Raw genomic sequence first — 43,311 nt, 5'->3', positions numbered from 1 at the left:
TTATAGCAGTCGCCAAAGACGTTAGGACAAGTTGGCGGTAGATGCCTTCAACAGGATAGATTGTGAATTGATCTCTGTCCTAAGCTTCCTGTCCGTTGCTATACCTGAAAATAGCTGTAAGTTGACAACAATGACAGCTTAAGCTGCTACGGTAATTAGATAATTGTGATTTTATTAGCTGCTTTCGTAGCTTTTTCCCTAGCCTCTTGGACATTAACACCCTTCGCCAAAGCTACGCCCATTCGCCGATATGGATGAGCATTAGGTTTACCAAATAATCTAATATCTACATCTTTTTCTGACAAAGCATTGGCTACACCAGTAAAAGCAATAGAATCAGATTTTTCTGAGGCTAAAATTACCGCACTCGCTGATGCTCCTAGCTGTTCTATATGAGGAATTGGCAAATCTAAAATAGCTCGCAGATGTAGTTCAAATTCATTGAGATTTTGTGAGATTAATGTCACCATTCCCGTATCGTGGGGTCTGGGAGAAAGTTCGGAGAAAATTACTTCATCTTTGGTAATGAAAAACTCAACGCCAAAAATTCCGGCTCCTCCTAAAGCATCAGTGACTTTTATGGCTATTTCTTGGGTTTTTAATATCTTATCTTCAGAAATTTCTGCGGGTTGCCACGATTCTTGATAATCGCCTCGTTCTTGACGATGACCAATAGGAGAACAGAAGATTGTCGGTGCATTCCACTGTTTAATAGTCAGTAAAGTTATCTCAATTTCAAAGTTAATAAATTCTTCTACAATGACCTTTTGACTGTCTCCTCTAGAATTAGCGATCGCATAATTCCAAGCCTTCTCAACTTCACTCTTATCCAGCACTACAGATTGACCTTTACCAGAGGATGACATCACAGGTTTAACAACATTACCAAACCCAATTTCATCAGAAATGGCAATCAATTCTTCTAGAGTTGTTGCATAACCATATTTAGCCGTTCTGATGCCCAATTCTTGATGTGCCAGTTCCCGAATTTTATCACGATTCATTGTATAGTTAGTGGCAGCCGCAGTTGGTATAACTGTAATCCCTCGCTGTTCAAATTCGATCAGTTTTTCTGTTCTGATTGCTTCAATTTCTGGTATAATAATATTTGGCTGATGTTTTGTCACTACAGCTTCTAAATCATCAGCACTGAGCATAGAAATCACTTCATAAGCATCAGCAACTTGCATCGCCGGAGCATTGGCGTAGCGGTCAACGGCAATCACATAATTACCAAGACGTTGAGCAGCGATCGCAAATTCTTTACCGAGTTCTCCTGAACCCAGCAACATCAATTTTTGGGGCAACTTAATACTCATTAACTTATCCAGAACAATCTCAATTTAATAATCTTATAATTTTTTGTGTTTTAATTACCATCTTCTCAAGAATTCAATCTAGCTCCGCGTTGTTGTAAATCTTCACGTTGCAGATGATTTAAACCAGTACCTATGCCAAGCTGACAGTTATCTACTAGAGTCTCTAACCAAATAGTCTCGTTAAGAGTTGCGCCTCGTAAATCTGCATTTCTCAAGTCAGCTTTCGTAAAATTTACAAATAATAGGTCTGCATTAACTAAACTACTACCTTGTAGATTTGCTTCTGATAAGTTTCCTCGAATGAAGTTTACACCATCTAAAGTTAAACCAGATAAATCTGCTCCGATAAGATTAGCAAACTTTAACTGACTTGGATACTTAAAAAACCGCATCATACAGATTATATTTGCTTCATTTAGTTGTATTTTGGTTAAAAAATCATAACGAGCTATGCCCAATTGCTTGAGAATTTGTAGACGCTGTGGGGGACTTTGTTCTAAAAACTCGATGGCTGTGTGGCGTAAGTCTTGAGTAGGGATATTTAACATTATTCTTAAATTTTAACGATGTTAGAACCCCGACTTCTTAAAGAAGTCGGGGTTCTAATTTAACGTCCTGCTAATAATGCTTTCGTAGCAGATTCGCCGGCTAATCTCACGCGCCTTGTCAACTGGAAGTTTAACAACGCTAGAACACTCAACTCAGCTAGGAGTGCCATAAAAATTGTTGTCACCCCAGAGTATTCTATAGCTGTCCAAGGAAAAGTTGAAAATAACCAGACAGTAGGATATTTCGATGGGGGGATGTCGAGAAATTGTAGAATCATCGGTGGTAGAAACATTGCTGTACCTAAAGTCCCAATTGCCCAGAAAGAACGCTTGGGAGTTTTTAGCAAAAGTATCAATTGGGCGATGGTAGCGTAAATCATCATTAAGCTGATAGACAAAGCTATAGCTAAAAGTACTTTAAACCTGTCAATATCGTTACTCAGCCAAGTTTGACCATCGTTTGCATCAAAAACAGATGTAAGTGAAACCCAAACTAGCCAGGGGATAGTAACAATTATCAGATTAATTGCGATCGCTACGAGTGCAGGGCTTTTTTCAGCCGAAATTAGATCCCGCCATAAGTTTTTGCGGCTAGAAACTCCCTGATGCCGATATCTTGCCCAATCCTGTACATCTTGACGGTGAGGGGAAAGAACCACAATTAAACTTAAAATCAACACCAAGTTGTACACTGCCACCAAAACGAGATTTTCTCCAACCCCTTCATCCCATCTTTCATTATTTAGACCAGTTTGTACAGTAAATCCCCACATCACCAACTGGCAAAATGCTACTAGTAAATAACTTTGTTCCTTGCTGATTATTGAGGCTTGAGGATTACGGAAGTAACGTTTAACAACTTGTAAAATACCGTAACTGCACAATCCTAAGTTTAATAAATGGAAGCCAACAACACTAACAACACTTGTCCCTAATGGTAAATAGAAAAACTGCCAGTTTTTCAGGGGAGAACCATTGGATAGATGAAATAAGTTAGGAAATAGATAATTTGTTACATCCCAAGGATTAAACAGTCTGAAGCAAGCATTTGAATTATTTAAACTGTTGCTATCATACGATGCCAGCACCATTGTTATGAACAAAAAAAGCAAAACTACACTACTACCTAAAAAACCTAACAAAGGCTGAAAACTGCTACTTGAACGACTAAATAAGCCCAATAGGAGTGCAGCACTGTAGAAGAAAATACAGCTACCAGCAAGAATTGCGTAGTAACTTAAAATGTAACTAAAGGCAATATCGGCAGAAAGTCCAGCCCACAAATGTAAAGGAACTGCTAGTAAGATGAACAGATAAATTAAACTCGGAACTCCTAGCAACTTGCCAGTCAATATACTTGTTTCTGATTGAGGACTTAGACGGATGAAATTCAGCGTACCACGAGTTTCTTCTTTGGCTAAATCGTTGATTAGCAAATAACTTCCTACAACTAATAGTGTAAATATAAAAATTACACTCAGCGTCAGAAATATATGTTCCCAATGTTCTTGCCACAATGTATAATCGGGAAAATCACGTAACTGATATGAAAAAACTACCAGTTGCAGTAGTAAGGATGTTGCAACTGCGATCGCAACATTAAAAAAATTCAAGCGTCCTTTGAGTTCCCGGAATAGTTGCGGATTCCAATCGCCGATTTTGTCTATTAAATTGAGCATCATAAGAAAAAATTCTCCAAAAATGGGGAGTGATATTTATTGACGTATCAAGATGCTTGTTTGTGACCTAATTTTAGGAAAATACTTTCTAAGTCTTCTTGTGTGCAGTGAAAATCAGTCAGAGGAATGCCTGCTTTGATGAGCGATCGCAATAACTCAGCACTATCTTCATCTTTGCCCGAAAAATTTACCCGCACACTGTTTTTTGCTGGTATTACCTCCCACTCTTCTACTAAAGGATGATGTTTTAGTTCAATCAAAAGTGTCTCTAGGTTGCCCAAAGTTGATAACACAATTTGTTGGTGTGAAAGACTTTGGTAAAGTTGCTGTAGGGAAGTATTTTCTACCAAGAAGCCAAGTTCCATAATTCCCACAGAAGTACAGAGTTCCGCTAAATCACTGAGAACGTGAGAAGAAATGATTACAGTCATCCCAGCTTCTCGTAAAGCCTTGATGATTTCACGAAATTGCATCCTAGCAATGGGGTCAAGCCCAGAAACAGGCTCATCTAGTAGTAGTAAAATCGGTTCGTGGATAATGGTTCGCGCTAAACTTAAGCGCTGTTTCATCCCCCGCGACAGAGTAGAAATCTGACTATGACGTTTATTACCAAGTTGGATTAGTTCTAAAACTTCATGTAGGCGTTGAGTGCGGCGTGGTTCTCGCAAACGATACAGACGCGCAAAATAATCAAGGTAGTCCCATACTGTCAGATCCTCGTATAGCGGGTAGTCATCGGGTAAGTAGCCTAGACGACGCTTGAGTTTGGGGTTACTCTTGTCACGTAGGAGGCGATCGCCATTAATATAAATCTCACCTGTAGTTGGTTCCTCAGCAGTCGCCAACATTCGGATAAGAGTTGTTTTACCCGCGCCATTCGGCCCAATCAATCCATATACTTCCCCCGCCTGAATTTCTAAATCAACATCATTAACAGCAACGTGCCGGTCAAATTGCTTAGTTAATCCACGAGTGCAAATTGCTAATTCTTTTACCATTGCTGCTGGGGTGCGGCTTGTGATTAACACTTAACCTAACCTTTTCTAAAGCTTTTGTCAGGCTGGTTTCAGAAATTGAAACTGAGTTTATCTAAAGTCGCTTTGCGTAATGGGCATTATTTACACCACATTTACACCATTTCATCAAAGCTTTAAATGATACCCAATTATTAAGTTTTGCTACGGGGGATACTAAAGCTAGAAATCTCTAGGTCTTCTCAGTTAATCAGGTAAAAATTGTATGGATTTTGAATCGATTATGAATATGCCTTTTATCTGGCAAAATATTGTTAGTGCGATCGAAGAAGGTAGAGAGTGGGGTCAAACGTTTCTAAACGATTCAAGCTGGGGCGGCGATAAAGAGCAAATGCTAAATCATGCTATATATGAATTAACACTTTGGTCTATGGGCAACGGAATTGCTAGTGGGGTTGTTGGGGTAGCCGGGATACCGTTTGAAATTGTTAGTACACTCTATGCCCAAGTAAAGCTGGCATCTACTCTTTTCACCATACATGAAATTGACACTTACAGCGAATCTGCACGACTACTAATTTTAGCTGCTGCGGCTGGAGTTGGTGTATCTGAACTGGCTAATCAATTAGGAACTCAGGTAGGAACTCAAGTAGGATCACAAGCTATTCAAAAAGCTTTGATGTCCATTCCTGGTAAAACTTTTGCTGAGATAAATAAAGCTTTAGGAATTAAGTTAATTTCCAAAGCAGGCGAGAAAACTTTAGTCAACGTAGCAAAAATAGTGCCTTTCATAGGGCCTCCGATAAATGGTACGATAAATGCTGTAATCATGAATGCTTGTGGACATTCGGTGATTGCCTTCATCAAGGTTTGGAAAAGGTTATAAATTCAGGTGGCATTTGTAGCGATTATAGGGGTTTGCAGTTGAGTCCAATACAGACCTAACCCCCAACCCCTTCTCTACAAAGGAAGGGGAGTAAGATTCAAAGCCTCTCTACTCGTAGGAGAGAAGTTTGGAGAGAGGTCAAAACTGTACTCCACACAAGCGAGAACCGCTATATCTGGATTTTCTAGTCTAGATAATCGTTACTATTTTGCTCATCTTGAAAGTGATAGCGGTAATCGATATATTTAATCTGATTATCTACAATAACAAAGGCTTCACTGACTTCCAGTAAATATCTAAGAGCGAAACGTATCCTAATGCGGAGATTATCTCTCTCTGTCGTTAAAATGACTATATTATATTGCTCAATATACGTGTTAGAGCAGTTGAGTAAAAGTTGCTCAATTTCATCTAAATAGGCTTGGATAACTTTACGCGACATCTCTGAGTTTGCTCTTTATATCTTGGTGTAGAGCTAGATAATGTTGGTAGTTTCCTGCCCATTCAACAAACACTTCATCGTCAGAAGTTTCGCCTTGACTATATTTGGCAAAAAAATCTTCTGAATTCATTTGGTACTTTATTTCATAGGTATTTAACTGTTTGGTAAGGGCAATCAACGCATCTAGTGGAGATGTATATTCGATAATTTGTTTACGCATTAATTTCTCCATTAAATTTCATTATGGCATTTGTAGCGATTATAGGGGTTTGCAGTTGAGTCCAATACAGACCTAACTTGCAACCTTTTCCCGATCTCACGTATAATCTCCACTACCCATCTCAAATTGCTGCATAAATCGCGCCATTCCAGCATGACCAAGGGTTTTAGTTAGCGCTTCTATTCCCAGTCGCCTCATCTCAGCTTGAGTAAGTTTAGTTACATCTAGCATTTTCATATTTGTAACTTTGGGCAGAACATCTGAACTTTCAACCTGCGAGATCCGCCTTTCTTGGATTCGGGCAAATATTTCCTCAATAGTAGGATTTCCCAATATTTCATCCCTATCTCGCGTGTAATCACCGCTTCCTAAATCGAATTGATGCATAAATAGCCCCATTCCTGCTGGGCCAAGAGCTAAACTCAGCGTATCTATTCCTAATTTCTGAATTTCAGTTTGAGTCAACTTACTAACATCGATCATTTGCAACCTCTCTGAGCCACTGAAGCGGGTTCTCTACTCTCACAGGACTTACGCAAACAATAGCCGAAAAGAATGATTTTCAGGTAGAGGCAATTCATGAATTGCCCCTACCGTGTATAGTTTTGCGTAAGTCCTATAAAAAAATCTGTTCTTGTGTCTGGTCATCAAAAGGGCGATTCAGACAACACACATCTAAATAAATTAAAAACTCCATCGGTACATTTTGCTGGGTATGATATTTGATCTGCAAGCATTTACCTAGTAATAACCAGCTATGACACAGAACTACCGCATTACTCTACTCCCCGGCGATGGCATTGGCCCTGAAATTATGGCAGTGGCGGTAGATGTGCTGAAAGTCGTAGGGAAGCAATTTGATATTAAGTTTGAATTCCAGGAAGCCCTCATCGGTGGTGCAGCAATTGACGCTACAGGCGAACCTCTACCATCTGCGACTCTAGATACTTGCCGTAACAGTGATGCTGTGTTACTCGCTGCGATTGGTGGCTATAAGTGGGATTCTCTGCCATCCAATTTACGCCCAGAAGCAGGTTTGTTAGGGCTACGTGCAGGTTTGGGATTATTTGCCAATTTGCGCCCAGCGAAAATTTTGCCCCAGCTAATCGATGCCTCGACTTTGAAACGCGAAATTGTGGAAGGCGTGGATATTATGGTGGTGCGTGAACTCACTGGCGGGATTTACTTCGGTAAACCCAAGGGGATTTTTGCTACAGAAACTGGTGAGAAACGCGGTGTAAATACAATGGTTTACACAGAGTCAGAAATTGAACGTATTGGGCGGGTGGCATTTGAGGCGGCTAGAAAACGGGGCGGAAAACTTTGTTCGGTGGATAAGGCGAACGTATTAGAAGTATCTCAGTTGTGGCGCGATCGCATCACTCAACTTTCACAAGAATATCCAGATATCGAACTCTCTCATTTATATGTAGATAATGCTGCTATGCAACTAGTACGCGCTCCCAAGCAGTTCGATACCATAGTTACAGGCAATTTGTTTGGTGATATTCTCTCTGATGCTGCTGCCATGCTCACGGGTAGTATTGGGATGTTACCCTCAGCTAGTTTGGGTGCTTCTGGCCCTGGTGTGTTTGAACCAGTTCATGGTTCCGCCCCAGATATTGCCGGACTTGATAAAGCAAATCCTCTAGCACAGGTTTTGAGTGCGGCGATGATGCTACGCTACGGTTTAGACCAGCCAAAAGCGGCAGACCATATTGAACAAGCCGTATTGCAAGTTTTAGAACAAGGCGATCGCACAGGGGATATAATTTCTCCAGGTAAAAATCTTTTAGGTTGTCGCGCTATGGGTGATGCACTGATTAGAGCGATTGAAGGAAAATAATTTAATAATTAATGCAACTTGGGCAATTTGGCAACCTTTGCTAGAAGTTTCGGGTAGACTAGAGGGAAATCTAGCAATCAAATAACAGTCGATAGTGTACGCATTACGACAAGGACAAGCAAATTTTACCGCCCCAAAGAACCAGCCGCCTTTGATTGATCCCGCCGTAATCAGAGCTGCTGGCCAGATATACTACACTCACTGTGAAGTACATCCCGAAATAGCTGGGCAACCTTCCGGTGTAGCAATTAATCGCATGAATCATCGAGGTAAGGTTATTTTTACTAACCAACCAGTTCTCTTACCTCAAGAATGTTTTGTGCCCTTGAGTCAAATTGAATCGCACATGTATTAGTCATTGGTCATTGGTCATTGGTCATTGGTCATTAGTCATTAGTCATTAGTTCTCGACAAAGGACAAAAGATAAACGACAAATGACTGTAGGGACAAATGACAAAGGACAAATGAGTGTATGGACATTTTGTTCGCCGTTCCGGCGAGTGTAATGGTCTTTGCTTTGGGTGCATCTATTGGTAGTTTTCTCAATGTTATTGTTTATCGGCTACCTGCTGGGTTGTCAATTCTTTGGCCGCCTTCTCGTTGTCCTAAATGCTTAAACCAGCTAAAAGCTTACGACAATGTACCAGTGTTCGGCTGGATTTCCTTAAGAGGGCGGTGTCGATATTGCAAAAGCAAAATTTCTGTCCGTTATCCTGTGGTAGAAGGGGTAACGGGCATAATTTTTTTACTGATTTTTTTGGTATTTCAAGTTTCGACTTTAACAATAGGCTATTGGGCTTTTTGCAGTTGGTTATTGGCGCTATCGCTTATCGACCTAGATACAATGACCCTACCCAATCGACTTACTCAGTCGGGTTTAGTGGTGGGGATTTTGTTTCAAATGGTGGTTGGTTTTTTACCAGAAGCTAGCTTTGTAGCATTGGTAAATCACCTGATGATGGCAATAGTGGGTGCAGTATTGGGTTTATGGCTGTTTGATGCGATCGCCCTATTGGGTTCAATTGCCTTTGGTAAAGCTGCAATGGGTGCCGGTGATGCCAAGTTAGCAGCCATGATGGGAGCCTGGTTAGGCTGGAAATATTTGTTCTTGGCTAGTTTTATTGCCTGTGCGCTGGGAGCATTAATTGGTAGCACTGTTATTATACGGCGATCGCGACAAAGGTTAGGACAAAAGATGCCTTTTGGCCCTTTTCTAGCTTTAGGATCTGTGATTACCCTGTTTAGCGGCGAAGCGATTTTGTCTAACTACCTGCGGTTATTTTTTCCAGCGTCTTAAACTTGAGTGGGGAGAAATCAATTCAAAATTCAAAATGACGCTCGCAGACTCGCTAACGCTGCGCTAACAAAATTCAAAATTCAAAATTGTTCGCGCAGCGTCTCGTAAAGAAGAAAAAGATTGAGCAGATGTAGCTTTAGCTTCCCATTGGGTGGGAGAAGGGGAAGAACTATTGATTATTGTCCCATGCCCCATGCCCAATGCCCCATGCCCAATGCCCAATGCCCAATGCCCAATGCCCAATGCCCTTTCATAAGAAATATTTATAATTCGTGACTGTAACCAGCATTACCCCATCTGCCCTTCATATTTTGATAATATTCAGCTTGTGACTTGTATTACCCTCTTAACGACGATTAACCGTTGGCAAGCATAACTAGTGCAACAGATGCTGATTGCTCATAACCTAGCAATACGAATAATTGATTTGGGTGGGAGGGAGAAAGCATCTTATTTGGAGGTTGGTATTCTCATGGCTTTAGTCAGTACGTCCGTATAATTAAGTCTGCCGAAAAAAAGAGCAAGAGACTTGTATTGGCATAAGTATTTTCGTTAAGCTGGCAACCAAAGATGAAAATTAAGGTCTGAATTGCTTAAAAGCGTAGTTTAACGTGTTTTCGACCTCATACCCACTTAAAATAAAATAAAAAATGGCTAACAACGAAGAATCACGCGGTTTAAAGTCTCTATTTGATTGGTTTGCAAATCGACGGAAATCAGGATCTACCAGCCTCGAACGCCAAGAACGTGAAATTGCTGATGGTCTGTGGCATAAATGTTCTAAGTGTAGTGTGTTGGCATATACAAAAGACCTGAAAGCCAATCAGATGGTTTGTGTCGAATGTGGTCATCACAATCGGGTAGACAGCGATGAGCGCATCCGTCAATTGATAGATCACAATACCTGGAAACCTCTGGACGAGCATTTGCGTCCAACCGATCCCCTAGAATTTCGCGATCGCAAACTCTACAGCGATCGCCTACGAGAAACACAAGATAAAATTGGCTTAATAGACGCAGTTAAAACTGGTTTAGGTCAAGTCAATGGCTTGCCTATTGCCCTTGGGGTTATGGATTTCCGTTTCATGGGTGGTAGCATGGGTTCGGTCGTGGGAGAAAAACTCACCCGCATGATTGAGCAAGCCACTCAACGGCGGTATCCTGTAGTTATCGTCTGCGCCTCCGGTGGTGCGAGGATGCAAGAAGGAATGCTCTCCCTGATGCAGATGGCGAAAATTTCCGCAGCTCTACAGCGCCATAAAGACGCTCGACTATTGTATATTCCCGTTTTGACCAATCCGACAACGGGCGGCGTTACCGCAAGTTTTGCGATGTTGGGCGATATCATTTTGGCAGAACCCAAGGCAACTATTGGTTTTGCCGGTCGGCGAGTGATTGAGCAAACCCTACGGGAAAAACTACCCGATAATTTTCAGACTGCTGAAGATTTGCTCCAGCACGGTTTTGTTGATGATATCGTACCCCGTACCCAATTAAAGAACACCCTAGCCCAGCTGATTGCCCTACACCAGCCTGTATTAACAACACCTCATATGGTGCTGTGGGAAACAATGTCTTTGACTTCTACCGCCGCAGAATAAACAAAAGTTATGAGTGAGGAGTGAGGAGTTATGAGTGAAAAATTCATAACTCCTCACTCCTAACTTCTAACTCCTCACTTTTCAATCCCTCATCTTCTCCCTGGCTCTTGAAGAAACATGAGTGGAACAAGCGCTGCTAATCTGAAGAGACTAGATAAGGCAAATAACCCTAGTAAGCCTCCAGACTGAGAAAATTGCACGATGAAGCTGCCTATAGTTGCGCCTAAAGCACCACTCGCTCCAGCAACGGCAGCTGCGATCGCAAAATAGATAGACTGATTTTTAATTGGTGCAATGCCCAATTGTATATTGTTGCTGCACAAGTCAATCGCCGCCCAAGTACCTCCAAGAAAGATGTGTAACAGTGGGAACCACAACCAGATGTCAAGGCGATTAACACTAATCCCCAACCACAGTAATGGTGTGAGTGCAACCAAAATCCCAATACAGATGAGGATGGGACGATTGCCTATCTTGTCTGCTAATTTTCCCCACAGGATAAGCATCAGCAAATTTGCCCCCGCCTGAAGGCTGTTGTAGATAGTCACGTAGCTGACATCCAAATCCAGCGTGTCCAGCATATAAAGGTTAAAAAAAGGAGCGCTGAGGTTAACAGCAAGCGTCCAGAAGCTGAAATACAGCAGAAATATCAAAAAGTTACTATTTTTCCAAATACTGTTAGTTAACTGGTCTTGTGGCGGATGAATTGATTGAAGTACTTCAGAAGATTCGTCTTTTACAACCTCTGGCTGAATCTCACTTGTTAGAGGTAACTTGCCATAATAAGTGTTTTGCGATCGCGGATTCATATCCACTTGGAAATATTGACACCCCAATCCGATAATCCCAAACACTATGCCTACCAGCAGAACCACCCCATAACCTTGTAGAGATCCCCCATACCAATGTGATACAATTAGACCCGCCATTGGCACGCAAACCAAATTAGTTAGACTAGCGGCACTATTGCGTGTGCCAAAATACCTGCCTCGCAATCGCCGGGGAACTATCATTGCCACCCAACTTAGCCACGATGCAGTTCCTAGTCCTCCCAAAAGATTGCTGAATAGAACAATCAAGAGTGTCAATATCACTAACTGGTGAGTATTAAACAATCCCCAGCTGACGCTGGCAATACCAATTACTAAAACCAGCCATAGCAGCCGACCAATTCCGTGTGTCCGAAGAGAATATTGAAATCGGCTGGTGCTGCGTTCAGACAAGTAAGCACCCAACGGCTGAATAAGATTGACCAACATAGGGATAGAGGACAGCATCCCAAATACCACTGGACTAGCACCCAATTCCACCAAGAAATTGCTGAGTAAAATCCCGCTAGTTCCAAGGGAGTAAACCGTTGCTAAGACAGAATCCGCAGTGGAGGCTTTTAAACTAGTGCGAATACTATCCTTGGGAATTCTAGAGGTTGGAGAAAGTGTTGTGGGTAGTGAGGCAATCTGGGCAATTTCCAGAGTCAGTGGCGCAGTTGTTTCAACCTGAACAGAATCCATAATCTATGTTTATGGGTGAAATACCCTAGAATAAATCCGGTTGCAGAGGAACTCAGTATGCTTTAATTAGCATTGCTGATAATTTTTCGTTATTTTAGCTTGCAAATCTCAACAGAAATTTCAGAGAAGTAAAATATCACTCCTTAGCAACAGAAGGTATAAGTAAGAAGAAAGAGACTCTTATCTATCTGTGAGCAAGAAAAGATTATTTAATTTTTTGGGATTGGTGATGGCGATCGCGATCGCGATTATTGCTTGTCAAAGTCTACAATTACCAAGTAAACCCTCAGCATCTACCGCAGTCACCATTAAACTCAGTGGTTGGGGAGGCTCTCCTGTTGAGCAAAAACTCTTGAGACAAGTACTGCAAGACTTTGAGGCACAACATCCAACTATTAAGGTCAAATATGAAGTAATCTCTGACCAATATATGGATGTAATTAAAACTCGTTTGGTTGGGGAAGCCGCGCCTGATGTTTTTTATCTGGATGCGCTGGAAGCTCCTTTCTTGATGAGTCAAAATGTCTTAGAACCGTTAGATGCTTACATCACCCCCAAATTTGACCTAGTAGACTTCGAGGATAACCTACTCAACAGCTTTAAATATCAAAACCAGATTTATGGACTTCCTAAAGACTATTCTACCCTTGCCCTGTTTTATAACAAAAAAGCCTTCGCCGCCGCAGGTTTGAGTAGTCCGCCAGCTACTTGGGATGAATTACGTAACTACTCGAAAAAATTGACAGGCAAAATTAACAGATACGGCTTTGGAGAAATTCCAGAATTGGCGCGTCAGGCTTATAAAATCAAAGCCTTTGGTGGACAACTCATCGATCAAAATGGTTATGCTACCTTTGCCAATGAGGCAAGTTTACAGGGTTTAGAGTTGGTAGTAGACCAGTATCAAAAAGACCGCTCCTCTGCCCAAAAATCTGATGTGGGGACAAACTCAGGTAGTGAAATGTTTGGTCAGAGTAAAGTGGCAATGGTGATTGAAGGTAACTGGGCAATTCCATATTTAACTGAAACCTTTCCTCAGCTAGAGTTTGCTACCGCGCAATTGCCTACTATTAATAATAAAAAAGGCACGATGGTTTTTACAGTTGCCTACGTGATGAATAAGCAAGCACAACACAAAGCCGAAGCTTGGGAGTTGATTTCCTATCTCACAGGTAAAGAAGGGATGCAGAAGTGGACAGGAACAGGGTTTGCTTTGCCAACACGTAAATCAGTGGCCAAGAATTTGGGCTATGACCAAGACCCGTTGCGATCGCCATTAGTGGCGGGAGTTAATTACGCTACACCGTGGCAGGTAGGTCAGTATCCATCTGCGATCGTGAATAACTTTGATAACCAGTTTGTCAGCGCCTTATTGGGGCAACAACCATTAAAGCAGGCGATCGCGCGAGGGCAGAATGATGCGAATCAGCAGATTAAGGCGATGGAGTAAGCAATCTTTCTTACCTTCACCAAATCACTTCTGAGTAGAAATTTGCGATCTCTTTATCCGTTGTAATTATTGCAGCTTGATTACTTCTGGCTAGTGCGACGACAACTCGATCTACTGGATCTCGATGACCCCATTCTAAATTGACACTTTCCATCCAAATATTTTCATCAATGGGTACAATCTGAACGGTACTAGATTTTTTCAGCGTTACTACGTACTCGTTAAGATTGACTCCTAAATCTAGTTTTTTATTTTTGATTTTGATCGCAATTTCCCATATAGACATGCAATACAGTTCAGTTAAGCATTTCTTTTTTCTCTCTGTGTTCTCTGCGCCTCTGCGGTTTGTTAAAAAAATTGACTTTCACAAGGAGTTTTAGCGTTAACTGAACCGTATTGTATAGACATGGACGGGACAAGACCATTTTTATCCCTTTCCATGTAGTTGCACGCTTCTTTGGCTTGTTCAGAAAGTCTCGCTGGATCTAAACTCCACCAGATTAGGGCACAAGTGTCAAGGACTATCTTCACAATTGTGCCCATTCTTCAGTGGTTGGTGTAGTTAAATCCTCAAAGTACTTCACTTTCCCGCGCATCTCCCCAAATAACTCTTCTGTTGAAGGTGCTTGTGCGTATTTGGAAATTTTCACAATTGGCTTACCGCGATCGGTAACTACAATTTCTTCTCCCTCTGACTCTACAAGTCGTAATAACTCAAGAAGTTGAGATTTGAGTTTACTTTTGGAAATTGATTTCATAATAACCGTAGTCATGACTATAGTCATATTCTAATAGGACATAGCATGAACTATTACTCAATATTTACTGGCTATGACCAAGATCCACTGCGATCGCCATTAGTGGTGGGAGTTAGTTCAGTATTCATCTGGGATCGTGAATAACTTTGATAACCAGTTTGTCAGCGCCTTACTTGGGCAACAACCATTAAAGCAGGCGATCGCGCCTAGTAATCGATGAGATAGCTCTAGTTAAAGGCAAGGGTAATTACTGCGTCGTATTAATAGATTTAGATACATCTAAATTAATAACTCTGTTAAGCGGACGCACGCAAGAGGTCGTGAAGGAAACTCTTGTAGGGTGGGGAACTCAGGTCTTAGAACAAATTGAGGAAGTGAGTATAGATTTGTGGGTTGGTTATAAAAATGTCGTGACAGAACTAATGCCTAATGCTCAATTGGTTGCAGATAGATTTCATGTGATGACACAGATAAATCGAGAACTGGATACACAAAGAAAACGAGAGAAGCGCCATTTATAAGAATCAATTAAACAAGCCAAATCATCACCTGAAAAAGCTTTCTACAAGACGCTATTGCTAGCAAGATCCCCGCAGGAGTAGGCGGACTCGCTTTCTCCTGCTCCGCAGGAGACGTTTCAGTTGCTTCGGTCAAGAGTCCAGAGTTTTTTGACCCTTGACTCTTGACCGAATGGCACTAAGTTAAGATACAGCCCTTACCCTAACTGGTTCCCAGCCTCTAGGCTCTTAACCCATCCTGGGGGGGCTGCCGCCTCCTCTTTCTTGACCAGAGGCAGCAGCCCTCTTTGGAATACATTCCCAGTCTTAAGACTGGGAATGAGGTGACACAAGCCTTTGGGCTTTTCTTAGTGCCATTCGACTCTTGACCTTGGACAACCTTTACGAAAAATCAAATGCGTTATGATTTACCTCCACCAGCTTCTTCCATTTTCTTGCGAAGACTAAGTGGTCTCATATCAGTCCAAACTTCTTTGATGTAATCTAGACATTCTTGTTTCAAACCACTTTTGCCAGCATCCTTCCAGCCGAGTGCGTTTTCTCTGTCAGCAGGCCAAATGGAATACTGTTCTTCATGATTGACTACAACTTTGTAAATTGTTGTGTCTTCTTTGTCGTCTTGGTACATAATTTGTCTCCTGCTATTTAATTGGCTATGCTTTCTAAGATTTGATAATCCAGTACTTCACTACAATAAGTTAGTAGTTGGTGTCTCTAACTGTCATTTAAGCAATAAAGTGCTTACTACTAACCCTCTTCTGTCACTTTCCGGGAAGGCGATCGCTAGAAGCCTTATGAGGCAATCAATGCAACCTATACTATTAGAAAAAAATGGGTCTTGTATTTGTTATTAAAAAAGAATCGCGCGATGCCTGCGGCGGGCTACGCCTACGCTTGCTATACAAAAGCTCTAGAATTCATAAATTGCAAATCTTTTCGGAGAGTGAGAGAAAAGGGCTAAGTAGGTGGGCGCTAAAAAATACAACTAGATTAAGAAATGTAAATTGCTTAAAAGCTTATATTCAAAGCGTTTCTGGTGCTTTACATAAGTTCATGTAGTTCGGTTTAATTGTGCCTACCTACTTAACTCGTTTAACCTGTCATAATCACACTTGGCAAACGACTAGTACTAACTGCCTGTAATTCCGAATACTCGCTTGAAGGCGAAAAGGAAACTACGTAATTAAGTTTGGGAAAGGGTTTCAGGCATTTCAAATCGGTGGCTTATTTACCCCGATGTCTACTAGTCCATGAACCTTAATAATTTGCACGGGGAAATCTCACGATTCCACTGGTTCAAGATGTCCCTTACCTTCTAAACTTGCCAGTTCAATATCTGCAATACATCGAACTTTCACGTAATTCAGTGTCAAGTTCCCAACCAGATGAACCCTCCCTGTTTGATGCTCAAAGTCAGCTTCTTGCAAATTAGATGCTTCTGGGTCGAGTCTGACACCTAAATTAGTACCTCCGCTAGTATTTGTGAATTTGATATGTACATACCCTCGGTCAATACTTTCTTTCAGTGCTGTAGCTGTTTTTTCGGGTCGTAAGCTTGCTTCAACAGAATGTTCACTTTCTGATAAACGTTGCACTAATTCATTCATACAGATGTCTTCCTCTTAAGAATCACTTTTGTTTTGATTTGTTGATGCTTGTACAAGTACAGGCTCGTAGACTGGAATCTCAAATGCTAAGGTCTTGTGGCAAAACTCCTTCCATTCGGGAGTTATCTTGTCAAAAATGATATTCTCATCTTTGAAAATCCCATCAGTCACTACGTAATTTTCTTGTAGGTAAAGAAAGTCATCATCAGTTAACTCTCTATTACTTTCGACTTCCTTACCCTCAACTGATTTGTTTTCTCTCCTTGTATTTTCAGCACACTCAGTCCACTGACTGAACTCACGTAATTTTTTCAAAGAGTAAGCTTTGCAATACTTTCCCATTGTTGCCATAGTAATACCTCAGTTCACATTCTTTTCGCTAGTGATGTTATCAGGCTATGTTTTAATATTTCAACAAAATTGGCAGAATTGGTCGTGCATCAATATTTTGTTCAATAACGATACCGCCACATCACAACACCGGTGATAGATAGAATGAGCGGTGCCAGTCCGACAAACACATAGAGAATACGTGTTGGTAATCCGCCAAAAGTACCATAATGCAGTGCTCCAAAGGAATCCCAAATTTTCTCACCTAGAGGTGCTTTTAACCCATTCTTCAGTCGCAAAATCTCACCTGTATACTGATCCAGATAAATCTGGCTGTAGCCGAACTTCCAGCTTTCCTGGGGTAGTTTTTTGCCCACTGCGATCGCATCTTCCGGTTTTATTGGTAGCAAAACGTAAGTTGTAACTTCATCTGGTAATGCCGCATCTGCTTTTTGCAGCAGTTGTGTTACATTAAGCGGCGATTTACCAGTAATGTTTTGGGAAACAAGGTTAGATGCATTGGGAGTAGAGGTGAGTGCATAAATTATAGATTGTGTGAAATCATAAAAATTCCAACAGAAGCCGGTGAAGCTAATTAATCCCAAAAAAACAGCTACTATAATCCCTGAGACTTTATGGATGTCAAAGTTGACTCGTCGTGGATGTGCATTCAATTTAATTTTGAAGCCAGAAATCAGCCTTTTCCATCCAGGCCAGAGAATAATTCCCGTAATGCAAAGGATGAATAGTAACAGCGCCACTACCCCCATTATTTGAATTCCAACATCGCCAGCAAAGAGTTGGTAGTGTAATTTCAGTGTGAGTGTCTTCAGCGTATTCTCCAAGACACGGCTTCCCATGATTGCACCTGTGTAGGGATTAACGTTGATTTCTGTTCGTTCACCTTCAGAAGAACGGAGCCAGATTCGGTAAGGAACATCTGGTTCTGGTAGTGTATAGATGCGCTCAACTTTGAGTTCTGGGTGGTTGCTGTAAGCTGTCTTAACGGTATTCAGCACTGACTCAATGGAAACTTGTTGTCCTTGAGGGATGACATGTCCGATTTGGCGAGCCAATAAGAAGTGGTCGATCTCATCCGCAAATACCAACAGGCTACCTGTTAAGCCAGCTATAACTAATAGCACTCCTATAGCTAAACCAATATAGCGATGTAAGGTAAATACTTTTTGGCGTAATTTAAATTGCTTGATCATAAATATGACGTAAATGCCCCGAAATTGCAATCACAACTCCCACGAAATCGTGCCCTGCACCGTGAACGGCTCGCCAGGATAAACACGCAAAAGGCTAGTAGCAGACTCAAAATAATCCACATTAAACAGATTTCTGAAATTAACCTGTGCGCGGAGCTGTCCTTGTTTATAGAAAATAGCAGCATCAGTACGTAAATAGCTCGGCAACTGAAAGTTATTCTCTAAATCTCCCTGCCGTTCGCCTACATAGAATAATCCCAAACCAAAGCCGAGTCCTTTGAGACTACCAGATTGAATTTCATACTTCGTCCACAAATTGAAACTATTTTTTGGGACATTGTTGAGGAGATTACCTGGTGTGTAAGTATTATCTTTGGTGATTGTGGCATCCGTGTAAGCATAACCTGCAATCACATTCAGACCTTTTAAGATTTCACCCCCAATGTTGAATTCGATACCACGGCTGCGCTGCTCACCTGTTTGAATCGAAAAATCTGGATGATTTGGGTCTTCAGTCAAGACATTGGAGCGAGTCAGATTATAGAAAGCAAGTGTTGTAGAAATTCTCTCATTCAAATCTGCCTTAACCCCGACTTCATACTGCGTAGCACGTTCTGGTTCAAAGGTGCTGCCATCAAAGCTAGTTCCAATCGATGGGGTAAACGAGCGACTGTAGCTGGCATAGAGTGAAATTGGCTGGATTGGTTGGTACACAATACCGAAACGAGGGCTAAAGGCATCTCCTGACTGGCTGCTTTCGGTGTTTGCTACCAAATCTCCATCGGTCTCTTTAAAGGCATCAAAGCGTACACCCAACAGCAACTTCAGATTCTCACTCAGCGCGATCTGATCTTGGATATAAATACCCAATGCATCTATTAGAGAGGAACCATTCTGATGACTCAAACTTGGGCCAAGGGATTGGTCATACACTGGGTTAAACAGGTCAATGGGTGCTGCATTACTATTATTAAATAAATATTCATAATCAAATCTACTCAGGTCAAATCCAAACAACAACTGATGCTTGATGGAGCCAGTTGAGAATTTGCCAATGATATCTGTTGCCAGATTGTAAGCCTGGTCATTAAACTGTCCTTGATTAAATATTCGATTTAGTCTTCGGTTATCAGGGTCGAGACTAGTAGGGAGGAACGCGCTGGTTTCAAAATGATAAAATATTGCCCGAAAAGCGTTTTTTAATGACCAGTTGTCACTGAATTTGTGTTCTAAGCTATATCCAATTCTACCAATGTCTTCATGAACATAATTGTCACTCCTGTCAGGTCCACTAAGATTCAGGTTGCGTGGTATTTCCCCATTTGGGTTAGGTAGTACAGTGCCGACGGCTGGTAGCCATAATCGATTGGTGTCTGCACTGATATACTCTCCTTCCAGAGTTAGCTTTGTTCGCTCACCAATTGCAAAACTCAAAACTGGCGCAATGAGTAGATTTTTACCATGAGCAAAATCGATAAAACTGCCTGCATCTTTATAAGACACATTCAGTCGATACAGCCCTGTTTTGTCATCGTTTAAAGGCCCAGACAGATCCACAGCGCCCCGATAATAGCTGTCACTTCCAACCGTTGCTTCAACCGCATAGTAAGGAGTGGCGAGGGGCTGCTTGGTAATCAAGTTGACTGTGCCACCAGGACTACCATTACCAAAGAGAGCTGAAGCCGGACCCTTGAGGACTTCCACTCGCTCTATATTGGAGAGTTCCAGTGAGCGTGTACCCACAGGATCTGCCAGACCATTCCTGAGGATAGTCCCACTATCAAAGCCCCGAATGGTAAATGAACTTTCTTCGCTATTGGCATCTGATCCAAATGTTGTAATCACACCGGGAACATTTCTCAAAGCATCGTTCAAGCGGGTGACTTGTTGGTCGCGGAGTACCTGTTGGGGTACAACTTGAATTGATTGCGGGATGTCGCGCAAGGGTGTATCGGTTTTGGTGGCAGTGGTCGCATCTGGTACACTGTATCCATCTTGTTCTCCTGTCACCACCAACTCAATTGGCTGATTATCCGGCCCTGATGGTTGCTTCGGCTGAGTTTGGTTTGTTGGCTGCTCTACTTGAGGTGTTGGTTGTGTTTTGGGTGGCTGCTGTGCAATAGATGCAGCAGTTGTCAACCCGAAAATCAAACCTTCATCACTGTCAAATAACTCGACTGTTGGTGAGCTTGCCTCACCGATCACCGTCACTCGGATTGTGTTAGCATCAGAATTTGTTACTGTTATTTCACTAACTCCCGCAAGTGGTTTTTCGGAACGGAATGTAAACCCGTCACCATTGGGTAAACGCAGCTGGGCATTGGGAATATCAGCAATAAAACTATTACCAGCACTGCGATTCTTAATTTGTAATTGTTCCCCTTTGGTAGTTTGTAGAATCACCTCCACACCTTTGGCGGTAGGATTTGCCTTCACTGCCGTTACTTGCACAACTTCACTTGAAGGTGTTGACGATTGAGAAAACAACTCCCTAACATTGGTGGCTGGGCGTTCAATCTCGCTCAGTCGCTTAATTGTTGTAATTACTGTTGGCTCATTTTGCTGCTCTTGTGCCCGTACAGATTGTGCCATCAACAATGGCACAAAACTCATCACCAACCATAGCCAAATATTAGACGACAACTCTTGAATCCTCACAATAATTCCCCACACTCCAGTAACCAAAACCCTCTTTGTTGAGAAGATTTCTGAATAAGCTTAAAATTGAGATTAGAGGAATTGGATGAGTTATGTCAACCCCAATACAGAACTAATCATCGCCAAACACACTTTTCTGGCAACAAACACTGACTGGGAAAAGATACCAAACTTACGTTTAAAAGCAACACTAAAGTGTATGGGATTGGAGTAACTAGTCATAATTGCCACTTCTAGCACTGTGCGATTTCCTTCTCTGAGCCAGCGTTTTGCTCGCTCCATAGCAAGTTGCAAAGGGTGAAGGCATTCACAGCCTGGTTCCAGTACATCATCGTAGTATTCGTAGTTACCAATCCCCAGATGCACTTGGGGATGCACTTCTATGCTTCGCGTATATCCTTTGCCCAGTTGTTTAGGTACTTGACAATAGGATTCAAATGGCTTTGACAAGTTTTGCTGGCTATTTTGTCTAGCTTCTGCCCAAAGCTCTCTTTCCTGTTCCAGCGTTAGGGTAATGGTCATAGCTGGCGATTGGTAGATGGTTATAGCTTGATAATATTAATTTTCAATAATCTTACCACGATTTATTCCTAACTATTGACCTAAGCAGAACTCAATATATTCGCTCGCCTCAAGCTTTTAAGCGCGTAGCGTCCAAAATCACTACTGAACTATTGTTTATATAATAAACTACATAATTAACCAAATTTTAAGTATAAATTCTGGCTTTTATCAAAAAAATATTTTACCATTCAGTCTTTTAAAATTCTGTCTAAAACGACTATTTTCTCCCTTTTATCCGAATATGATCTGATGTATATTTTGAACCTCGCAAGCGATGTCTACGACGGGCTACGCCTACGCTTAAATTCATACTTTTATTCTGCAACTCCCAAACTTGCATATACTAAAAGTAGTAAATTAGTCAAGTCTAATTGCAAATATAATTTAATAGTTATTGATAATAATTTTTTATAGCTTAGGGGTTGCTAAATGCAATAAATTCCTTCTATATTAGAAAAAATTGAGTGAGAAGGTGTTTTAAAAGTATTGTATGAAACACCAAAAGCCTCAGAATTATCCCCTCTAACCCCAAGGGAATCAGGGTTTCAAAGCCTATCTCATGCAACGAGAGAGAAATGTAAGTGAGGTTTTAGTATATATTTTGACTTTTCAAGCATCCTCTGAAAATTATTTGCAATATAATCTGAAAAAATCTCTGCGACTGACCAAGCAATAGCGCGATCCGATTATCCAAAAAATTCTTCCAACTGAATATTAAAAACCTTACCGTAAGCCACCAGTAGCTAAATGTCTAATTTGGTTAGCCCTATTTAAACGTTGTTTGCGTGTATCTAAATTGGCTGAGGCATAAAATGACTTTGATTGTCAATAACTTTCAAGAAATATCCTATCAATATGAGACGATAGTTGATATCCTGCGTTATCGCAGCTTAAAAACACCACACGCACAAGCATTTACCTTTCTTGAAGACGGAGAGACTCAGGAATCAACACTGACTTACCATGAGTTGGATCAGCGCAGTCGGGCTATAGCAGCTCAACTCCAAGCTCTTGGTTTAAGTGGGGAACGTGCCATTTTGTTTTATTCTCCAGGATTGGAGTACGTGACAGCATTTTTCGGTTGTTTATATGCCAAAGTAGTAGCTATCCCGGCTTATTTACCACATAATCAACGTAAAACATCCAGGATTCAGGCAATTATTACAGATGCACAAGCAGCAATTTGCTTGACGACAACAACCATCTTTTCAAAGATAGAGTCTTTACTTGTAAAAAAAACAGACCAGGGAAGTCTACGTTGGTTGACAACTGACAACTTGGCACAAGGAATAGAGGATTCTTGGCAACAACCTGTAATTGATGGACAAACGTTAGCTTTTTTGCAATATACATCTGGTTCTACAGGCACGCCTAAAGGTGTCATGCTCAGTCATGGCAACTTGTTGCATAATGCTGCGATGACTTACCAAATGATGGGACATTCGCCCAAGAGTCAGTTTATCTCTTGGCTTCCCGTCTACCATGATATGGGACTGATTGGTGGAATACTGCAACCCTTGTATGGTGGCTTTCCGTGTGTCTTAATGTCTCCAGCATCTTTTTTGCAACGTCCATATCGATGGCTACAGGCGATTTCTCGCTATCGGGGTACCACTAGTGGAGGTCCAAACTTTGCCTATGAACAGTGTATTCAAAGAATAACTCCTCAACAAAGGTCAACTCTTGACTTAAGTAGTTGGAGTGTGGCGTTTAACGGTGCTGAACCGATCAGACAGAAAACTCTAGAACGATTTGCAGCCACTTTTGCTGACTGTGGTTTTCGTCTTGAAGCTTTCTATCCTTGTTACGGCATGGCAGAAGCTACTTTGATGGTTTCCGGTGGAATCAAGAATGCTAAACCTGCTGCTAGAATAGTTGCAAAGGCTGCATTAGAGAAAAATTTAGTTGTTGAAGTAGCTAGGAGTAGTGATGATACTCAAACCTTCGTTGGTTGCGGTCAAACTTTACCACAACAAAAAATAGCGATCGCACATCCAGACACTCTTACCACCTGCCAACCTGACGAAGTTGGAGAAATCTGGGTATCAGGACTCAGTATTGGCCAGGGATATTGGAATCGTCCTGTTGAGACAGAGGAAACATTCTATGCTTACCTAAAAGACACAGGACACGGACCATTTCTACGCACCGGTGACCTGGGCTTTCTGCACAATGGAGAACTTTTCATCACAGGTCGAGCCAAAGATTTAATCATTATTCGAGGTCGCAATCTCTACCCACAAGACATCGAGTTAACTGTAGAACGTAGTCATTCATCATTACGTTCAGATAGTGGTGCTGCTTTCTCGCTTGAAATAGACAATGAAGAACGACTAGTCGTAGTTCAAGAGTTAGAGTTTCGGGCAAAACCAAATCTTGAGGAAGTCATTGCAGCGATTCGTCAGGCAGTAACAGAAGAACACGAAATACAAGCCTATGTAGTAGTACTAGTCAAACCAGGTACTATTCCCAAAACATCAAGTGGAAAGATTCGCCGTCGCGCTACAAAAGAATACTTTTTAACAGGTAAGCTAGATGTAGTAAGCAGTAGTATTCAGAAAAATATTGATATTGATGATAAAGAAAATAGGTTACAGCGTCAAGATATTTTAGCACTAACTCCAAGGGAATCTCAGCCGTTGTTGCAGTCATATCTTCAAGAAAAGATTGCACGTGTGCTTGCAATTCCAGCGACCCAAATTAGCTTTCAACAGCCATTAAGCTCTTTGGGACTCGATTCTATAAAAGTTTTTGAGCTAAAAAACCGAATTGAGGTTGATCTGGAAGTTGCTGTATCCATAGCTGATTTTTTTGAAGGCTTGAGCTTGCAAGCACTGGCAACTAAGATACTGGCTGAATTGACATCAGCGGCTTCTCAATTGTCAGTGTCACTCAATCCAATTCAAAAAATTACAAAGGAAGTTCAGCCTCTATCTTTTGCACAGCAGCGACTGTGGTTCATTAATCAGTTGGAACCAGGCAATCTGGCATACAACATTTCTCTGGCAATTAACCTCAAGGGCCAGCTAAAAGTCACGCTGCTAGAGCACAGCCTCAATGAAATTGTACGACGACATGAAACATTACGAACCACTTTTACCACAGTCAATGGTCAACCCGTTCAAGTCATAGCCCCCTCTTTGAAATTATCCATATCAGTGGTTGATTGTCAAAAAATTCCTGGAGCAAAACGCGAAACAGAGGTTCGGCGATTAGCAACTCAGCAGAGTCAACAATCTTTTGACTTGGCACAAGGACCACTTTTACGTGCTAGAGTTCTGTGTTTATCGCCACAAGAACATATACTTTTGCTTGTGATGCATCATATTATCTCGGATGCTTGGTCTGTCGAGATATTAATGCAGGAGATGGCATCAACATATAAAGCATTTTTAACTGAAAGTTTCTTGCCTCTACCCGATTTATCTATTCAATACAAAGACTTTGCGTACTGGCAGCGGCAAAGGCTTCAAGGAGAAGTCCTCCAAGCCCAACTTTCTTACTGGAAACAACAACTTGAAGATGCTCCGACTATTTTACAATTACCCACTGACCGACCACGACCAGCTATTCAAACCTCGCGAGGTTCCCATCAATCTATCGAGCTATCCAAAACCTTAAGTGAGCAACTGAAAGCGATCGCTCGGCAAGAGGGCGTCACTCAGTATATGTTGCTGCTAGCAGCATTCCAGACTTTTCTCTACCGCTACACAGGACAGGATGATATTCTTGTAGGCTCACCAGTTGCCAACCGTAACCACAACGAAATAAAAGGGTTAATTGGCTTTTTTGTCAATACCTTAGTATTACGCACTAGCCTTTCCGGCAACCCAAGTTTTCAACAGTTACTAAATCGTGTCCGAAAGGTAGCCTTAGAAGCCTACACACACCAAGATATACCTTTTGATCAGCTAGTAAGGGCATTGCAGCCAGAACGAAACGTCAGCTATACACCTGTGTTTCAAGTGATGTTCGATTTCCGAAATGCTCCACCATTGCCAGAAATGCCCAATCTAACTGTGAGCCAGTTCCAAGTAGAAAATGAAACGGCGCAGTTTGATTTGAGCCTGTCTGTAGAGATTACAGAGTCAGGAATGATGATGTCATTTGAGTACAATACAGACCTGTTTAATGGCACTACAATTGCTCAGATGCTAGAGCATTTTCAAAACTTGCTCTTTGGTATAGTTGCTAATCCTCAAGCTAGACTTTCGGACTTGCCACTCCTGACAGAAGCACAACAGCATCAATTGCTTGTGGAGTTTAACACTACAAGGGGGGATTTTGAAACCTTCACGACAGTGGGGTTGGGGGAAAACCCTGCAACACAGTGGCTCCCAAATCCCAAATCTCAAAGAGAGCAGTGCATTCATCAATTGTTTGAGGCACAGGTAGAGCGGACACCGGATGCGATCGCAGTAATTTTTCCAAATCAGCAGTATCTAACCTATCAAGAACTGAACCAACGTGCGAATCAACTAGCGCATCACTTGCAAAAACTAGGTGTAGGGCCAGAGGTACTTGTCGGTATCTGTGTGGAGCGATCGCTCTCAATGGTGGTAGGACTCTTAGCCATCCTGAAAGCGGGTGGAGCTTATGTTCCTCTAGATCCCACTTATCCTCAACAACGTCTGGCTTCAATGTTAATGGATGCCAAAGTACCAGTTATACTGACCTCTTCAGCACAGCTGGATATACTCCCCAAACATGAGTCACAAGTTGTGTGCCTGGATGCAGACTGGATGCTCATTGCCCAAGAAAGCCAGGAAAACCCGATTCATCAGACCAAAACTGAAAACCTGGCTTATCTGATTTATACTTCTGGCTCGACTGGAACCCCCAAAGGTGTGATGATCCAACATCAATCTTTGGTCAACTACACCGAAATTGCCTGTTTAGAGTTTGGACTGAAAGCGAGCGAGCGCGTCCTCCAATTTGCTTCTATCAGCTTTGATACCGCTGCCGAAGAAATTTTTCCATGTCTTGTTTGTGGTGCTGCTCTTGTGCTGCGTACAGATGACATGTTAAGTTCAACGTCTGAGTTCTTGCTGCAATGCCACAATTGGGGGATTACTGTCCTCGATTTGCCTACTGCCTTTTGGCATCAATTAGTTACTGAATTAGCAACAGCAAATTTGACACTTCCAGATTCCCTGCGGCTAGTAATAATTGGGGGCGAAACAGCCAAAACAAAGCACCTCGAAACTTGGCTACAGCACGTTGATCGGCAAGTACACCTTATCAACAGCTATGGTCCTACAGAAACAACAATTGTGGCGACGCTGTGTGAGTTATCAGCATCAACGGCTTGCGAAGTGCCAATTGGAAGAGCCATTGCCAACATCCAAACTTATGTACTTGACCCCTATCTACAACTCGTACCCATAGGAACTCCTGGAGAACTTTACATTGGAGGTGTTGGTGTCGCTCGGGGCTATCTCAACCGACCAGACTTAACAGCAGGAAAATTTATTCCTAACCCCTATAGTTCAAAACCTGGGGAGCGTCTTTATCAGACAGGCGACTTAGTTCGCTACCTAAGCGATGGCAACCTCGAATTTTTAGGACGCATAGATCATCAAGTTAAAATTCGAGGTTTTCGTATTGAATTAGGAGAAATAGAAGCCTTACTTAATCAACACCCAATAGTTCGACAAGCGGTAGTCATTGCTCATGATGATGGCTCAGACCATAAGCGCCTAGTTGCTTATATCGTTGGGCAAGGTCACCTTGAGACAGCAAAAGCACACGATCTCGTACCTCAACTTCGGGACTTTCTTAGAGAAAAGCTACCCAAATACATGGTGCCAACGGTTTTTATGTTCTTGGATACGCTCCCTTTAACCCTGAATGGCAAGGTCAATCATCGTGTCTTACCACCGCCAGAAGCTGACTTTACTGACAACGACTTATATGTAGCACCTCAAACAGAGCTAGAGCAGATCATTGCTAGTACTTGGCAAACAGTACTGGGTCTTAAGAAAGTTAGTATTAACGATAACTTTTTCGATTTAGGCGGTCATTCTTTACTGATATCTCAGGTAAACGCGCAACTGCGAGAACAACTGCAACGCGATATCTCAGTAGTAGAAATGTTTCAATATCCTAGTATCAGTTTGTTGGCAAAACATCTTAGTCAAGAACAGCAAGAACAACATTCCTTTAAAAAGATTCATAACCGCTCTGAAAAACAAAAATTGGCTCTAAACCGACAAAAGCAAACTCATAAGTCACGTAAATAAGTAAAAAAAACTCTCAGCAAAACTATGCAAACAGCAAACAAAATAAATCGGTATTGACAAAATTATGAGTATTTCAGAAATGCCAAACTCTATAGAAGGAATAGCTATTATCGGCATAGCAGGGGGTTTTCCTGGGGCCAAAAGTATCGATAAATTTTGGCAAAATATTCGAGATGGTGTAGAATCTATTGCTGTTTTTTCAGATGAAGAATTACTGTCGGAAGGTATAAAACCGACAGTAATCAATGACCCGAATTATGTAAAATCTAGAGCGGTAATACAAGATATAGATTTATTTGATGCTTCATTCTTTGCCTTGAATCCCAAAGAAGCAGAAATTACAGACCCGCAGCATCGTTTATTTTTAGAATATGCATGGGAAGCATTAGAAAATGCTGGCTATGACTCCCAACGTTGCGAAACTCGGATTGGAGTTTACGCCGGTTCTAGTTCAAATAATTATTTATCATTGGATTCAAATAGCGATGCCTGCGGCGGGCTGCGCCAACAAGTTGGATTAGCTAGCATTTTCCAAAAGGGAATTGGTAACGATAAAGATTTTCTGGCGACTCGCGTTTCCTATAAATTAAATCTGACAGGCCCAAGTCTAACGGTACAAACCGCTTGTTCTACTTCCTTAGTAGCTATTTCTTTAGCTTGTCAAAGTCTATTAAATTACCAATGCGATATGGCTTTAGCAGGTGGAGTATCTATTCATATTCCCCAAAAAACAGGGTATTTGTATGAAGAAGGGGGTATTTTATCACCTGATGGGCACTGTCGTGCCTTTGATGCCAAAGCCAAGGGAACAATTATTGGTAATGGACTGGGGATTGTAGTTTTGAAGCGGTTATCTGAGGCGATCGCTGATGGTGATAATATCTATGCTGTGATTAAAAGTAGTGCGATCAATAATGATGGTTCTGGTAAAGTTGGTTACACAGCACCCAGTGTTAACGGACAAGCAGATGTGATAGCAGAAGCACTTGCTTTAGCTGGGCTGGAACCTGAAACAATTAGCTATGTCGAAGCTCACGGTACAGGAACTGTCTTAGGCGATCCCATTGAAATTTCTGCTTTAACAAACGTGTTTCGTGAAAGTACCGATAAAAAAGGCTTCTGTGCAATCGGTTCAGTTAAAACAAACATTGGTCATCTAGATGCAGCAGCTGGGATTGCAGGACTGATTAAAACGGTTTTAGCCCTTAAACACAAGCAAATACCACCCAGCTTGAATTTTGAGCAACCTAATCCCCAAATTGATTTTGCCAATAGTCCTTTTTACGTTAATACAACGCTGACGGAATGGAAAGCCGGACTTACCCCTCGTCGGGCTGGAGTCAGTTCCTTAGGTATTGGTGGGACTAATGCTCATGTAATTCTGGAAGAAGCGCCAGCCTTAGCAGTTTCTAGTCCCTCTCGCCCTTGGCAGTTATTGGTACTTTCTGCCAAAACAGACTCCGCTTTGGAAACTGCAACAGAAAATCTGGTTCAATACCTCAAGCAACAGAGTGATATTACTCTGGCAGATGTGGCGCATACGTTGCAAGTCGGACGCAGGGAATTCAATCATCGTTGTGTATTGGTGTGTGAAGATATCGAAGATGCAACCAGCGCCTTGCAGGTGCGAGATCCTCAAAGAGTTTTCACTAACTTACTTGAAGTAGAAAATCGCCCCATCGCGTTTATGTTTCCAGGACAGGGCGCTCAGTATGTGGACATGGGCAAAGAACTTTACCAGACTGAGCCAATTTTTCGAGAACAAGTGGATTTGTGCTGTCAATTGCTCCAATCTCATATAGGATTGGATCTGCGATCGCTCATCTATCCGGGCGAGTCTGAGTCAGAAGCCGCAGCACAAAAACTGCAACAAACTGATATCACTCAGCCAGCACTATTTGTGATTGAATATGCTCTGGCTAAGTTGTGGATGTCATGGGGAATTACTCCAGGTGCAATGATTGGTCATAGCATCGGGGAATATGTAGCAGCTTGCCTTGCTGGTGTCATGTCACTTGAAGATGCTTTGGCGCTAGTGGCGGTGCGTGGACGGCTGATGCAACAACTACCATCTGGTGCTATGCTCTCCGTACCACTGCCAGAGGAAGAAGTTAAAGCTTTACTTGATGAAAAATTATCGCTTGCTGCCAGTAATGCTCCTGCCTTGTGTGTGGTTTCGGGAACCCATGATGCCATAGACACATTTCAGAACAAGCTCCAAGATATAGAGTGTCGTCGTTTACATACTTCCCACGCTTTTCATTCTGAGATGATGGAACCCATCTTGGAAGCATTCCAGAAAGAAATCAGTAGAGTCAAACTACATCCCCCAAAAATTCCCTTTATCTCCAACGTCACGGGAACCTGGATAACAGCAGAGCAAACTACAGATCCCAATTACTGGGCAACACATCTACGCTCCTGTGTCCGTTTTTCAGAAGGAATCTCTGCGTTGCTGCAAGAGCCAAATCGCATCCTGTTAGAAGTGGGACCAGGACGTACCTTGTGTGCATTTGCTCAAAAGCATTCAAATGCCGTAGGACTGTGTTCATTACGACATCCTAAGGAAAAACACTCAGACATAGCGTTCTTACTGAACACATTGGGTAAACTGTGGCTATCTGGAGTACAGATAGATTGGTCAAGATTTTATGCCGACGAGCACCGTCATCGTCTCCCTCTACCAACATATCCCTTCGAGCGCCAGCGTTATTGGATTGAAGCCCAAAAAGAGACAGCAACTATCAAGACAAGTGTCGAGGCGTTGTCTATCACCTCTTTACCAAGTAAAAAACAAGATATTGCCAACTGGTTCTACGTTCCATCATGGAAACGCTCTGTGCTACCCGAAAAACACAAGAGTGAAAAATCGGTTTTGTCTTGCACTCTTGTGTTTATTGATGAGTGCGGCTTAGGTGAAGAATTCATAAAACGACTCGAACTGGAAGGTCGGGATGCGATCGCCGTTAGCGTAGGATCAGAGTTTACAAAACTAAGCGACTCTAAGTATACCCTAAATCCTCAACAAAGGGATGACTACGACGCTTTGCTCAAGGAACTTCTAGAACAAGACAAGTTCCCAAACACGATTGTGCATTTATGGAATGTCACGCCTATTGATAACACAGAATTAAACCTAGCAGCAGTTGACAAAGCTGAAGATTTAGGATTTTACAGTCTGCTATTTCTCGCTCAGTCCCTTGGAAAACAAAACCTTACCAAGCAACTGCACATAGCAGTCATCTCCAACAAGATGCAGGAAGTAACGGGTGAAGAAGTGCTGTGTCCAGAAAAAGCAACTGTTATTGGGCCTGTTAAAGTCATTCCACAAGAATACCCTGACATCAGTTGTCGTAGCATTGATGTTGTAATTCCCTCAGAAGTAAGAAGTTGGCAAACTGAGAAACTCATAAACCAACTGTTGAACGAGTTAGAAGCTTCATCCTCTGATTCAGCGATCGCCTACCGAGGAAATCATCGCTGGGTACAACATTTTGAACCTGTCTACTTGAATCAAGCTACCGAAAAAACACCAAGATTAAGGAAAGAAGGAGTCTATTTAATCACAGGTGGATTTGGAGGAATTGGACTTACCCTGGCAGAGCATTTGGCAAAGACAGTACAAGCAAAACTTCTGCTTGTAGGACGTTCAGAATTTCCAGATCCAGACAAGTGGAGTGAGTGGCTAACTGATCACGACGAGCAAGACAGCACTAGCCGTAAAATTCTCAAAGTGCAGGAACTCGAACAACTGGGTGCAAAAGTTTTGGTAGTGAGTGCTGATGTCACAAATCTCGAACAAATGCATTGGGCGATTCAAAAAGCGCAGTCACACTTTGGCAACTTCAATGGTGTGATCCATGCTGCTGGAGTTCCCGGAGGTGGCGTGATTCAGCGAAAAACGCCGCAAATGACAGCAAGTATTCTAGCACCTAAAGTCAAAGGAACACTGGTTCTCAATAGTATTTTCCAGGGTGTTCAGCTAGATTTCTTTGTCCTGTGTTCTTCAATGACTGCCATCCAAGCGGAATTTGGACAGGTTGATTATGCTAGTGCCAATGCTTTTCTTGACGCTTTTGCTCACTATAAGACCAATCGAGATGGTATATTTACACTAGCGATCAACTGGTCTGCTTGGCAAGAAGTGGGTATGGCCGCAGAAGCAATTAAGCAATCTACCCAAACCCAAGATATTCCCAAACCTCAATTTCAAGCAGTGAACCATCCCTTATTTGAGCAATGCATAGTTGTTGCGGAAAACGGAGTTAGCTCTCAACAAACAGCGATCGCAACTTTTTCTGACTCATGGCATTCTGTTCCAGGTGGACTTAATCAAAAACCCACTACCTCTGTTAATGCGTATCAAAGACAACTACTTCAAGAAGGGTTATCACCAAAAGAAGGAGTAGAGGTATTTAGTAGGATTATCGGGAATACTCTTTCTCAGGTTTTGGTATCAACCTATGATTTTCGGATTCAGGTTAAGCCAGATTTCCTAGATAACTCACCTAATTTCCAAGACGCTACAAAAAAAGACAACTTCTCTAAACCAACACATCCAAGACCAGAACTGAGCAGTATCTATGTTGCTCCCACTAATGATATAGAGCGTAAGCTTGCTAATCTTTTTCAAGAGTTACTGGGTATTGAGCAGGTAGGCATCCATGACAGCTTCTTTGCTTTAGGGGGAGACTCCCTAATAGGAACTGTACTGATTTCTCAGCTACGCAAAAATTTTCAGATAGAAGTACCTGTTGATTCTCTGTTTGAGGCACCCACTGTAGGCGAGTTGGCTTTGGTTATTGAAGAAATTTTCATAGAAGAGTTAGAACGATTATCTCAGAACGTTCCTGAGTATGTGAATGTCAAAATTATGGATTAGGATACATTGCTAGTTTTCATTGTTTGATAGGGGGGATTATGGACAACAAAAAAGATGGAATTTTGAAACGACGGTCGAAGCTTTCACCCACTCAGCGAGAACTCCTCGAAAAGCGGCTGCGTGGTCAATTTGATTCTCAATTAGAAGTTATTGCCAGACGTTCTCAAATTAGTCCTACTCCTTTATCGTTTGCCCAACAACGCCTGTGGTTTCTCCATCAATTAGATCCCACTAGTACTGCTTACAATGTGTCTGGATTTCTACGCTTTACAGGTTCACTCAATGTAACAGCATTGGAGCACAGCCTGAATAAGATTGTGCAACGTCACGAATCCCTACGTACTACCTTCAAAATGATAGAGGGACAACCAGTTCAAGTGATTGCTCCATTTTTGAGTATTGTTTTGCCGACAGTAGACCTCCAGAAACTACCAAAGAATCAGCTTGAGCAAGAAATCCAACGATTAACCACTAAGGAAGCCCAAGTAGTTTTTAATTTGGCACAAGAACCTTTATTGCGACCTATCCTGCTGTATCTGAGCAAAACAGAATATTTAATGCAATTAACAACACATCACATTGCCATAGATGGCTGGTCAATTGGTGTGTTTGTTCGCGAATTGACAGCGCTGTACAAAGCCTTTTGTGCTGGATTACCTTCACCACTACCTGAACTCCCTATCCAGTATGCAGACTTTGCTCTCTGGCAAAGGCAATGGCTACAGGGAGAGAAACTAGAATCTCAAATTACTTATTGGAAGAAACATCTTGACAACCTTCCTTGTTTACAACTGCCTACTGATCGCCCCCGACAAGCAATTCAAACTTTTCGGGCTGCAAAACAATACCTTATGTTACCAAAAGCTTTATCAGAAGATATTAAAGCCTTGAGTCAACAAGAAGGTGTTACACTTTTTATGACATTGCTAGCTACATTTCAAACTCTATTACACTGGTACACTAGTCAGGACGATATTGTCGTAGGTACTGATATTGCCAACCGCAACCAAGCTGAAATAGAGGGATTAATTGGGTTCTTTGTCAACCAGTTGGTGTTGCGTACTAATTTGTCTGGAAATCCCTCCTTTCGAGAGTTACTTGGACGAGTACGTGAAGTAACTTTAGGAGCCTACACACATCAAGATTTGCCGTTTGAGAAAGTTGTAGATGCTTTGAAAATAGAGCGAAATCTAAATCGTATGCCACTATTCCAGGTTAAGTTTGTTTTTGATAATGTTGCTCTGCCACTTCTGGAGCTTACAAATTTAACAGCTAGTACTTTAAATCATCTGGATACAGAGGAAACAACACTTGATTTATTCTTAAGAATGGTAGATACGGAACAAGGGATAAAGGCTGATTTAGAGTACGATATAGATCTGTTTGACGCTAGTAGTATTATAAAGATATTGAAAAATTTTGAAACACTTTTAAATACTGTTGTCAAACAACCAGAGACACGATTGAATGAACTGGTTGACAACTTAGCAAAAGTGGAAAAACAACAAATGAGCGACATAAAAACCAAGCGAAAAAAAGAGTATTCTAACCTGTTGAAAGATGTTCAGCGTAAAGCTATTATGACCATAAATTAAAAATATGAAAAATATAGAAAATAAGCAATTTAAACTTCAAGGTTTAGGAAATATTACCAGAAAAGCAGTAAAATTGATACAAGGAGAACTAATAAAAATAGATTATCTGAAACATGGCGAAACACTTCCTGTAGTATTAAAGCCTGCCGTAGAAAATCTCGATTTAGTAAATTGGCTCAAGGATAACCAAGAATTTCTACAAACAAAGTTACTAAAACAAGGTGCTATATTATTGCGGGGCTTCAATTTAGACAGAGCAGGAATTTTTGAGCAAGTTTGCCTGACGCTATGCCCAAACTTGTTTAATGAAAATGGTGAACATATTCGTGAAGCTGTCAGTGCTAACGTTTATACTCCAGTTTTTTATCCAGCAGATAAAAAACTGTTGTGGCATAATGAAAATTCTTTCAACTATCGTTGGCCTAGTAAAATCTTTTTTGGCTGTGGTCAACCAGCAGAAGAAGGAGGAGAAACTCCTATTGTTGATAGTCGCAAAGTTTTTGAACTAATCGATCGCAAGATTCGGGAAAGATTTATTGAAAAGAAGGTTATGTATCTTCGCAACTACGACTATAGACTTGGACTAGACTGGTCAACTGTTTTTCAAACTCAAAATAAAGCAAAAGTAGAGGCTAATTGTAGAGAAGCTGGTATCGATTTTGAATGGAAAGATAATGGTAGATTGAGAACCCGTGCTGTACGACCTGCTGTGGTCAAGCATCCTCAAACTGGTGAACTGACTTGGTTTACCCAAGCTCAACATTGGCATACTTCATGCTTAGATATGGAAACGCGTGAGACTCTGTTGTCATCTTTCCAGGAAGAAGATTTACCCCGAAATTGCTACTACGGTGATGGTTCTCGTATTGAAGACTCTGTAATGGAAGAAATTTGTGGAGTATATCAAAAGCTAGAAATCAGCTTTCCTTGGCAAACTGGAGATTTATTAATATTAGATAACCTATTAACTGCTCATGGGCGTAATCCTTTTTTTGGGGAACGAAAGCTTTTTGTTGCGATGGGTGAAATGACAAGTTTTGACGAAATTTGAAACTGAGGTTGGTCAAAAAATGCAAGAACAAATTCAGGGTTTTTCACTATCTCCGCAACAAAAGCGTCTATGGCTGTTACAAAAAGATAGTCAAGCATATCAGGCTCATTGTGCGATTATTTTGGAAGGAAATCTGAAAAAAGAGGTTTTGAAAGAAGCGTTAAATCAAATAGTCAATCGCCATGAAATTCTCCGAACTACCTTTCATTGCATTAATGGGGTAAAAACTCCTATTCAGGTAATTAATGAATATACTTTTATCTCATTAAATGAAGCATATTTGGAAGATAAAGACGCTATAGAGTTTGAGATAGAGAAACTGTTTCAATCAGCGAGTCAGCAGAGTCTTGATTTGGATAAAGGATCACTGTTGTTGGCTACCTTAGTAACTCTGACACCACAAAAGCACTTATTAATCGTCAGTTTGCCTGCTTTATGTGCAGATGCGCCAACTCTAAATAATTTAGTTTGTGAACTCAGCAGATGCTATGCTGCTTGTTTAGAGCATGAGAAACTATCTGAACAACCTCTGCAATATGCAGATATCTCGGAATGGCAAAATGAATTATTGCAGACAGAGGAACTAAAAGCTGAATCAAATTACTGGAGAAAGTTCGATGTCTTCAATATTGGAGAATTGAAGCTTCCTTACTCAAATCAGCTAATTAACAACCCAGAATTTAAGCCCCAATCGCTTAGTTTGGATATTCCGCTAGATTTAGTAACTAAAATAGATGTGACACTAGCACAGCACAAAAACATTACAAGTTATGTCTTTTTTCTTACTTGCTGGCAGATATTGCTGTGCCAACTTACTGGCAAATCAGACATGATCATTGGTATGGCTAGTAATGGTCGTAACTATGAACAATTGCAAGAAACTCTCGGTCTGTTGGTTAAATATTTACCCTTTCAATGTAATCTTCAGAATAACTATAAATTTAGTGATCTGTTGAATATAGTTGCGGAAGCTACGGAAGAGATATTTGAATGCCAGGAAAGCTTTTCTTGGGAACAAAGTGTTAGTACGTTGAATGGCAATAGTCAACAGCAACCGTTCTTCCCATTCTGTTTTGAGTTTACGTCTCTCTCAGCCAGGTATTATGCAGACAGTATCTGTTTTTCAATTTATAAACAGTACGCCTGTGTGGATCAATTCCAGGTCAAACTATCCTGTGTTCGTCGTGATGACGATCGCATAGCTGCTGAATTTCACTATGATGCCAATGTCTACGTTGTTGAAGATATTCAACGGCTGGCAAGTCAATTTGAGACATTGTTAGCCAGTGTTGTAAAGAATATTGAAGGAGCGATCGCTTCTTTCGATATCCTCAGCCCTCTTGAGCGAGAGCAACTTTTAGTTGAATTCAACAACACAAAAACTGCTGCCCCACAACACCAATGCATACATCAGTGGTTTGAGTCACAGTGCGATCGCACCCCTGACAACATTGCTGTAGTTTGTGAAAACCAGCAACTAACCTACTCGGAGCTAAATGCACAGGCAAATCAACTGGCTCATTACTTACAAAAAATGGGCGTTGGTCCAGAAATTATGGTCGGGATTTGCACAGAGCGATCGCTCGATATGGTTGTGGGAGTGCTGGGTATTCTCAAAGCAGGTGGGGCTTATTTGCCATTAGATCCTATATATCCCAAAGAAAGGTTAACCTTCATTTTAGAAGAAAGCTGTACACCTGTACTGTTGACCCAACAAAAGTTGTTATCTATCCTTCCCGAATGTAGTGCTGAGTTATGTTGCCTGGATTATGACTGGGAGAAGATTGCCCTAGAAAGTACACAAAACCCTATCAGCAAGACAATTTCTGACAACCTAGCCTACGTTATTTATACTTCTGGTTCTACTGGTAAGCCCAAAGGAACATTAATTCCCCATCAAGGTTTAGTTAATTATCTAACATGGTGTACGCAAGCTTATGCAGTTGATCTGGGAGAGGGGGCTACCGTCCACTCAACGCTTGCTTTCGACCTCACTATTACTGGGCTGTTTTCCCCTTTGGTAGTAGGACGACGGGTAGAACTTATTCCAGAAGACCAAAGCATGGAGTGTTTAGGTAATGCCCTACGTAACGGCTCAAACTACAGCTTAGTCAAAATTACACCAGCTCAACTACAGCTACTCGAAAAGCATTTATCTTCATCAGAAGCTGCTGGTAAAACTAGAGCCTTAATTATTGGAGGAGAAAATCTGCTGGCCGAAAGTATCACTTTCTGGCAAAACTTTGCACCCAGCACAATCCTAGTGAATGAATATGGACCGACAGAGACAGTCGTGGGTTGTTGCATTTACCAAGTACCTAAAGGTGAGATGCTCTCAGGTTCTGTTCCGATTGGCCATGCGATCGCGAACACTGAGCTTTATGTACTCAACCAATACCATAAGCCTGTACCAATTGGAGTTCCAGGTGAACTCTACATCGGCGGTTTAGGTTTAGCCAGAGGTTATTTCAATCGCTTGGAACTAACAGCAGAAAAGTTTATCCCTAATCCCTTTAGTGAGCAACCAGGGGCACGTTTGTATAAAACGGGGGACTTAGTTTGCTATCGGTTAGACGGGAATCTGGAGTTTCTGGGGCGAATAGATAACCAGGTGAAAGTCAGAGGTTTCCGTATTGAGTTAGGAGAAATTGAGGGATTACTAAAACAACATCCAAGTGTGCGAGAGACAATAGTGATGGCGCGGGAGGATGTGCCTGGCGATCAGCGTTTGGTGGCTTATGTGGTTTCCAAATCGGATGCAACTCCTATTCCTAGTGAACTGCGGAGCTATCTCAAACAGCATTTGCCAGAATATATGCTGCCATCAGCCTTTGTACTAATGGATGCCCTGCCATTAACAACCAATGGCAAAGTAGATCGTCGGGCATTACCTGCTCCAGACCAAACACGCCCCGAACTTCAAGAAACTTTTGTAGCTCCTTGTACAGCAATTGAGGAGATACTAGCTGGAATTTGGGCGCAAATCCTCGGTCTAGAAGAAGTCGGTATCCATAACAACTTCTTTGAATTAGGCGGACACTCGCTTTTAGCGACTCAAGTGATTTCCCAAGTCCGAAAAGTTTTTCAGCAAGAGGTTTCTTTACGCCGCTTATTTGAACAACCAACAATAGCTGGGCTAGCCAAAGACATTGAACAAGCTACTAAAGCAGGCTTAGGACTGGAAACAGCAACAATTGAGCGAATTTCCCGCTCGCAAGAGTTACCCTTATCATTTGCCCAGCAACGGTTATGGTTCCTTGCCCAGTTCGAGCCAAACAGCCCCTTCTACAACATCCCTGCTGCTGTTCGCTTACAAGGGGAATTGAACTTAAAAGGACTACAACAAAGTTTCAAGGAAATTCTCCGCCGCCACGAAGCGTTGCGAACTAATTTCCAGACAAGAGAAGGGCAAGCTGTAGCAGTTATCTCATCAGCGACATCACTACTATTACCAGTATTTGATCTCAGTGAATTACCTTCAAATCAACAAGAAGCCGAAATCAGACAACTGGTAGACTTGGAAGCGCACCAACCCTTTGACCTCAACAGTGACCTGCTGTTGCGTGTAAAACTACTGCGTCTTAATGAACTTGAGCACATATTACTACTAACCATGCACCACATAGCCTCTGACGGTTGGTCGGTAGGCGTGCTGGTGCGTGAGGTGGCAACACTTTATCAAACCTGCTGCGAGCAGCAATCCTCAAGCTTAGCTGAACTACCAATCCAATATGTAGATTTCGCAGCTTGGCAAAGACAATGGCTACAAGCAGAAGTACTACAATCCCAGATATCTTACTGGAAGAAGCAGTTAGAGGGCGCACCAGCAATACTAGAGTTACCCACTGACCACCCGCGTCCTGCTGTTATCACCTTCCAAGGAGCAAGTTATTCATTTAACCTATCTTTGGAGTTATCACAAGCCTTGAATAAATTCAGCCAGCAACAGGGAAGTACTTTATTTATGACCCTACTGGCAGCTTTTCAGACCCTGTTATGGCGCTACACGGGGAATGAAGATATTGTGGTTGGTTCGCCGATTGCCAACCGCAATCGGCAGGAAATAGAAGGGTTAATTGGATTCTTTGTCAATACCTTGGTGCTGCGAACTAACTTGGCAGGTAATCCCACCTTTGGGGAGCTACTAACTCGTGTGCGAGAAGTTGCATTAGGAGCCTATGCACATCAGGATTTACCCTTTGAGCAGTTGGTAGAACAACTGCAACCACAACGAGATTTAAGCTACACACCACTGTTTCAAGTGATGTTTGTCCTCCAGAATGCACCGATGTCGGCGCTAGAGTTACCTGGTTTGACTTTAAGTCTTCTAGAAAGTGAAAGTCGCACTGCCAAGTTTGATTTGACTCTGTATATGACAGAAACAGCAGAGGGATTAGTTGGGACTCTGGAGTACAATAGTGATTTATTTGAGTCAAACAGAATCAGCCGGATGGCTGGACATCTGCAAACATTGCTCTCTGGAATTGTTGCCAATCCACAACAGCAGCTATTGGATTTGCCTTTGTTGACTGAAGTTGAGTTGGCGCTGCTGGCAGAGTGGAATCATACTGAGGTTGAGTATCCCCAGGAAAAATGCATCCATCAGTTGTTTGAAGCTCAGGTAGAGCAGACACCCAATGCCATTGCTGTGGTGTTTGAAGATCAGCAATTGACTTACAGGGAACTAAATACAAGAGCTAATCAACTGGCACATTATCTGCAAAAGCTCGGAGTAAAACCAGAAGTATTGGTGGGAATTTGCACAGAGCGATCGCTTGATATGATAGTCGGATTATTAGGCATCCTCAAAGCTGGTGGTGCATATGTACCCCTCGACCCCAACTATCCCCAAGAGCGGTTAAGCTTTATACTAAAAGACTCCCAAGTACCAGTGCTGCTTACTCAAGCGCGGCTACTGGAGAAACTTCCTGAACATGAAGCACAGATAGTTTGCTTGGATACTAACTCAAATGTCATTACCCAACAAAGCAAATATAACCCCATCAGTATTTCAAGAGCTGATACCCAGGCTTATGTCATCTACACCTCTGGTTCCACTGGTCAACCTAAGGGAGTTTTTGGACTACATCGCGGTGCTGTCAATCGCTTTCACTGGATGTGGCAGATTTATCCTTTTGTTCAGGGAGAAGTTTGTTGCCAGAAAACATCGTTAAACTTTGTGGATTCAGTCTGGGAAATTTTTGGGCCCTTACTTCAAGGAGTCACCACAGTCATTGTGCCCGATGAAGTTGTCAAAGACCCACAGCAATTTGTAGCTACTCTAACTGACAACAATGTGACACGATTAGTACTTGTTCCCTCCTTATTGCGTATACTGTTGAACACATCTAGTGTTTTACAGTTTCAGCTACCCCAACTGAAGTTGTGGATTAGCAGTGGCGAAGCACTCTCAATTGACTTGCTTGGGCAATTTCGGCAGAGTTTACCGGATAGCACCTTGTTAAACCTTTACGGTTCGTCGGAGGTTTCTGGGGATGTGAGTTGCTACAGCCTCAGTCCGCAAGCACCTTTGCCAGAGTGCGTTTTGATTGGTCGTGCGATCGCTAATACGCAGATACATGTATTAGATGCAAGCAGACAATCGGTTCCTATTGGTGTACGAGGCGAACTGTACATTAGTGGAGATGGATTAGCACGAGGTTATTTAAACCAGCCGGAACTGACAGCAGAAAAATTCATCCCCAACCCCTTTAGCGACAAATCAACCGCACGCCTGTATAAAACAGGAGATTTAGCTCGCTATCTACCCAATGGAGACATAGAGTACATTGGTCGTATAGACCACCAGGTTAAAATTCGTGGCTTCCGCATCGAACTCGGAGAAATTGAAGCACTCATTAGCCAACACTCAGCAGTGCGAGAAACTGTAATTGTAGTTCGCTTAGATTCAGCAGATTCGCAACGAATAGTCGCCTATGTCGTCCCTGACTCAAAAGAAAAGCTGACAATTACTGAACTGCGCCGCTTCCTGGAGTCGAAGCTGCCACACTACATGGTGCCAGCAGTTTTTGTGATGCTAGAGGCACTACCGCTTACACCGAATGGTAAAGTAGACCGAAAAGCGCTGCCTACACCCGAATTCACCCAGCTATTCTCCGAATCAGATTTTATCCCTCCTGCCACACCAATTGAGCAGATGTTAGCAGGAATCTGGGCAGAGGTACTTGGTATTGAAAAAATAGGGATTTACAATAATTTCTTTGAATTAGGCGGACACTCGCTTTTAGCGACTCAAGTGATTTCCCAAGTCCGAAAAGTTTTTCAGCAAGAGGTTTCTTTACGCCGCTTATTTGAACAACCAACAATAGCTGGGCTAGCCAAAGACATTGAACAAGCTACTAAAGCAGGCTTAGGACTGGAAACAGCAACAATTGAGCGAATTTCCCGCTCGCAAGAGTTACCCTTATCATTTGCCCAGCAACGGTTATGGTTCCTTGCCCAGTTCGAGCCAAACAGCCCCTTCTACAACATCCCTGCTGCTGTTCGCTTACAAGGGGAATTGAACTTAAAAGGACTACAACAAAGTTTCAAGGAAATTCTCCGCCGCCACGAAGCGTTGCGAACTAATTTCCAGACAAGAGAAGGGCAAGCTGTAGCAGTTATCTCATCAGCGACATCACTACTATTACCAGTATTTGATCTCAGTGAATTACCTTCAAATCAACAAGAAGCCGAAATCAGACAACTGGTAGACTTGGAAGCGCACCAACCCTTTGACCTCAACAGTGACCTGCTGTTGCGTGTAAAACTACTGCGTCTTAATGAACTTGAGCACATATTACTACTAACCATGCACCACATAGCCTCTGACGGTTGGTCGGTAGGCGTGCTGGTGCGTGAGGTGGCAACACTTTATCAAACCTGCTGCGAGCAGCAATCCTCAAGCTTAGCTGAACTACCAATCCAATATGTAGATTTCGCAGCTTGGCAAAGACAATGGCTACAAGCAGAAGTACTACAATCCCAGATATCTTACTGGAAGAAGCAGTTAGAGGGCGCACCAGCAATACTAGAGTTACCCACTGACCACCCGCGTCCTGCTGTTATCACCTTCCAAGGAGCAAGTTATTCATTTAACCTATCTTTGGAGTTATCACAAGCCTTGAATAAATTCAGCCAGCAACAGGGAAGTACTTTATTTATGACCCTACTGGCAGCTTTTCAGACCCTGTTATGGCGCTACACGGGGAATGAAGATATTGTGGTTGGTTCGCCGATTGCCAACCGCAATCGGCAGGAAATAGAAGGGTTAATTGGATTCTTTGTCAATACCTTGGTGCTGCGAACTAACTTGGCAGGTAATCCCACCTTTGGGGAGCTACTAACTCGTGTGCGAGAAGTTGCATTAGGAGCCTATGCACATCAGGATTTACCCTTTGAGCAGTTGGTAGAACAACTGCAACCACAACGAGATTTAAGCTACACACCACTGTTTCAAGTGATGTTTGTCCTCCAGAATGCACCGATGTCGGCGCTAGAGTTACCTGGTTTGACTTTAAGTCTTCTAGAAAGTGAAAGTCGCACTGCCAAGTTTGATTTGACTCTGTATATGACAGAAACAGCAGAGGGATTAGTTGGGACTCTGGAGTACAATAGTGATTTATTTGAGTCAAACAGAATCAGCCGGATGGCTGGACATCTGCAAACATTGCTCTCTGGAATTGTTGCCAATCCACAACAGCAGCTATTGGATTTGCCTTTGTTGACTGAAGTTGAGTTGGCGCTGCTGGCAGAGTGGAATCATACTGAGGTTGAGTATCCCCAGGAAAAATGCATCCATCAGTTGTTTGAAGCTCAGGTAGAGCAGACACCCAATGCCATTGCTGTGGTGTTTGAAGATCAGCAATTGACTTACAGGGAACTAAATACAAGAGCTAATCAACTGGCACATTATCTGCAAAAGCTCGGAGTAAAACCAGAAGTATTGGTGGGAATTTGCACAGAGCGATCGCTTGATATGATAGTCGGATTATTAGGCATCCTCAAAGCTGGTGGTGCATATGTACCCCTCGACCCCAACTATCCCCAAGAGCGGTTAAGCTTTATACTAAAAGACTCCCAAGTACCAGTGCTGCTTACTCAAGCGCGGCTACTGGA

The 43,311-nt window shown here is 42.1% G+C and carries 27 protein-coding genes and 2 pseudogenes; 13 read left to right on the top strand and 16 right to left on the bottom strand.

What is annotated here, in order from left to right; genetic code table 11:
- Positions 1–155: 155 nt before the first annotated feature.
- From purT to HWQ41_RS20910, 4 genes are all read right to left on the bottom strand, one after another.
- Complete coding sequence (purT, locus tag HWQ41_RS20925) at positions 156–1,319, bottom strand: formate-dependent phosphoribosylglycinamide formyltransferase (RefSeq protein WP_292766967.1); 1,164 nt, start codon at positions 1,317–1,319, stop codon at positions 156–158.
- A 65-nt stretch (positions 1,320–1,384) separates the two neighbouring features.
- The gene (locus tag HWQ41_RS20920; protein ID WP_292766965.1) at positions 1,385–1,867 is read right to left on the bottom strand and encodes a pentapeptide repeat-containing protein; all 483 of its coding nucleotides are present in this window, start codon (positions 1,865–1,867) and stop codon (positions 1,385–1,387) included.
- 59 nt (positions 1,868–1,926) lie between these two features.
- Complete coding sequence (locus tag HWQ41_RS20915; protein ID WP_292766962.1) at positions 1,927–3,549, bottom strand: ABC transporter permease subunit; 1,623 nt, start codon at positions 3,547–3,549, stop codon at positions 1,927–1,929.
- Between the two features lie 44 nt (positions 3,550–3,593).
- Positions 3,594–4,544, bottom strand: coding sequence for an ABC transporter ATP-binding protein (locus HWQ41_RS20910; RefSeq protein WP_292766978.1), 951 nt, complete (start codon positions 4,542–4,544; stop codon positions 3,594–3,596).
- A gap of 241 nt (positions 4,545–4,785) precedes the next feature.
- On the opposite strand from HWQ41_RS20910, the gene HWQ41_RS20905 reads away from it, so the two are divergent.
- Positions 4,786–5,406: a hypothetical protein gene (locus HWQ41_RS20905; RefSeq protein ID WP_292766960.1), complete on the top strand. Its 621-nt coding sequence runs from the start codon at positions 4,786–4,788 to the stop codon at positions 5,404–5,406.
- Between the two features lie 184 nt (positions 5,407–5,590).
- Here the strand turns inward: HWQ41_RS20905 and tumE are convergent, their stop codons facing one another.
- The 3 genes from tumE to HWQ41_RS20890 form a co-directional block, all read right to left on the bottom strand.
- Positions 5,591–5,848 (bottom strand): toxin TumE, encoded by a 258-nt coding sequence (tumE, locus tag HWQ41_RS20900; RefSeq protein WP_292766957.1) that lies wholly within the window; start codon positions 5,846–5,848, stop codon positions 5,591–5,593.
- Entirely contained in the window at positions 5,838–6,068 is a 231-nt protein-coding gene (tumA, locus tag HWQ41_RS20895) for an antitoxin TumA (RefSeq protein ID WP_292766954.1), read from the bottom strand. The genes tumE and tumA overlap by 11 nt, the downstream gene beginning before the upstream one ends.
- A 96-nt stretch (positions 6,069–6,164) precedes the next feature.
- Positions 6,165–6,551, bottom strand: a complete 387-nt coding sequence (locus HWQ41_RS20890) for a hypothetical protein (protein WP_292766951.1) — start codon at positions 6,549–6,551, stop codon at positions 6,165–6,167.
- Positions 6,552–6,825: 274 nt separating this feature from the next.
- Between HWQ41_RS20890 and leuB the strand changes: the two genes are divergently transcribed.
- From leuB to accD, 4 genes are all read left to right on the top strand, one after another.
- Positions 6,826–7,914, top strand: coding sequence for a 3-isopropylmalate dehydrogenase (leuB, locus tag HWQ41_RS20885; RefSeq protein WP_292766948.1), 1,089 nt, complete (start codon positions 6,826–6,828; stop codon positions 7,912–7,914).
- A 94-nt stretch (positions 7,915–8,008) separates the two neighbouring features.
- On the top strand, positions 8,009–8,269 hold the full coding sequence (locus tag HWQ41_RS20880; RefSeq protein WP_292766945.1) for a hypothetical protein: 261 nt from the start codon (positions 8,009–8,011) through the stop codon (positions 8,267–8,269).
- A 118-nt stretch (positions 8,270–8,387) separates the two neighbouring features.
- The gene (locus tag HWQ41_RS20875) at positions 8,388–9,212 is read left to right on the top strand and encodes an A24 family peptidase (protein WP_292766942.1); all 825 of its coding nucleotides are present in this window, start codon (positions 8,388–8,390) and stop codon (positions 9,210–9,212) included.
- A 650-nt stretch (positions 9,213–9,862) separates the two neighbouring features.
- Positions 9,863–10,813, top strand: a complete 951-nt coding sequence (gene accD / locus HWQ41_RS20870; protein ID WP_292766938.1) for an acetyl-CoA carboxylase, carboxyltransferase subunit beta — start codon at positions 9,863–9,865, stop codon at positions 10,811–10,813.
- A gap of 89 nt (positions 10,814–10,902) precedes the next feature.
- Here accD and HWQ41_RS20865 read toward each other — a convergent pair whose 3' ends face one another.
- Complete coding sequence (locus tag HWQ41_RS20865) at positions 10,903–12,324, bottom strand: MFS transporter (RefSeq protein WP_292766935.1); 1,422 nt, start codon at positions 12,322–12,324, stop codon at positions 10,903–10,905.
- A gap of 229 nt (positions 12,325–12,553) precedes the next feature.
- On the opposite strand from HWQ41_RS20865, the gene HWQ41_RS20860 reads away from it, so the two are divergent.
- Entirely contained in the window at positions 12,554–13,774 is a 1,221-nt protein-coding gene (locus tag HWQ41_RS20860) for an ABC transporter substrate-binding protein (RefSeq protein ID WP_292766976.1), read from the top strand.
- 16 nt (positions 13,775–13,790) lie between these two features.
- On the opposite strand, the gene HWQ41_RS20855 is transcribed toward HWQ41_RS20860, so the two are convergent.
- Complete coding sequence (locus HWQ41_RS20855) at positions 13,791–14,060, bottom strand: type II toxin-antitoxin system VapC family toxin (RefSeq protein ID WP_292766932.1); 270 nt, start codon at positions 14,058–14,060, stop codon at positions 13,791–13,793.
- A 241-nt stretch (positions 14,061–14,301) separates the two neighbouring features.
- Entirely contained in the window at positions 14,302–14,547 is a 246-nt protein-coding gene (locus HWQ41_RS20850; protein WP_292766929.1) for a type II toxin-antitoxin system Phd/YefM family antitoxin, read from the bottom strand.
- Between the two features lie 54 nt (positions 14,548–14,601).
- On the opposite strand from HWQ41_RS20850, the pseudogene HWQ41_RS20845 reads away from it, so the two are divergent.
- Together HWQ41_RS20845 and HWQ41_RS20840 are read left to right on the top strand one after the other, a co-directional pair.
- Positions 14,602–14,752, top strand: a pseudogene (locus HWQ41_RS20845) (ABC transporter substrate-binding protein); the annotation flags it as partial.
- Positions 14,736–15,044 (top strand): annotated as a pseudogene (locus HWQ41_RS20840) (transposase); the annotation flags it as partial. The pseudogenes HWQ41_RS20845 and HWQ41_RS20840, both read left to right, overlap by 17 nt.
- A 406-nt stretch (positions 15,045–15,450) precedes the next feature.
- On the opposite strand, the gene HWQ41_RS20835 reads toward HWQ41_RS20840, so the two are convergent.
- The 6 genes from HWQ41_RS20835 to HWQ41_RS20810 all read right to left on the bottom strand — a co-directional run bounded on the left by HWQ41_RS20835 (position 15,451) and on the right by HWQ41_RS20810 (position 21,381).
- Positions 15,451–15,678: an MbtH family protein gene (locus HWQ41_RS20835; RefSeq protein ID WP_292766926.1), complete on the bottom strand. Its 228-nt coding sequence runs from the start codon at positions 15,676–15,678 to the stop codon at positions 15,451–15,453.
- Between the two features lie 652 nt (positions 15,679–16,330).
- Positions 16,331–16,657: an MbtH domain protein gene (locus HWQ41_RS20830; RefSeq protein ID WP_292766923.1), complete on the bottom strand. Its 327-nt coding sequence runs from the start codon at positions 16,655–16,657 to the stop codon at positions 16,331–16,333.
- 15 nt (positions 16,658–16,672) lie between these two features.
- A complete protein-coding gene (locus HWQ41_RS20825; protein ID WP_292766921.1) occupies positions 16,673–17,008 on the bottom strand; it encodes a hypothetical protein in 336 nt (111 codons plus the stop codon).
- A gap of 101 nt (positions 17,009–17,109) precedes the next feature.
- Positions 17,110–18,201: a PepSY domain-containing protein gene (locus HWQ41_RS20820; RefSeq protein WP_292766918.1), complete on the bottom strand. Its 1,092-nt coding sequence runs from the start codon at positions 18,199–18,201 to the stop codon at positions 17,110–17,112.
- Between the two features lie 30 nt (positions 18,202–18,231).
- Positions 18,232–20,859, bottom strand: a complete 2,628-nt coding sequence (locus HWQ41_RS20815) for a TonB-dependent siderophore receptor (RefSeq protein WP_366931690.1) — start codon at positions 20,857–20,859, stop codon at positions 18,232–18,234.
- Between the two features lie 90 nt (positions 20,860–20,949).
- Positions 20,950–21,381 (bottom strand): hypothetical protein, encoded by a 432-nt coding sequence (locus tag HWQ41_RS20810; RefSeq protein ID WP_292766915.1) that lies wholly within the window; start codon positions 21,379–21,381, stop codon positions 20,950–20,952.
- 854 nt (positions 21,382–22,235) lie between these two features.
- Here HWQ41_RS20810 and HWQ41_RS20805 point away from each other — a divergent pair.
- The 5 genes from HWQ41_RS20805 to HWQ41_RS20785 all read left to right on the top strand — a co-directional run.
- Entirely contained in the window at positions 22,236–27,665 is a 5,430-nt protein-coding gene (locus tag HWQ41_RS20805) for a non-ribosomal peptide synthetase (protein WP_292766913.1), read from the top strand.
- A 64-nt stretch (positions 27,666–27,729) separates the two neighbouring features.
- Positions 27,730–32,547 (top strand): type I polyketide synthase, encoded by a 4,818-nt coding sequence (locus HWQ41_RS20800; RefSeq protein WP_292766909.1) that lies wholly within the window; start codon positions 27,730–27,732, stop codon positions 32,545–32,547.
- Between the two features lie 38 nt (positions 32,548–32,585).
- Entirely contained in the window at positions 32,586–34,142 is a 1,557-nt protein-coding gene (locus HWQ41_RS20795; protein WP_292766906.1) for a condensation domain-containing protein, read from the top strand.
- A 4-nt stretch (positions 34,143–34,146) separates the two neighbouring features.
- Positions 34,147–35,193: a TauD/TfdA family dioxygenase gene (locus HWQ41_RS20790; protein WP_292766903.1), complete on the top strand. Its 1,047-nt coding sequence runs from the start codon at positions 34,147–34,149 to the stop codon at positions 35,191–35,193.
- Between the two features lie 19 nt (positions 35,194–35,212).
- Positions 35,213–43,311 (top strand): non-ribosomal peptide synthetase (locus HWQ41_RS20785; protein ID WP_292766899.1); only part of this gene is annotated, 8,099 nt, incomplete at its 3' end.

The organism is Nostoc sp. NOS(2021) (genome assembly GCF_017115025.1).
In the GTDB taxonomy this organism is placed as follows: domain Bacteria; phylum Cyanobacteriota; class Cyanobacteriia; order Cyanobacteriales; family Nostocaceae; genus Nostoc.
This window is presented reverse-complemented; position numbering and strand designations above follow the sequence as displayed.

Coding starts and splice junctions, on each gene's coding strand:
- purT (WP_292766967.1), bottom strand. CDS start 1,319: ATGAGTATTAAGTTGCCCCAAAAATTGATGTTGCTGGGTTCAGGAGAA.
- HWQ41_RS20920 (WP_292766965.1), bottom strand. CDS start 1,867: ATGTTAAATATCCCTACTCAAGACTTACGCCACACAGCCATCGAGTTT.
- HWQ41_RS20915 (WP_292766962.1), bottom strand. CDS start 3,549: ATGATGCTCAATTTAATAGACAAAATCGGCGATTGGAATCCGCAACTA.
- HWQ41_RS20910 (WP_292766978.1), bottom strand. CDS start 4,544: ATGGTAAAAGAATTAGCAATTTGCACTCGTGGATTAACTAAGCAATTT.
- HWQ41_RS20905 (WP_292766960.1), top strand. CDS start 4,786: ATGGATTTTGAATCGATTATGAATATGCCTTTTATCTGGCAAAATATT.
- tumE (WP_292766957.1), bottom strand. CDS start 5,848: ATGTCGCGTAAAGTTATCCAAGCCTATTTAGATGAAATTGAGCAACTT.
- tumA (WP_292766954.1), bottom strand. CDS start 6,068: ATGCGTAAACAAATTATCGAATATACATCTCCACTAGATGCGTTGATT.
- HWQ41_RS20890 (WP_292766951.1), bottom strand. CDS start 6,551: ATGATCGATGTTAGTAAGTTGACTCAAACTGAAATTCAGAAATTAGGA.
- leuB (WP_292766948.1), top strand. CDS start 6,826: ATGACACAGAACTACCGCATTACTCTACTCCCCGGCGATGGCATTGGC.
- HWQ41_RS20875 (WP_292766942.1), top strand. CDS start 8,388: ATGGACATTTTGTTCGCCGTTCCGGCGAGTGTAATGGTCTTTGCTTTG.
- accD (WP_292766938.1), top strand. CDS start 9,863: ATGGCTAACAACGAAGAATCACGCGGTTTAAAGTCTCTATTTGATTGG.
- HWQ41_RS20865 (WP_292766935.1), bottom strand. CDS start 12,324: ATGGATTCTGTTCAGGTTGAAACAACTGCGCCACTGACTCTGGAAATT.
- HWQ41_RS20860 (WP_292766976.1), top strand. CDS start 12,554: ATGGCGATCGCGATCGCGATTATTGCTTGTCAAAGTCTACAATTACCA.
- HWQ41_RS20855 (WP_292766932.1), bottom strand. CDS start 14,060: ATGTCTATATGGGAAATTGCGATCAAAATCAAAAATAAAAAACTAGAT.
- HWQ41_RS20850 (WP_292766929.1), bottom strand. CDS start 14,547: ATGACTACGGTTATTATGAAATCAATTTCCAAAAGTAAACTCAAATCT.
- HWQ41_RS20835 (WP_292766926.1), bottom strand. CDS start 15,678: ATGTACCAAGACGACAAAGAAGACACAACAATTTACAAAGTTGTAGTC.
- HWQ41_RS20830 (WP_292766923.1), bottom strand. CDS start 16,657: ATGAATGAATTAGTGCAACGTTTATCAGAAAGTGAACATTCTGTTGAA.
- HWQ41_RS20825 (WP_292766921.1), bottom strand. CDS start 17,008: ATGGCAACAATGGGAAAGTATTGCAAAGCTTACTCTTTGAAAAAATTA.
- HWQ41_RS20820 (WP_292766918.1), bottom strand. CDS start 18,201: ATGATCAAGCAATTTAAATTACGCCAAAAAGTATTTACCTTACATCGC.
- HWQ41_RS20810 (WP_292766915.1), bottom strand. CDS start 21,381: ATGACCATTACCCTAACGCTGGAACAGGAAAGAGAGCTTTGGGCAGAA.
- HWQ41_RS20805 (WP_292766913.1), top strand. CDS start 22,236: ATGACTTTGATTGTCAATAACTTTCAAGAAATATCCTATCAATATGAG.
- HWQ41_RS20800 (WP_292766909.1), top strand. CDS start 27,730: ATGAGTATTTCAGAAATGCCAAACTCTATAGAAGGAATAGCTATTATC.
- HWQ41_RS20795 (WP_292766906.1), top strand. CDS start 32,586: ATGGACAACAAAAAAGATGGAATTTTGAAACGACGGTCGAAGCTTTCA.
- HWQ41_RS20790 (WP_292766903.1), top strand. CDS start 34,147: ATGAAAAATATAGAAAATAAGCAATTTAAACTTCAAGGTTTAGGAAAT.